Genomic DNA, 57,671 nt, shown 5'->3' with positions numbered 1-57,671 from the left:
GCGTTTTTTAGCAATAGCTCGGTTGAATGCGATTACTTCTTCGCTTTAGCAAATGCGGCGGCAAAAGCGCCACCCATCGCATTGTTTTGTGAGGCATCATCACGGCGAGGCTGGCGACGTTGTTGGTCATTGCGGCTTGGCGTGGAGGCGCGCTGGCTGCGATTGTCTTGCCCTGGTTCGTCGTTCATACGCATCGATAGACCAATACGCTTACGCTGTACGTCGACTTCCATCACCTTGACTTTTACGATGTCGCCCGCTTTCACCACTTCTCGTGGATCAGACACAAAGCGGTCGGTTAGGGCAGAGATGTGCACCAGGCCATCTTGGTGAACACCGATGTCGACAAACGCACCAAAGTTCGCGACGTTAGAGACCACGCCCTCTAGAATCATACCAGGCTCTAGATCGGACACGGAATTGACGCCGTCGGTGAATGTGGCAGTTTTGAACTCTGGACGCGGGTCACGACCTGGCTTATCCAGCTCTTTGATAATGTCGGTGACGGTTGGGATACCAAAACTGTCATTGGTGTAATCCACGGCGTGCAGACCTTTTAGGAAGCTCGAATCGCCAATCAGTGCTTTGATGTCTTTGTTGTTTTTCTCAGAAATCGCTTTGACCACTGGGTACGCTTCAGGGTGAACCGCAGAGGCATCAAGTGGGTTCTTGCCATCCATAATACGTAAGAAACCGGCACACTGTTCGAACGCTTTTGGCCCTAAGCGCGGCACCTTTTTCAAGGTGGTGCGTGCGTCAAAGCGGCCATTTTCATCACGGTAATCGACAATATTTTGTGCGATGGTGGTGGATAGACCTGCCACCCGCGTTAATAGTGCCGCAGAGGCGGTGTTCACATCCACACCCACTGCGTTTACACAGTCTTCGACAATGGCATCTAGACGTTTCGCGAGCATCGATTGGCTGACATCGTGTTGGTATTGGCCTACACCGATCGATTTCGGATCGATTTTCACCAGCTCTGCAAGTGGATCTTGCAGGCGGCGTGCAATCGAAACCGCACCGCGCAGCGATACGTCCATATTCGGGAATTCCTTCGCCGCGAGTTCAGAGGCAGAGTAAACCGATGCACCGGCTTCGCTAACCATGATCTTCTGTACTTTGAGGTTGCCGCGTTTGATGAGATCTGCGACAAAACTGTCCGTCTCACGCGAAGCGGTGCCGTTACCAATCGCAATCAAATCCACATTGTACTTGCGCACTAACTGATCAACGATTTGCGCTGATTTGTCGTATTGTTTTTGCGGTGGGTGAGGGTAGATGGTTTCTGTGGTCAGAACCTTACCGGTTGAATCGACAACGGCGATTTTTGAGCCTGTACGCAGCCCCGGATCCAGACCCAGAGTGGCGCGAGGACCAGCCGGCGCAGCCATCAACAAATCTTTGAGGTTGGTCGCGAACACTTCAATAGCTTCGAGTTCTGCGCGCTCTTTCATTGCGCCCATCAGCTCGGTTTCCATGTGCATCGACACTTTGATGCGCCATGCCCAACTGATCACTTGCTTGCGCCATGTGTCCGCTGGTGCGCTGCTCAGTGTTACGCCATAGTGATCCGCGATAATCGTTTCACAATAAGACTGACGAGCGCCTTCTTCCTGCTCAGGGTCGGCATGCATCGCTAGCGTTAGGAAGCCTTCGTTACGACCACGTAGCATCGCTAGAGCACGGTGTGATGGCACTTTGCTTAGTGCTTCGTTGTGGTTGAAGTAGTCTTTAAACTTCTCACCTTCTTGCTCTTTGCCTTCCACAACTCGCGCCACTATATCGGCATGACGGTTTAGGTGACCGCGGATTTTTTCCAGTAAGTTTGCGTCCTCAGCAATGCGCTCCATGATGATGGCACGTGCACCATCAAGGGCGGCTTTGGTATCGGCAATGCCCTTATCTGCATCTAGGTATTTGGCGGCTTCGCTTTCTGGCTCGGTCTGTGGGTGATCCCAAAGCTGATCCGCTAATGGTTCAAGCCCGGCTTCAATGGCTATCTGGCCTTTTGTACGGCGCTTCGGTTTGTATGGGAGATACAGGTCTTCTAGGCGAGTTTTGCTGTCTGCCTGAGTAATCGCTTGCTCAAGCTCGGGCGTTAGTTTGCCTTGCTCTTGAATCGATTTCAGAATGGTCTGGCGGCGATCGTTTAATTCACGAAGGTAAGACAGACGGCTGTCCAGATTACGCAGTTGGGTGTCATCAAGACCGCCCGTTACCTCTTTACGGTAACGGGCAATAAAAGGGACGGTATTGCCGTCATCAATTAAGGTGACAGCAGCAGTGACTTGCTCTGGGCGAACATTCAGCTCTTGAGCGATCATGCGACAGATAGCTTGGCTCATCCGTGTATTCTCTTTAATTCTCTATAAACCAAGCATCTCGAGGTGACTTGGGTATAGTGGGTTTGTATTGTTAGGTTTAAACATTGGGGTCATTGCGGGAATTTGCAATGTTTTATCCCCAATGAGCTTCGAAATACGAGGTGCTGCGCTTTATCAGCGACTTTTGTGCAACAATGATTCAACGTAACTCTAAACCGAGCAAAAATTTACCTAGCGCTGATGGACATTGGTCAGATTTATGTCAAAACTGTAATTAAATTGAGAACTTATACGCCTGGTTGTCAACTAACCCTTGTAATTTTGCCCATACGGAAAACACTGATGAAGAAAATCCCTTTGGCTTTAGCGCTTTCGGCAGCCTTGCTGGGGGCACCATTCGCGTGGTCACAATCGCTTTCTGCGACCACGCAAAACCCAATTTATCAACTGGATGACAAACCTGTTCTGGGGCGAGTAGAAAGCGTCTATTACAGTGATATCCCTGAGTTAAGTGGCGTTCCTTTTATCGGTAAGATCGATACTGGTGCGGATACCACATCGATGCATGCTGAAAATATTCATTTATACAGCAATCATCCTCAGTTCAATAAACTGAAAGATAACGAGTTAATGTGGGCAGTACTCGGCGATCTCATTGGCACAGATGGAACGTGGGATGCGGAGAAATTTGCTCGTGCAGATTGGGATAAAGAGGATTTTGATGCTTATCAAGTGCATGTCACATTTACCATGCAGCACCCATTTACGGGTGAGCAGATCAAGGTGGATGATGAACTCGAGAGGCTGAGCATTATCCGCAATCGTACTAGTGAAACGCCGATTTTACGACCAACCATCAGTTTGCCGATGACCATTGCGGGTAAAACGGTCGATACCGAGGTGAATTTAACCAAGCGTAGTCAGTTTTCTGCCCCTATTTTAATTGGTAAAACGTACCTTGATAATAACGCTTGGGTGTTTGCAGGCTACGACTATCTGCAAGAGCAACCCAATGCGCAGATGATTGGCAAAAAAGAGACCGTCGACGTTGAAGGGGTTCCGTACAAAGTCAGCGTTTCGACCACCAGTCGTTACACCAACGTACATGCGCTGGATATTCACGTTGATAAAAATAAAAAACAGGTCTCCTTTACCTTAGAAGGTGAAAACGGTAAGCGTCACTCTATGACATTGCCTCTGGTACGTATGCTGAAAACCAGTAAGACTGAGCGTCCGTTGGTCTACTTACCGGTTAAAGTGGGTGAAAACGAAACGCAACAATGGCTGGTTTACTTGCGAGATCGCAGTAAGCTCAGCTCACAAATTCGCCTTGGCAAAGATGTCGCTAGCCAACATTTTGTGATTGATACAGATAAAGAAAACATGTTAGGTGGTGTTGAGAAATCCTATAAGAGCGCACTGAAGTCCAAGCCTCTGGTGATTTCCCCACAAGAGTCGATCAATATTGATGGCTATCTACTGCCTGCTTATCCCACCTTTGCGGTAAAAACACCACTATTGCGCGTCAATGGATTTGAGCTGAGTGAAAAAGGCAAAGAAGAAGTGGTGACCTTCTACCTACCGACAAGTAAAGGAAAAGAAGAGAAAATCACCAAACCCGTACTGAAAAAGTTAAAAGTGGGTGAGGCGGTTCGTCCGGTCGTCGAGGGGGACTTTATGCTTGGAGGCAAAGAGAAACCCATCGAATTCGCGATTGATGTGCTGGAGAAAGAGAATCAAACGCAGCCATTTTTTCTCTTTGGCCACAACATGGCCAAGGGGGGCGTTTTCTTAAATACCCGCACAGACCATTTACTGGATGCGAGACCACTGTTTAAAGCGGGTCATATTGAAGTGGCGGAAGTCGAAGGCATGTCGTTCCCTGTCAAACTGGATACGGGCGCAGATGTGAGCTCGATTAACGCGAAGGACATCAAACAATTTAAGAAAGATGGCGTTGATATGGTGAGCTTTACCTACGAGAACGATCTGGGAATGACGAAATCGTTCACCAAAGAAGTGGTGGGGGTCATGCGCATTACCGCTAAGAAAGGCGAAAAAGCAAATGTGCGGCCGGTTGTAGAAATGCATGTCAAACTTGGTGAGTTAGAGAAGAAAGTTCGAGTGAATTTACAAGATCGTAGCCGCTTCCATTACAGCATGATTTTGGGCAAGAACTTCTTAAAAAATGGCGCGTTGGTGGCCAGTGATACGAACTATATCTTGACGGATAAACCGGATTACGAAGAGTGATCTGTATGAGAAATAAACAATGCCGCCCTTTTGAACAAAAAGGGCGGCATTGTTTTACTGTTCGTCTGCTTGGTAGCGAATGTTATTCACAAACCATTCTTTGTACCCTTCCGGGGTTTTTACCGCGAACTCGTCGTCGACTTCTTTTTTTAGTAGAGCGCGTGCCATTGGTGAGTCAATGGAGATGTAGCCCTTTGCATCGCCGTAGATTTCATCCGGTCCAACAATGCGGAAGCTTTTGACATCACCTGCTTCGTTTTCAATTTCTACCCATGCCCCAAAGAAGACTTTTCCTTCCTGCTGGGGGGCATAATCCACGACTTTGACTTGCTCAAGGCGTTTGCGTAAATATCTGACTCTACGGTCAATTTCACGCAGACGCTTTTTGTTGTACTGGTAATCTGCGTTCTCACTGCGATCGCCCAAACTTGCTGCCCAAGTGACTTTCTTGGTGACTTCCGGCCGTTCTTCTCGCCACAAAAAATCGAGTTCAGTTTTTAAGCGGTTGTAGCCTTCGCGAGTAATTAGATTGGTTTTCATCAGACGTAAATCAGAGGTTATTGGGTTCTGCTGCTCATATTAGCCTTGAATTAAGCCGACTGTAAATTGTTGTGAAAGGGAGATAAAGCCTCTAGCAACCCGAAATAAATGCAAAAACAGTGGCTAAGATAAAAAGAGTAACAATTTGCACAAGCACGTTTGAAAAAACAGTGATACATTTTTGCCATTAGATGCTTTTGAAAGGATGTTTCAATGCAGGAAAATCATAAAATTTTAGTGGTTGATGACGATGCTCGTTTGCGTGCTCTTTTGGAGCGTTACCTTTCTGAGCAAGGTTTTCAGGTGAGAAGTGTTGCTAATGGCGAACAGATGGACCGTCTTCTGACCCGTGAAAATTTCCACCTTATGGTGCTCGATTTAATGCTGCCGGGCGAGGATGGCTTGTCGATTTGTCGTCGTCTTCGTCATGCCAATAACATGTTACCGATCTTGATGCTGACCGCAAAAGGTGACGAAGTCGACCGTATCGTTGGCTTGGAAGTCGGGGCTGATGATTACCTGCCGAAGCCGTTCAACCCTCGTGAGCTGCTCGCACGCATTAAGGCGGTATTGCGTCGCCAAACGGTTGAACTGCCAGGCGCGCCAAGCACGGAAGAAAAAGTGGTGGAATTCGGTGACTTCCGTCTGAACTTAGGTACGCGCGAAATGTTCCGTGGTGAAGAGGCAATGCCGCTCACTTCTGGTGAGTTTGCGGTACTGAAAGCCTTGGTAACAAACGCTCGTGAGCCTATGTCTCGCGATAAGCTGATGAACATGGCTCGTGGTCGCGAGTACTCAGCAATGGAGCGTTCAATTGACGTGCAAATTTCGCGTTTGCGCCGCATGTTGGAAGATGATCCAAGCAAGCCTCGCTACATTCAGACAGTATGGGGCTTAGGCTACGTATTTGTCCCAGACGGTAAAGAGACATAATCTTTCCAAAAGGTTTGCCGATATTCGCAACTCATATTCCGCCCTCAAGCCTCCTTCCTGATTGAGGGCTGGAACCTCGCAATTAAGGCTTTCCACTAGGAACGGTCCATTAGGAACTCTCCATGCGAATCCGAAGTTCATTTACACAATCTATCCTGTTGTTTATCTCCTTGCTGCTCGCTAGCCAAGTCTTTTCTTATTACGCTGTTTTTAATTATGCGTTGATGCCAAGTTTGCAGCAGTTCAACAAAATTCTCGCTCATGAATTGAATCTAGTACTGGATGAAAATGGTCCACTCAAATCGGATGCACCATTGCGTCATCAGCTGTTGGAAAGCTTGGGTGTGACGGTGCATAGCGTAGATAGTGAGGTGATGAATGAATTCAATCATGCGATGCCTATCGACCTGATGTCTGAAGAGATGACGCAGGAACTGGGTTCACCAACGGAAGTACGCTTACAGCTAGGCAGCGAGAGCTACATCTTGTGGATGCGTATTGATCAACTACCGAATTCCATTATTCGCATTCCACTTTCTGAACTGCAAGAAGAGGACTTTGCACCGCTGTTCCGTAATAGCTTAATCATGGCACTGCTGATCATTGCGGGAGGGTGGCTGTTTATTCGCTTGCAGAATCGTCCACTTATCGCACTGGAGAAGGCGGCAAAAGGCGTCGGTCGAGGTGAAATTCCACCACTATTGCCGGAGAAAGGCGCATCGGAGATTCGTTCAGTAACCCGTGCGTTTAACCAGATGTCGAAAGGCATCCAAGAACTGGAAGAAGACCGTGCGCTATTGATGGCGGGTATCAGTCATGACTTACGGACGCCACTGACGCGTATTCGCCTCGCGACAGAAATGATGTCGCCAGAAGACAGTTATTTAGCCGAAGGCATCATCAGCGATACTGAAGAGTGTAATGAGATCATCAGCCAGTTTATGGACTACCTCAAGCCGGTAAATAAAGAATCGTTTGAGCAGGTGGACATCAATACCATCACTAGCGATGTCGCGACGTCGGAAGGGGGTTATGAAGTCGAAATCGAAACTGAGTTCAACCCAACGATGCCGACCGCCAAGGGCAGCCCAATCGCAATTAAACGCGCGGTGAGTAACCTTGTGGTCAATGCTCTGCGTTACGGTAATGGCTGGGTGAAAATCAGTACTGGCGTGACTGCGGACAAACAGCTGGTGTGGGTGTGCGTTGAAGATAATGGTCCGGGTATCGAGCAATCCCAAATTGCGCGTTTGTTTGAACCTTTCACTCGTGGCGATACGGCGCGAGGCAGTGAAGGGACGGGGTTGGGCCTAGCTATCGTGAAGCGCATCGTTAGTCAGCATTCAGGCTCGGTTGTGGTGCGTAACCGCAGCGAAGGCGGCTTAATTGCACAGATCAGTTTCCCTACCAAGTAATCTTTTCTCAAACGCTTCCAATAAAAAAGCCCAACCTATTGCTAGGTTGGGCTACCCGATAATCCTAGGCAAGGTTAGGATTTTTGTCCCTCTTGAGCAACGAGCTCATCTTCCTCTTCCAATTTCTCTGGAAGCAACAGGTTCAATACGATCGCAGTGATACCGCCAGCGGCGACACCGGTTGAAAAAATGCTCTTAATGAATTCCGGCATAAACTGAAGAATTTCCGGTTTTTGTGCGATTCCCAACCCCATTGAGAATGACAGTGCCATGATCAGGACAGCACGGCGGTCTAACTCAACACGAGAGGTGATGCGTACACCTGCTGCCGCGATCGTACCGAACATCACAATCGTTGCTCCGCCAAGCACGGGTTCAGGAATCAACTGCACGAAGCTTGCGACCCCAGGGAATAGCCCGAGAATAACCAAGATACCCGCAATGAAGTAACCCACATAACGGCTTGCAACGCCCGTTAGCATAATGATGCCGTTATTTTGGCTGAAGGTAGAGTTTGGGAAGCTGTTGAATACGGCTGCGATTGCTGAGTTGAGGCCATCGGATAAAACACCGCCCTTAATACGTTTCATGTAGACCGGGCCTTTTACTGGCTCGCCGGACACTTCAGACGTTGCGGTGATGTCGCCAATCGCTTCTAGTGCGGTAATGAAGAAGATCAGCACTAATGGAATGAACAGTGACCAGTCGAAGCTAAGGCCGTATTGCATTGGAATCGGTAGCGCAATCAGCTCTGTTTTACCGAACTTAGCGGTATCGACCATGCCCATAAAGTACGCCATCACATAGCCGACTAGCATCGCAATCACGATAGAAGCAACGCGTAAGTATGGGTTTTTAGAGCGGTTTAGTATCACGATCAAGCCAAGCACGGTACCGGCTAGCGCGAGTTTATCTAAGCTGCCAAATGTACCATCACTCATCGCTGCGTAGCCGCCGCCCATCGATACTAAGCCCACTTGGATTAGGGTTAGGCCGATAAGCGTTACGACGATCCCTGACACTAAGGGGGTAATAATGCGGCGTGCGTGTTCTAGAACGCGAGATAAGAACACCTCTGCCAATGAGGCGACCAAAATAGTACCGAAAATGGCCGCCATCATGGTGTTGATATCAGCCCCACCGGCTTTAAGCGACAATCCTGCACCAATAATTGGACCTAAGAAGTTAAAGCTGGTGCCTTGTATTGATAACAAGCCAGAGCCAATAGGGCCAATAGTACGAATCTGAATGAATGAAGATACCCCGGATGCAAATAAGGACATGCTGATGATGGTGTTGGTTTGGTCTGCTGGCACCCCCAATGACTGACATATGATCAGAGATGGGGTGATGACCGCAACGAACATCGCCAATAGATGCTGAAGTGCCGCAAAAAGAGTTTGAGGTAGTGGTGGACGATCGTTTAACTGATAGACCAGTTCCGAAGCTCGGTTTGAAGTTGTCATTGTTTGTCTCGCTAGTCGCAATAGTTCTTGCCCAGAGCTCGCTGAATGGGAGTGCTGGGTGGAGTTGACGTTATTGCCTGTGATTGCTGTTAATCAGTGTCAACTCAGGTTGGTTTGATGTGACAAGGCGCACATCATCAATTTTGAGCGCGATTATAGAGGGATTTATTTGAAAGGCAAACGTTTGCTTGTGTAAAAAAAGGCGATAACCGTGCAGTTATCACCTTTTGATGTTTAAGTTAGCTGATTAGTTCTTCAGATGCTTGTCGAAGAAATTGAGCACATGAGCATAGTATTTTGCTCGATGCTCATCTTTGTAAAAACCATGCCCCTCATCATCAAGCACAAAGGACTCATAAGGGTAGTTGATGTTGTCTAATGCTTTGGCCATCGCATTAAAGTGCTCAATTGGCGCGCGCTGATCTTTACCACCGTGAACCAGTAGAATCGACGCTTTCAGCTTATCGACATTGTGCGTAGGGGACATCGCTCTTAGGGTTTTAGGATCCGTACCAAGAACCTTAGTTAAAAAGCTAAGTCCCATTTTACTATCTGGGACATCTCCTTCTTTGAACATCAGTTCAAGGTCGTAGACACCTGCGCTCCCAACGGCGCATTGAAACAGTGCTGGCGCGACGGTTGCTGATTGCAAGGCGCTGTATCCACCAAAGCTACCACCAGAAATACAAATTCTGTTCTTATCTGCGATCCCTTCTCCGATGATGTACTTGGTCGCATCGATAATGTCATACTGGATGTTGGTTCCCCATTTTCTATAGCCCGCTTCTTCAAATTGTTTACCAAAGCCACCACTTCCGCGGAAGTTAACTTGTAATACCGCATAGCCATGCTTTGCAAGGAATTGGTTTTCTTCCGTAAAGCCCCACCAATCTCTTGGTCCATGCGGCCCCCCATGTGGGTTGACGATGAGTGGTAGGTTTTTGGCTTCTGAGTTCGGTGGAAGGGTGAGGTAACCTGTGATGTTCTTACCATCACGACTGGTAAATTCGATTGGCTTCACTTCTGCCATTTGTGCTGGATCTAACCATTCTCTTGCGGAGAATAGGTAGCGTATTTCTTTTGGCTGTGTTGTAAACAGGTAGTAGTCACCTGGGTTTCTATCATTAAACGCCATGATAACGTAAGCATCGCCAGCGTCGGTTTCACTGACTAATCTGACTTGGTGTCCCGGTAGGGAGGTTAATATTTGCTGTAGGTATTCACTGCGCTTGTTTTTGGGATCCACAAAGGCATAGGTTGGGTAATCACTCTCAAACTCTACCGCATAAAGCTGCTTTGAGTCAGGATCTAGCCAAAACGCTTTAGGATCGACGGCGCTATCTGATGCAACTTTGGTGCTTTCACCTGTTTTAAGGTTTAAGTGATGTACCGCTCTTGGCTCGCCACTATGGCTGACCGCTGCATAAACTGCGTCTTGATTTTCAGAAAAAGAGATAGGGTAGAATTCTTTGAAACTTTTCAATGACTTAATGTTATCTGAGATTTCCCATTGGCCGTTGACACGGTAATAAAGTTCAACCTCATCCTTGCTGTTTCGGCCAGAAACAAAGCGAACGTCGCCATCATGGTCAGTAAGAAAACGGCTAAAACCAACCGGAGAAGTGGTTATCTTAGAGCGCCGCCCATTGTATACGTTAACGCGATAAACCTCTCTAGGCGCTTCCATATTGAAGCTATATTCTCCGAAAGGTAAGGAAGAAACCAAGATATGGCGATCGTCATCAGGTAAAACATCCATGACTTCACCATAGGCTCGCACGATAGAAGAGGCGCGTACAAGTCGGCTGGATTTTGGTGGGTTGTAGCCAAAGATGTAGGCGTATTTTTTTCCGTCTACGTTAGCGGAGACTAACTCACCATAGTTCACTGGAGCTGTCGACCAACTCTTTAAATATTCTTTGGAGGCAACGACGCGCTCGTTGTTGATCCAATAGTAATCGCCCACTTGTTCATTGCCATTGAAACGTAAAACGCTGCTAGGTTGCATGGTTTTACTGTCGAGTATGACCAAAGCATCTTTACCATCGATGCTGGATTCGAACGCTAAGTGCTTTCCGTCCGGAGATATTTTGGGGTTGAAATAAGCAGAGCTTTTGGCAAACAGTTCTGCGGATTTGAGAATGGAATCCTGTCCATCTTGAGCCGCAAAGGATGCCGTGTGAGTAAAGCCAACTAGCGCTGCACTAGCGGCGAGCAAAGTACTTTTCTTCATGCATCTATCCTTGATGACATTGATTTCTTGATTGAATGTTAGGTACGAAGACCTTGAGGTAATATTTTGACTAATTTGAAGTATCTAAATTGTCGTAATTATTGAATAAAGTCGAGTGGTGTTTTATTTAATGAGAGATAGATTGGTGAAATAAATGTATATGAAACCAGTCTTACAGAATTCCATCTGTAAGACGTGTCATCCACATAAGGGTTGTTCAATAGATACGGTTTACGCTTTGGAGTAAATATCGCGCTCACCAAGCCAGCGATCGATGATGGCACTCGCATTGTCTGGGTAAGTATCATGAATATGGCGAGCAATGCGCTGAACTTCTGGAATTAAGCGCTGATCTCGCACTAAATCGGCAATTTTAAAGTCTGCCAAGCCGGTTTGCTTGGTTCCTAGTAGTTCACCCGGCCCACGAATCTCCAAGTCTTTCTGTGCAATCACAAAGCCATCGTTGCTTTCACGCAGTACGCCTAAGCGTTTCTGGGCGGTTTTCGATAGGGGAGAGTGGTAGAGGAGCACGCAGTGGCTGGCAACTGAGCCTCGCCCTACACGACCTCGTAATTGGTGTAGTTGAGCCAGGCCTAATCGCTCTGGGTTTTCGATGATCATCAAGCTAGAGTTTGGTACGTCCACGCCGACCTCAATAACGGTGGTTGCGACGAGCAGGTGCAGCTTGTTGTCTTTGAAATCTTGCATTACCGCTTGTTTCTCTGTCGGTTTCATGCGTCCGTGCACTAGACCAATTTTTACGTCGGGCAGTTTACGTTGCAGCTCTTCGGCGGTGTCGGCGGCGGCTTGAGCTTCCAGCACTTCGGATTCATCAATCAAGGTACATACCCAATACGCTTGTTTGCCTTCGTTTAAGCAGGCATTGCGCACACGTTCGACGATGTCATCACGTTTGGTGTCAGGGATCGCCACGGTTTGAATGGGTGTTCGCCCTGGTGGCAACTCATCAATCACAGAGGTTTCCAAGTCAGCGTAGGCGGTCATCGCTAACGTCCGCGGAATCGGCGTTGCTGTCATGATGAGCTGATGTGGATAAGCGCCTTGTTTCGCGCCTTTCTCGCGCAACTCCAAGCGCTGGTGGACACCAAAGCGGTGCTGTTCATCAATGATGACCAAAGCGAGATGATGGAAATCAACATGTTCTTGGAATAGGGCGTGAGTACCCACTACCATTTGTGCTTCACCACTGGCAATGCGTGCCATCTCGGCTTCTCTAGCTTTGCCTTTGAGCTTGCCCGCGAGCCAACCAACTTGAATGCCCATTGTTTTAAACCAGTTGGCGAAGTTCGTTGCGTGCTGCTCAGCAAGCAGTTCGGTCGGTGCCATCAAGGCGACTTGGTAGCCATGTTCGATGGCTCTGACGGCGGCTAAAGCGGCAACCAAAGTTTTACCTGAGCCCACATCACCTTGCACTAGGCGCATCATTGGGTGGGCTTTTTCTAAGTCGGCTTCAATCTCTTTCACCACTCGTGCTTGCGCATTGGTCGGTGAAAACGGCAGCTGTGCTAGCAAGTTCTTTTTGAGCTTATCGCAAGGAGGGAGTGGCAGCGCCACATCTTGTTGGCCTTTACTGCGTACCGCCAGCATAGAAAGGTTTTGCGCCAATAACTCTTCCATGATCAGGCGAATTTGTGCAGGGTGTTTACCTTGGTCAAATTCATCTAAGTTGATGTTTGGTGGTGGGCGATGGATGGTGTGCAGCGCTTGCGACATGGTGATTTGGTGATTGTACAAGCCAGATGGCAGCAACTCTTGTACCGCCGCTTTGTCGAGTAGAGCCAGTGCCTGCTGGGTAAGATTACGCAGGGTGATTTGACGCAGCCCATCAGTGGTTGGATAAACCGGTGTTAAGCTTTGCTCCACATCGGGCTTTTGTTCGCTAGCATAAAATTTATAGTCAGGGTGAACAATCTCTAGGCCCATACCGCCACGCTTAATCTCGCCGTAAGCATGCACTAACTTACCTTGCGAGAAGTTGTTTTTCATTGCGGCGGTGAAGTTGAAAAAACGCAGTGTGATGGTGCCATTGCCGTCACTGATTTTTACCGTCAACATTTTACGCTTGCCGAAAATGGTATCGACAGCCATGACCTTGCCTTGCACAGCAGCCCAAAGGCCAGCATGCAGCTTGATTATTGGGTAAATGCGCGTGCGGTCTTCGTACCGTAAAGGAAGATGGAATAGCAGATCTTGAACCGTATGTAAGCCGACCTTGGCCAGTTTTTCTGCGACTTTAGCGCCAACCCCAGACAGTGAGGTTAAAGGAATAGCAGATAACAGTTGGGCAGACATAATGGGCTCAAGAAAATGGTTAACATAGCAGTATGTTAACCATGGAGCTGTGTTTTTGTACAGGAAAAAATAGGTAAGTCTTCATGAGGAGTAGGATTTCGCTGCCCCGTCATTCCGAGGAGCCGGAGCGACATCAGGAATCTACTTGTCGCTAGTGTGCCAGCGAAGTTAACGCCAGTAACATTAGTGCACTCAGATAGTCGATCCTGAATCACGCTCCTTCGTCGCTGTTCAGGATGACAAGAGTTGATTATTTACTTTGCATCTCTTTCCACCACGCTTCATCGGCCACGATTTGGCCTTCATCATCGAGTTGTGGGTAATCAAGCCCTTTACGTTTTGCAACTTTCGCCAATACCGGATGGCCACGCTCAAATAGAATGCGGTTGATGGTCTCTTTTGGCAGTGTGCTTTCTTCTTTATCGTACATGCCTGCTGCTTGGCGTTGACGCTGCGCTTCATACAGAATCACAGCGCTGGCGACGGAGACATTCAAAGACTGCACCATACCGATCATTGGAATAATGATGTCTTGATCAGCCAGTTTTTTCGCTTGTTCTGATGCCCCTATTTTTTCGCTGCCCAATATGATTGCGGTTGGCTTGGTGTAGTCGATGTCACGAAAATCAACCGCTGTGTCTGACAGGTTGGTGACCAACACTTGCATGCCTTGCGCTTTGAGCTCGGTGATGGCCGTTTCAATCGAGCGATGCGTCTCGACCTCTACCCAGTTACGCGCACCTGCGGAAGTGTGGGTGAGTGTGCGCATTTTATCAGGCCAGATAGCATGAACTTTGTGTAATCCAGTTGCGTCGGCAGTGCGGATCACGGCAGAGACGTTATTGGGCTTATGTACTTCTTCAAGGCAAAGAGTCAGATCGGTCTGGCGTGCGGTAAGGACTTGATGGATGCGGTTGTAACGTTCTAGATTCATAGTCAATTTGGGATATAAAAAATCGCCACCCAGTTTGAGTGGGTGGCGATAAAGGTTAGTTCTTTCTGCGTCTGACGCGTGTCGCCTGTGGCATCGCTTTGATTTTTCGCATGATACTAGCAAGATGAACACGGTCTTTGGTGGTGAGCAGTACCGTAACGGTATACAAACGTCCGTCGCGTTCCTCCGTCGAGAGACCATGGATGTTCGAGCCTGTTTTCGAAATCACATTGGTTAACTCAGCAAGGGCACCTTGGTGATTGAGCATGTCGACTTTCAGTTCAGCAATGAACTCTTTGTCGTAATCCTCAGACCAAGCGACGGCCATGTACTTGTCTGGCTCTCTTTGGTAACCACGTACGTTTGGACACGTTTCTCGGTGAACCACTAAGCCACGACCCGGTGATACGTGCGCAATGATATGGTCATCCGGGATCGGGTGACAGCAGTTAGCGAAGGTCAGTAATATGCCTTCAGCCCCACGAATTGGCAGCTTTTTCTTCGAGTCGGTTGGAATGGAGCTTGTCGTGGTGAGCTCTTCCGTATCACCCAACAAACGACGAGCGATGACGATACTCATTAATTCGCCCAAACCAATCGCGGCTAACAGATCATCGACGCTTTCTAGGCGTAGATCCGCTAAAACTTCCTGGATATTTTCAGGGTAGATAGAATCAATCGAGTGTCGACCTAGTGCATGGTTTAGCAGACGACGCCCAAGCGTAATCGACTCTTCACGACGCATGGTCTTCAATACTTGACGGATCTTGGTGCGGGCACGCGATGTCACCACGTAGTTTAGCCATGCGGCATTTGGGCGAGCCCCCGGCGCGCTGATGATTTCCACCGTTTGACCGTTTTTCAGCGCCTTACTCAGTGGGTAAGGATTACGGTCTACACGAGCACCAACGCATGAGTTGCCCACGTCAGTATGCACCGCGTAAGCGAAGTCAACGGCTGTTGCGCCTAATGGTAATTCGACAATGCGGCCTTTTGGCGTGAAGACGTAAATCTCATCAGGAAACAGATCGGATTTTACGTTTTCGATGAATTCGAACGAGTTACCTGCACTTTGTTGTAGCTCAAGTAAGCTTTGCATCCAACGCTGTGCTTTCACTTGTGCTGTAGTGCCAGACTTTTCGCCTTTGTCTTTGTAAGACCAGTGAGCCGCGACCCCTTTATCCGCCATTTGATCCATATCTTCGGTACGGATTTGGACCTCAACCGGCACGCCGTGAGGACCAACCATTGAAGTGTGCAGCGATTGGTAGCCGTTCGCTTTTGGTACCGCGATGTAATCTTTCATGCGGCTCGGGCGTGGCTTATACAAGCTATGCACTTGGCCTAACACGCGATAGCAGGTATCCGGCGTATCAACAACCACTCGGAAGGCGTAGATATCCATGATGGTGTGAAAGCGCTGTTCTTTGGTCTTCATCTTGTTGTAGATGGAGAACAGGTTCTTTTCACGGCCCAACACGCGAGCATTTAAACCCACATCTTGCAGTCGACCTTCAATCTCGCTGTGGATACGTTGGATCATCTCTTTACGATTACCACGTGCCGCTCGTACCACTTCTTTTAGAACACGGTAGCGGTTCGGGTAAAGCGCTTCAAAACCAAGCTCTTCGAGTTCTGTTTTGATATTGTGAATACCAAGACGGTGAGCCAGTGGCGAGTAGATCTCGAGGGTTTCACGAGCAATGCGACGCTTTTTATCTGGGCGAAGTGCGCCTAGCGTGCGCATGTTGTGCGTACGGTCAGCCAGTTTGATCAAAATAACGCGGATGTCTTGCACCATCGCCAGAACCATCTTACGGAAGTTCTCAGCTTGCGCCTCTTTTCTATCGCGGAATTTGAGTTTGTCCAGTTTAGAGACACCATCAACCAATTCTGCGACGGTCGTGCCGAACTTCTCTTCGAGATCTTCTTTGGTTACGTCACAGTCTTCGATGACGTCATGCAGTAAAGCAGCTTGGAGGGTTTCGATATCAAGACGCATCTCAGCTAAGATACGAGCAACAGCGACGGGGTGGATGATATATGGTTCCCCGCTTGAACGGGTTTGCCCTTCATGGGCATCTCTCGCTACCACATAAGATTGACGCAGAGCCTCAATTTGAGGCTCTGTTAGGTATTCTTGGGCAACGTCTTTGAGGCTATCAAATAGATACAAATTATAGGCCCGGGAGGTTGTTGAATTCTAAAGCCAGAATTAACGGTTGTGAGCGATGCTGCTTACTGCCGCTAGCTCTGCCGCTTCTTGTTCTTGTTGTTCTTGACGTTCGCGAGCGTCTAGAACTTCTTTAGTAATTAAACCTTCTTCGATTTCGCGTAGAGCGATAACCGTTGGCTTATCGTTCTCTTCTGGCACTAGTGCATCTTTACCGCCAGTTTGCATTTGACGAGCGCGGCGAGCCGCAATCAGTACTAGGTCGAAACGGTTGCCAACTTTTTCAACAGCGTCTTGAACAGTTACGCGTGCCATGAGGACTCCAAATAGTTAACTAAATTTTGAATGACGAGAAAGTATACAGTCTCAGCGTAATATTTACTAGCGATAAGACGTGCAACAACAATGACTTTCTATATAAGCAATATAAGCTTCCTTACCGTAATAAAGAAGCGAAAATTTGTATTTTAGTGCAGAATTACTCTGCTAGAAGCGCATCAAGCATACCTTTATATTTAGCAGCTTGTTTTTCTTGCTTCAATCTTTCCGCACGTAGGATGGCTTTAAAGTCCATCAATGCCGTATCGAAATCGTCGTTTACGATCACGTAATCGTACTCGTTGTAGTGCGAGATTTCTGACTTGGCTTCTGCCATGCGTTTTGCGATCACTTCTTCGCTGTCTTGACCACGAGTGTTTAGACGGCGCTCTAGCTCACCATTTGATGGTGGCAGGATAAAGATGCTTCTCGCTTCTGGCATTTGCTCACGGATTTGACGCGCGCCTTGCCAGTCGATGTCTAGGAAAACGTCGATGCCTTTGTTTAGCGTTTCTTCAATCCATACGCGTGATGTGCCGTAGTAGTTACCAAACACTTCTGCGTACTCTAAGAAGTCGCCTTGTGCAATCAGAGCTTCAAACTCTTCTTTTGCTACGAAGTGGTAGTGAATACCGTTCTCTTCGCCTGGGCGCATGCCACGAGTGGTGTGAGACACAGACACTTTCATTGCGTACGTTGGGTTACGTTCCAACATTGCTGAGATCAAGCTAGATTTACCTGCGCCGCTAGGTGCAGATACGATATAGAGAGTACCTTTGCCCATTGTACTGTTCCACTTTTGGTTGGATTGAGTGAGTGCCGAACGAAAGTCTCGACAATTTATAACGATAGCACTGGCATAAGAGTGTTCACCATCAAAGGGATTGAGGTTGGTGATAATCTCGCCAGAAAAATGGAGGCGAAGAGTATCACGATCTCCTATCTGTTGCTAGCCGATCTTTTGGATCTTTGGTGAGCGGTTATGATTGCATATCGAAACGAAAAAAGGGGAAGCTTTCACTTCCCCAGGCGTGCGACTGACTCACACTTAATTTTCGGTGCAACGGATAGATTCGATTGCGACTTACATTTATCTCTAAGTCAAATTAGCCTTGAGACTCGAGGAAATTGATCCAAGGGCTCGCTGCTGCTTTCATGTCTGGAGATTGAGCGGCACTTTTCATCGCTTTGAGTGCGTTAACGGGTTGGTTTAGCTCAAAGTAAGCCATGCCTCGAATGTAATTCAACTCACCCTTTTGCTCACGATTGGCGTCGGGGGCGATATTATTGGCAAACTTTGTGGCCGCCATATATTGCTTATCCAAGACCATTAAACGGGCAATCTTGATCTGAGTCTTTGCCTTTGGTGCAAGTCGGTAGGCTTGTTGGTAGACATCAATCGATAATCCAAGCTCTTGAGCTTGCTGCCAAAACGACCCCAACTTCTCTAGGTTGTCGACGTTACCTTCAACATGGCCTTGTTCTATTGCCTCTTTCAACGTCTTGGCCGCACGGTATGGTACGCCTTGGTAAGCTTGAAAGTTGACTAAGCGTAAAAACTCTTTCTCTTTATCAAATAGGCCCATTTTATGTGCCATTTCTAACGTAGAAAGTGCATTTCGCTCCTGATTAAGCTCCATGTAGATACCAGATAACTGTGTCCAGTAACGTTTGTTCTTTGGATACTTCGTCGTCAGAATTTTAAGTACACCAGCAACACTCTTAAACTGCTTGAGTTCGTAGTGGGCTGACATCAACAATTGGTACCAAGATTCACTAGGGTTTTTACTCATTGCGATTGCCTTCTTCGTTGGCGGAATCGCATTTTTGTAATCTTCTAGCTGAATATAGGCACTGGCTAACGTGATGTAAGCGTGTGCTTGTGGTTTTTCTTCTGTCGTTTCCGCAATTTTGAACCACTCGTTCATCGTGTTGACGGATTTTTTGAATTGCCCTTCAGCAAGATACAACTGAGCAAGGCTATAGCGAACCTGTTGTGCAACCGGCACTGGCAGTGCGTTCAGTTTGAGTGCATCAGCAAAGTACTTGGCTGCTTTCGGGTAGTCGTCCTTTAACGAGTAAAGAAATCCCATCTGTTGCAACAAGACCGCTTTGTCATATTGCTTTTTACCTGAACTCTCGAGTGCAGAATTTATCTTTGATATCGCTTGAGAGTATTTTTCCTCGGCGATAAGTTCTTGAACTTTGTTCACCGTGCGGAATGTTCTGTCAGACAACTCAGGGTTACTGGCAAAAGCAGGCGCGCCGTACGCGCCTGACATCAACACCAGAGAAGCCAACAATTTTGTGTATGCTTTCATATTGCGACTCCTTAATTGGTAGAGAACTCGATTTCTTGAGATAAGCGAGAGGTCACCGGCTTACCATCCACCATTTTTGGTTTGAAGGTCCATTTCGACACGGTTTTCTTCGCCGCTTTACCCAAACCTAACTTACGCGGTGTCTCTTTCAGTACTTTGACGTCTTGAACACTGCCACGCTCGTTAACGGTAAATTCGATCAGTACAATACCTTTTTCAATTCCAGCTCTAGCTGCTTTACGCGGCATTTGCGGTTGGAATGTCGCAAGAGGAACGGGGCCTCCGCTGCCTGCCATTTGAGCACCACCGCCTTGGGTATAGTGTCCTAGTACAGAACCGCCCGTAACGTTGACCGGCAAGTCCAGTTTTGGCATATCCATCGGAATTTGATCCATCACCGGTTTGACTGTCGACGTCACCTTCATTTCTGGCGGCGGCGGCGGACGCTTCGGTGGTGGTGGTTTCGGGAGTTCGCGTTTTTTCTCCTGTATTTTTTCGTCCGGTTTAATGCGGATAAATTCCACCATACGGAGGTCATCATCCGACACTAGCTCGTGGCGCTCTTTGTTTACCAGCTTGTCCATCCCCCAGAATAATCCGAGGGAGACAACGAGCGCCAGTGCAATTGAGGCCAGATACCGCATAGGCTTAATCCTTACTGGTTGCGGCAATGGAGATGCTTTCTACACCTGCCATCTTGATCTGGTCCATGACTTTCACGACTACGCCCGCGTTTGATTCGGTATCCGCTTGAATAACAACGGCACCATCAGGGCTCTCTGCACGTAGACGTTCGATGTTGGCGCGAACCGCGTCGACTTCAATACGACGTTTATCTACCCAAACATCACCAGCTGCGCCAATGGCAACCATAATGTTCCCTTTCTTCACGGTCTGCGCGGAGCTTGCCGTAGGACGATTGACTTCTAGACCCGCTTCTTTAACGAACGATGTTGTTACGATAAAGAAGATCAACATGATGAATACGATGTCGAGCATCGGTGTCATATCGATAGCGGCTTCTTCACTGCTATCACTGCTATAGCGTCTCTTCATGACCTATACCTCTAATTCCGTTTACTCAGGCAATTCCCATTTACTTAGCTAACGTGCTTTAGCTTGTCTTCAAGCTTCTGCGTGGTGACTTTGGCTAAATGATCAAGACGAGTACTAAAAAACAGTCCTGATAGCGAAGCCACCATCCCGGCTAAGGTTGGGATTGTTGCCTTTGAGATCCCCGAGGCCATTGCTCGAGGGCTTCCTGTACCTGTTACCGCTAAGATGTCGAATACCTGGATCATGCCGACAACCGTGCCGAGCAGACCGAGTAGGGGACAAAGCGCAATCAATACTTTAACGATTGGTAGTCCCTTTTTATTCTCAATATCCTGACGAGAAACGATTTCTTGTCGGATCATCTTCGCGTTCCAGCTTTTATGTTCTGAACGCGCTTCCCAAAAGCCAACGGCTTTTTTCATTGCTTTAGGAGCGACGGCAGCAAAGTAAAACCAACGTTCTAACAGCACTGCCCATAACATGAAGCTGAGGATAAAGATGACGACGAGTACATCGCCACCCATGCCCAAGAAGCGCCTAATTGATTCAAGTTCTCCAACTAACCACCACATAATGCCTCCTTAGCTTTCGGCTTTATGCAGTTTTTCCTGATAGCGAGCGATGAAGCCTGCACTCTGTTCTTCAAGAGTTTGAACCAAACGGCGACCTTTACTGTGTACGATGGTGTAAAAGAACAGCAGAGGAATTGCGACAACCAGGCCAAGCATTGTTGTTACTAGTGCTTCTGAGATACCGCCAGCCATGAGTTTTGGATCGCCAGTACCAAATAGGGTGATGGCTTGGAATGTGCCGATCATACCCATCACCGTACCCAGTAGACCGAGAAGTGGTGCGACAGAAGCAAACAGTTTGATTGAGCTGATAAAGCGTTCAATGCTTGGTGCATTACGTAGGATGATTTCGTCCAGTTTCGCTTCAAGATCTTCTAGGTTGTCACCTTTGTGCTCTTGGTAAGCTTGGATAACTTCACCCAGTGGGTTGCCAGGAATAACCGTGTCCGATTTCGCTTGCTTACGCATCTTGCCACCAATCACCAATAGGCGTAGGTAACAAGCAAGAGCAATCAGCGCACCAACGGCACCCATAGCGAGGATGACGTAACCAACGATACCACCTTGGTCAATACGCTCCTGAACCGTTGGGCTTTGTACGAGTAGAGACAGGATCACACCGCGAGAAGGGTCGATAAACAGTGGTTCGTATGTGCCATCTGCTGATTCAAAACCGCCAACTAGGCCAGTAATGTTTTTGCTTGGTTGACGTGATAGCTCTTCGAACTTACCCGTTTGTGGTACGTAAGTGACGTATTTACCATCTGCGATTGCGTTGAACTCACCAACTAGAGTGACGTCACGTACTGCTTCTTTACCTTCACCGTATACAACGGTTGCTGGTGTGGTTGTTGTGTCACCTGAAGCCACGACTTGTTGCAGGATTGTGTGCCAAAACGCTTCAAGCTCTTGCGTTGATGGGAGTTCTTTACTTTCGGCAAGTTTCGCTAGCAGTTCATTACGCTCTGGGAATTGAACTGCGTTTTGAGAGGCAGCAAACAGACCTTTAAATTCACCCGCGTACTGACGAACCACACCAAACATTTCGCCTAGCGTACCAGAACGAACGCGTAGTGTTTCGGTTAGCTCAGTCAACTGCTTGTCGTTTTCATCAAACGTGGTTTTTAGTTGATCACCTAATGCTTGCTGCGATGCTAACTCTTCACGAGCTTGCTGCAGTAACGCTGCTTGTTGATCGCGATCGCGTTTGAATGCCGCTTCACGCTCTTTGTTTTCTTTTGATTCAACGATACTTTCTGACTTAACGTTTTTCAGTAGTTCAGAAAGGTTTTTTGGTGCTTCAGCTTGTGCACCTGAAATCATGAATAAGCTCGCTAGTACGCCAGCGGCTAGAGTTTTGAATCCTTTCATGTCTTATTCCTCCCCAGCAAATACAGGCAGTTTGATCAAGGCTGGTGGCGCTTGTTTCTTAGCGATGCGAAGGCCTTGCTGTACCGCGATACGGTAGCTTTCTGGTAGTGATTCCCATTGACGGGTCTGTTGATTCCACATACCTGTTTCACCACCATCCGGAGATTGGAATAGTAGCGCCGTACGACCAATGCGTAGGAAGTCGTAAGTCACGGTCTCGCCGTTGCGCTCTAGGCTCGCTTTGTAAGATTCAATCGAGCGAGAGAAGCCTTCTTCGATTTGGTAGGCTTCCATTACTTTACGGAACTTTTCTGAAGTGGTGACATCAGCGCGATCCATTAGGTCACGGAGCTCTACCACACGTTTGTTACGTTCTTCTTTTTGGAATGGAAGGTCCAAAGTCACGAACTCGTCCAGAGCATCGATCATTTTCAGTGTGAGAGGCACCACCTCTGTTGCGGTTTGATCGATTTGAGCAATTTGGTTGTTCAGTGAATCCAGCTCTCCCTGCTGAGACTGAACCATACGATTGATCTGCTCATTATAAACTTTCATGCTGTCGATTTGACGCAGAAGGCCCTTGTACTCGGCCAACATGCTTTCAGCACTTTCAGCATAGTTGTCGATTTTTTGCTGTGAAGCCTGAGAAGACTTCGTGGTTTTTGCTTGGTTAGCGACGACCGTACCAGAGTCGGCAGCAAACGCTGCGCCACTTACTGATAAAATCGCGGCAGTAACTGCACTTACGCCAAATTCCTTTAACGTCATAGTTGCATCCTTGTCAGTGTAAAAAGTCAGTCGAAAAGGGGCGCAGGAAAAGCTCCTGCGCCAAAGTTTTTAATTAAAAGTTTTGAGAGTAGTTCAAGAAGAAAACTCGGCCTTGAATACTGTATAGGTCAGAGTTGTAAGTAACGCCGTCTGATTCAAACGCTGGGTCTTCGTCAGTTAGGTTACGTACACCTGCTGTTAGTTTTGCATCCCAAGGCGCCATGTAGTTGTAGGCTACGTTGAACGTAGTGTGGCTTGGAATTTTACCTGTCTTGTTGTAATTCTTGTCGACATCTTGCGCTTGAGACGCAATGTAGTCTGCAGATACGTAGATGTCATGATCGCTCATCACATTGAAGCCAACACCCGTTTGGAAACGGTACTCAGGAAGACCGTTACGGCCAACTTGGTTGTTTGTTGGACCATCGACATACTCTGGGCTGCTGTAATCAAGTACATAAGAACCCATGAAGTCGTAACGAACGGTTGCCACATCAAAGTCGTACAGGTAGTTCACTTTCAGATCGAGACCTGATGTTTTAAGGTCACCAATGTTTGATAGTGGCACGATAGCGTGTGTGATATTGCCTGCGCTGCCACCTTCACGTGTGATGTTCGGGTTTGATTGACCGCTGCTACGCTCTTGGTCGATCATACTCTGTAGCGTGTTCATTACGATGGTGTCTTCAATACTGATGTTGTAGTAGTCCACCGTAAGGTCAAGGTCTTCAACTGGTGAGTAGCTCACACCAAAGTTAAATGATGTTGAAGTTTCTGCATCCAAGTCTTCGTTTGAAGTACGAGTTACGTCGTATTGAGTTTCTCGACAGTCTGCGTCAGAAATGCCGTTCGCTTCACAGTAAACGTAGTCTTTTGCGCTGTCTGCAGAGAAGCTATCCGCACCGTAAAGGTTTGCTAGAGATGGTGCGCGGAAGCCCATGCCCGCACCGGCACGGAACATAAGGTTATCAAGCGGCTGGTAACGGAAAGACGCTTTTGGTGAAACGGCACTACCAAAATCACTGTAGTGGTCATAACGTACAGCGACGTTCATCTCGAGCTCATCAGTGAAGGCTACCAATGATTCTGCGAAGAATGCGTAGGTTTCGCGATCACCTGCCGCAGAGTTACCTGCGCTACCAATGATGTTACCTGCTTCACTTTGTGAATCGTATTGGTCAAAGTAGTCGTAGGTTGTCATTTCAGCACCGACATACAGAGGAATCGTAATATCACCGACTTCTGCTACGTCGAACTGTAGACCGCCATTGAACTGGTGCATTTCCATTTGAGATTCACGTGCCGTTGTTGCCGCGAGATCGGCATTTGCATCGGCACTGAACTCACCACCGACAAACTCACCAGCGTTTGCCAGTGCTTCTGCTGGAGTTTTTAGTACATAACCCGTACCACGCTCGTTACTGTTTGAGTAATTCAAGTGGTAACCCGCTTCCCAAATTACTTCACCAAAGCTGTCAGTGTAGAATGAACCATCTAGACCCGCTTTCATGTCCGCTTGGAAGTCAGTAACCGTGGTATCACGAGTGCCAACACCGGTGAATCGGTAGAAAATGCTTGCTGGGCCAGCATCCTTATCTAGCTCATTTTCTTCGAAAAATGCCTTACCGCCTTCTGTTGTTGGATCGATTTCAAATTTACCTCCTGCTGGTGCAAAGCGACCAAAACTTTGGTTACGGCTCAATAGCATTTGCGCGTTGAATGTCGTGGTATCGGTCAGGAAAATGTTACCGTTAACAAAAACCGTGTTACGTTCAAGAGACGCCGTTTGGGCCATTTCTGAGGTGTAGTCGTAACCACATATTGGGCCTAAGCCTGAGAACTCAGTAACGCCGACAAAGCCTTTGCCATCACATTTATTTGTGGCTGGATCATATGAGCCAGCGATCGGTTTGAATTTATTTTCATGGTAAACGTTACGGCCGTAGATACTCACGCCAGACATGTCAAAGTAGTTTGCCGAATCTGTGTTTTTAGAGCTTAGGTAATCACGGTCACGCAGGTAGATTTCATCTTTAGAATCATGCTCGAACGAGAAGTAGATATTACCTTTCTCGCCAGATGTACCCGTTACGATAGAGAAGTTTTTCTCATCACCACCTTCCTGAGATGGGATACCGCCACCGACAGTTACGTTGATGCCTTCAAACTCGTCTTTTAGAATAACGTTTACCACACCAGCTACCGCGTCAGAACCGTAGACAGCAGAACCACCGTCGGCCATGACTTCAACACGCTCAACGATTGCCGCCGGAATGACGTTCAAGTTAGCAGCACCACCACCCATGGTTGCTGAACCAGGCAGGCGTTTACCGTTGATCAGAACCAACGTACGAGATGCACCTAAGCCGCGTAGCGACATGGTCGCTTGGCTCTGCCATGAGCTACCAGAACTCTCACTGTATGAACCAAAAGAGTTGAATGAAGATTTACGTAGTACATCCGCGATAGAGATGTCACCAGCTCGTTCGATTTCAGCACGACCAATAACTGCTACCGGCGTGCTTCCTTCCATAGATGCACGCGTTAGACGCGAACCTGTCACTTTCATTTTTTGCAGCTTTTCGACTTGCTGCTCTTCTGCCTGTGCCGCGATTGGGGCCACTGCTGCTGTTCCCAATGCAATACTAATCGCAACAGACAAAGCGGTTGTGTTTTTAGACATCCTTGTTGCTCCGTTTCTTATAATTCCTTGTGTCGGTTGCCTACCGACTTTTTTATGACGTTAATATTTCGTTAACGCTTACGTCATATATACCTGAGATGGAAAAAGGAAGTCAAACCAGTGGTAAAAAGAGATGATGAAATGTAAAAATGATGTAAAAAACCAAAGTGAGCTAAATGTGTAGAGTTATCATCTATTTGTGGATTAAGTGTCGATGTATTATGTTGGCAAAATGCCGTATTTTGTGTTTCTTGCCGGCAGTAATGACTTATCTCGCTTATGGATTTTCATTGGGTTTATCGCTCTTTGAATTCCCGTTGAAATAGTGGATTATCCTGCGGGGTGAGTTTCATAGAATAGTGGAATTGTTAATGTATTTGAGTAGATGAGTATCAGAATATGATACCCATTGTAACAAAAGGGCTCACTCGTATTATGGCGTCAAATGTTACTTTAGGGCGGTGTTTTTTTATGCGATATAATTGGGTTTTTATGCGCCCTGTGAGCTCTTGATTGACCAGGTTGATATTCTGTATGAATTGATTTTGTGGTTTTTTATAATTTTTTACAAAAATATTTCGGTTTTTCGACACTGGTGGGGATTTGTCATGTTTTAGCTTCAATTACTTGAAGCTGCACAAGAATCAAGATAAATATGAGCCTGGAATTATTGCAGTAGTGTAAAAAACTGGTTATTGAAACGCAGGGAGTGTGTTTCAACAGCTTTAGTTACTACGGGATAGAGAAGCACCATTTGGGTTCGGAAATCTCCAGATTGAAGCCGACTCATAATGCACAGTAGACAAGGAGCAAGTTGTATATGCTGTCGTATTTTTTACGCCGATTGGCGTTGGTCATTCCAACGTTTCTCGGGATAACCATTCTTATCTTTGCTATCACACGTTTTGTACCCGGTGGCCCCGTAGAGCGCATGCTTTCTCAGATGCAGGCTCAAGGGGATGGCGCTGCGGCCATGACCTCTGCGGGTGGTAATACCGCGCTTTCTGATGATCAAATTGCCGAGCTGAATGCGTTTTATGGCTTGGATAAGCCTGTCGTTGAAGCTTATGTTGAGTGGTTGAGCCGTTTAGTTCAGCTCGATCTCGGTGAGTCGACGCGTTACTACGAACCCGTATCCGATATGATTGCAGAGCGTCTGCCCGTGTCACTTTTTTATGGTGGGATGACCTTCTTTATTAGTTATTTTATTTCCATCCCTCTGGGCTACTACAAAGCACTTAAGCACGGGTCGGTGTTTGATTCAGCTTCTTCCATCCTTATCTTTGTTGGTTATGCTTTACCGGGCTATGTTGTTGGTGTCTTACTGATTACCTTATTTAGCTATCACTTAGAGTGGTTCCCTATGGGCGGCTTTGTTGGTGATGATTTTGACGACTATGAAACCTTCTTTGAACGTGCAAAAGACGTGATGTGGCATGCGGTACTGCCTCTGATCTGTTACTTGATTGGTGACTTTGCGACCCTAACCATGACAATGAAGAACAACCTGATGGAAAACTTGTCGTCAGATTACATTCGTACTGCAATTGCTAAAGGCTTACCGTTTAAGAAAGCGGTACGTAAACACGCGCTGCGCAATAGCTTGATTCCTATCGCTTCTCACTTTGGTAATTCGCTTCTGTTCTTTATGACGGGGGCATTCCTTATCGAAGTGATTTTCAATATCGATGGTATTGGTTTGTTGGGCTATGAGTCCATCATGGAACGTGACTACCCTGTAGTAATGGGCATCGTGGCAATCAACGCGGTATTGCTGCTTATCGGTAATATCGTTTCTGATATCTGTGTTGCTTTAGTCGACCCACGTGTGAAGTTTGGAGCGTAATATGATTAAAGTTAGCCCATTAACTGAAAAGAAATTTCGTAACTTTAAAGAGATTAAGCGTGGTTACTGGTCGTTTCTGATCTTATCCACCATGTTGATCCTTTCTCTGTTTGCAGAACTGTTGATCAACAGTAAAGCGCTGGTTGTTAAGTACGAGGGGAGCTTTTACTTTCCGGTCGTTAGTGATGTCCGTCTAGGCTCTGAATTTGGTCAGGCTGCTTCTAGTGAAGCTGACTACCGAGAGCTGCAAAAAGTATTTGAAGCGGAAGGCGGCGACAACTTCGTTATTCTACCTATTGTGCCTTGGAACCCGTACGAGCAAGATTTTAGTGGTGATTTTCCACCAACAGCGCCAAGTGCAGAGAACAAGCACTACTTAGGCACTGATGTGATCGGTCGCGATATCTTAGCTCGCCTAGTTTATGGTTTTCGTACAGCAATGGGATTTGCTTTGCTTACTATGGCGATCTCTTACGCAATTGGTACGGCGGTAGGCTGTGCGATGGGCTTTTGGGGCGGCAAATTTGACCTGTTCGTCCAGCGCCTGATCGAAGTGTGGTCGATGGTGCCATTCTTGTACGTCATCATGATCTTGGTTTCTATCGTTCAACCTACCTTCACCTTATTCGTTGCTATCAACGTACTGTTTGGTTGGATGGGGATGACTTGGTACATGCGAACCATGACCTACAAAGAATCCGCGCGTGAATATGTTATGGCCGCGCGTGCGCTAGGTGCATCAACGGGTCGTATTCTGTTTAACCATATTCTGCCAAACACCATGGTGATGATCGTGACGCTCGCCCCGTTTACCATTGCAGCAAACATTACTGCTCTGACGGCACTGGATTACCTAGGCTTAGGTTTGATGCCACCCACACCAAGTTGGGGTGAACTGCTGCAACAAGGTAAGTCGAACCTAGACTCGCCATGGATCGTTGCTTCTGTTGTGACTTCCATTGTTCTCGTTTTAGTGATGGTAACCTTCATCGGTGAAGCAATCCGTGCCGCATTCGACCCGAAAAAATTCACGCGCTATGTTTAAGCGAACAGCGTGAACAGAACATAAAAAGGGAAGTTTTATGAAAAGAATACTATTAGCGTCCACGCTGAGCGCCCTGAGTTTTGGTGCGATGTCGGCAACGCCTCCGGCGGAGTTAGACTGGCAAACCAACTGGAATGAGCCGCAATATGGCTCGCCTGAAGCGAAGCGTGGAGGGACTTACCGTACCTACATGTCGAGCTTTCCGCAGACTCTACGTAGCGTTGGTCCAGATGCGAACTCTGGGTTGCGTTCCTTTATCTTGGATGAGACGCCAGGATTGGTGGTTCGTCACCCTGACACTTTAGAGTTCATCCCTGAACTTGCCAATGAGTGGGCACTAGCAGGTGATAACAAAACGGTTTATTTCAAACTGAACCCAGAAGCGAAATGGTCTGATGGCAAGCCCGTCACGGCAGACGATTTTGTTTTTATGCTGAAGTTCTACCGTTCGAAAGACATTCTTGAGCCTTGGTATAACGACTATTACAACAAAACTGTCGCCGATGTCATTAAGTTTGATGATCACACGTTTGCTGTGAAGGCCGCGAAAGAACTTAATCCTGAAGAGCTGTTGTTAAGAATGGGCGCACTGCGTCCTCGCCCTGCTCATTTCTATGCGAATCCGAAGAAAGACGCTAACGGCGACGGCATTCATGATGATTTCGTTCGGTATTACAACTTCAAGAGTGAGCCAACAACAAGTGCTTACTACTTAGCGGATATCAAAAAAGGCAAAAGCGTCACCTTTAAGCACGTAGGTGATGATTGGTGGGGTTACACCAACAAGTACTACCAAAATCGTTATAACGTCGACAAAATCCGTATCACAGTCATCCGTGATAACGATATCGCCAAAAAGCACTTTGAGAAAGGCAGTTTAGACGCGTTTGGTTTGGTGCTACCAAGTTTATGGCATGACAAGTCCAATACGGAACCTTACCAAAAAGGCCATATTCAGAAGTTTTGGGGCTACAACCAATACCCTGTAGGTGCAGGTGGTGTTTGGATGAATACCGCAATGCCATTATTGGATGACTTAAACATTCGTAAAGGCATCACTTACGCGATTGACTTTGATGGCATGATCGAAAATATCATGCGTGGTGATTACAGCCGTAAGCCAAACCCAACAGGCTATGGTCACGGTAAATACACACTACCAGATGCGAAAGCACCAAAGTTTGACCCAGAAAAAGCGGCGGAAGCATTTGCAGCAGCAGGTTTCGATAAGATTGGCTCCGATGGTATCCGTGTCAATGACAAAGGCCAGCGTTTGAGCTTTGAGCTGACCTACGCAACACCTGTGCATACGCCACGAATTGCCTTTGTGCGTGAGCAAGCGAAGTTAGCTGGTTTGGATATTGAACTTAAATTGATCGATGGTTCATCGATGTTCAAATACGTACGCGAGAAAAAGCACGATTTAGCGTTCCTAGATATGGGTACGTCTGAGATCCCAACCTATTGGGAGTACTTCCACTCAGTGAACGCCAATAAGCCACAAACTAACTCGTTCACAAACTACAGCACGCCAGATCTTGATGAGAAGATCATTGAGTACCGTTTCAACATGGACATGGATAAGAAGATTCAGCTAGGCCATGAAATCCAACGCGACATCATTGACGCGCACGTGATTGTCCCGGGTTACATGGTGCCATACGTTCGTTACGGCCACTGGCGTTGGTTGAAGCTACCTGAGAAGCCAATGAATCGAATGACAGAAGCGTTGTTCAGTGGTGGCATTATTGGCGATGGTACTTACTGGATCGATAAAGACGTGAAGAACGATACCCAGAAAGCGATGAAGTCGGGTAAAACCTTTGAACCGGTTGTTGTCGTTGATGACACTTATAAGCTGTAAGGATGTGTTATGGAAAACGAAGTAATCCTAAGAGTGAAAGACCTAGAGGTTGAATTCACAACCGATGATGGCCCAGTAAAAGTACTGCATGGTGTGAACTTTGATGTTCGCGCTGGGCGTACACTAGGCTTAGTCGGTGAGTCGGGCAGTGGTAAAAGTGTCACCTCGATGTCCATCATGGGCTTGTTGCCAAAGCCGTACGGCAAGATCATTAATGGTGAAGTGAATTACCGCGGTACTGATCTTGCCAAGCTGCCAGCAGAAGAAATGTATGCCATGCGTGGTGACCGTATTTCTATCATCTTCCAAGACCCGATGACGGCACTGAACCCGGTTCATACTATCGGTCGTCAACTTTGTGAAGTGTTAGAACTGCACCGCCCTGAACTGGATAAGAAGGCGCGTGAAACGTATGCGGTTGAAATGCTTGCGAAAGTAAAAATCCCACTGCCAGAGAAGCGTTTGAATGAGTATCCGCATAACTTGTCTGGCGGCATGCGTCAGCGTGTGATGATTGCGATGGCACTGGCTTGTAAACCAGACATTTTGATCTGTGACGAGCCAACCACGGCACTGGATGTTACCGTGCAGGCGTCTATCCTTGAACTCATGAACGAACTGCAAGAAGAGACGGGTATGGCGATGATTTTTATCACCCATGACCTTGGCGTGGTTGCTGAAGTGTGTGATGACGTGGCGGTGATGTATGGAGGTCGTATTGTGGAAAAAGCCGAGATTTTCGAGTTGTTTGATAATCCTCAGCACCCATACACCAAACGTTTGATGGGTTTGATGCCAAGTTTGGATAACGAACCTAAGCAGATGATCGACATTAAGCCGATTGACGCCAGTATGTTTGCGAGCTAACTGGTGCAAAGTGAACAAGTCATAAAAGAGGATGTTATGGCAAAAGAAGTATTAAGAATTGAAAATCTTAAGCAGCACTTTGTATCTGGTAAAGGACTGTTTAAGAAAGGCTACACCATTAAAGCGGTAGATGGTGTGTCACTGTCAGTAGGTGAGGGGGAGACTCTTGGCTTAGTGGGCGAATCGGGCTGTGGCAAAAGTACCTTAGGTCGTACCATTCTAAAACTGTACGAGCCAACCGCAGGTAAGATTTTCTTTGAAGGTAAAGACATCACTAAGCTGTCTGTCAAAGAAATGCGTTCATTGCGTAAAGACATGCAGATTGTTTTTCAGGATCCGATGGAATCCCTCAACCAACGTCACACCATTGGTATGATTTTGGAAGAGCCGTACATTATTCATAAGATTGGCACCCCTGCAGAACGGAAGCAATGGGTGAAAGAGGTACTGGTGAAGGTCGGTTTACCAGAAACCGCAGTCAACCGTTATCCACATGAATTCTCAGGTGGCCAGCGTCAGCGTATTGGTATCGCTCGTGCGATTGCACTTAAGCCTAAGTTACTGATTTGTGATGAGTCGGTATCGGCATTGGATGTATCGGTTCAGGCTCAGATCCTGAACTTGTTGCTGCAACTGCAGCAAGAGATGAACCTAGCGATCATCTTTATTTCACATGATTTATCGGTGGTGAAACACGTCTCTGATAAAGTCGCAGTGATGTACTTTGGTAAAGTGGTGGAAGCGGGCAGTGCGAAAGAAATTTACGCTAATCCGCAAAATGATTATACCAAGACGCTACTTTCGGCGATTCCGATTACGCATCCCAAGTACCGCAAGAAAAAGCGCTTGGCAGAAAAAAAGCAGCAAGTGGCGTAATGCCACGACTCAAGTAGGACGGAAAGCCAGATAAAAAGGAAGCGCTCCACAGGATGGGGCGTTTTTTATTTTCACTTTTTTCTAGATATTGGATATTGAAATTAGCGTGCTACACTCCAATTTATTCCTTTGATTTGTTTGGATAGTTCGCAATGCCGTCCCATTTACCTCAATCATTCAGTCGCCCCTTTCTGAAAATCTTTCATGTGCTTGAAGCCGTGCTTTTGGTTGCCATCACGATGGCGACGGTGTGGGCGATGGCCGAAGAGTTTGTCCACATATATGTGCAAAAGCGAGTGTTACTTGAGGATATCTTATTAATGTTCATCTATCTCGAAGTGCTCGCCATGGTCGGACAGTTTGTGATGAATGGTAAGATCCCAGTTCGTTACCCTATGTATATTGCCATTATGGCGATTGCTCGCTACATCACCCTTGGTATGAAAGAACTCGACTCAGTGATGATTGTCTGGCTGTCTTTAGCGGCATTTATTCTGGCTGCTGCAACCTTGGTTATTCGAGTTGGTCATCATTATTGGCCGTATATCGATCATCAAACCGCCGAAAAAGACGAATAATTTTATTGAAAAAACCAGTCATGATGTGACTGGTTTTTTTATTGAAGCGCTAGGTGTGATTATCGGCTACTTGGAGAGGATTTTAAGTGAGTCAGCAATCACCGCACTGCTGCTGTCATTCTTGGCAATTTTACCTACGATTTGAACCTTGTCTTTTGGCGTTACTTTTTGTTCGTCCCAAACATAAGGGCCGATTTTTATGGTCATGCTCCCTGTATCATCGGCAAAGGTATATTGTTCATTGCCTAAAGACACGGTGATATGTCCAATAATGGTCACCGTCATCCCATCGGTGAGCCATTCTGCATTCATCACATCTTCAACGGTATTTAATGTGTCATTTTCTTTGGGGCCATCAAATCCCCCTTGGTCTGTCGTGAGGACGCTTTCTTTGGCGATAGTGTCGTCAGAAGCGAACGTTGGACTCGATAGAAGGACCATACCGATAGCGGTCATGAGTATTTTTTTCATGCTGTCTCCCGTCAAAGTGTGTCATTTTTGTGCAAAGGCAATAATTAGCATTCTAATTACAAAAGGCTATAGTTGTTAATGTAGCGCAATACAACAAAAAAGCTACGAACGTGACGGTAAGATCCGCCCTACTTTTGTTGGTTTTCGAAGTGTGCTGTGCTGACTCTGCGGTCGCTCTCTTTTTATCTAACCAGTTTAAGATGGGAATTTATGTTGGGTCTACAAGTCCGAGTCCAAGACTCATTAGTTGTGGGAATCATAAATGGTCTGATCAATGGGTACATCGCGTACATGCACTTTGAACCGATGGGTGTCGTGCCTGTCTCGATCAATCTGGTTCGCCATGAGCAGATAACGGTATGGGGAGAAGCGATCACCTTGACTTTTGGCTTAGGCATTATTCTCTCTCTCATCACATCGAAATTATTTCTCTGCCATTTAGGCAAAGCTTACCCAGAAGCATTGCCCCAAATGGCGTCATCGTTTTGGGCGGATTTAGTGCCTATTGCGTTGAAGCATGCTGCGGCTTTGTTTGGCTGGTTGACGGTACTCGCCTTGTTGTGGACACAGTACATTGGCAAAGTCATGGTTTCGGCCTATATCGCAGCGGTGATGGTTGGGATGTTTGCTTTCTTCATCACACTGATTCTCGAAGTCAGAACAAAAAATAGTTTGTTGTATAAAAAGGTCAGCGTCATTGAACTCATTGAAGAACATAAGGCTCCCAATTAATGACAGATGAACATTCGACGGAATTAAAGAAAGGAGAGGTCAGTTCCACACAAAAAGCCCGTTCGGTCACCTATATTATTTTTTTGGGCGTTTTATTACTCTGGCTTTACACCCTTTGGGCCGACAGAGTTACACCGATGACGGAACATGCGCGAGTGAATACTAATGTAATACGCATTGCTCCAGAAGTGTCAGGACCGATTGCTGCGGTTAACATCCGTAATAACGCCAGTGTGACCTTTGGGCAGCCACTGCTGACCATTGACAAGCAACCCTTTGAGTTAGCCGTCAAAGCAACCAAATTGGCATTGCTACAGGCCGGGCAATCGTATCAAGCTGATTCCGCTGCGATTAATGTCGCGAAAGCGAATGAAGTCGCGGCGCGCGTTAAGTTGAACAATGTTAAGCGTCACGTGGCGCGCAATCGTGTGTTAGTGGAAAAAGGCACGATCAGCCAAGCCGCTATGGATGACAGCTTAGCGGACCTCCAGTCGGCTCAAGCCAATTTGGATCAGGCGGTTTCCGCATTGGACAAAGCCAAGCAAGAGTTTGGGCCTCGTGACATCAAGAACCCAGAAATACAGGCGGCACTCAATAAGCAAGAGCAAGCGTTGCTAGACCTGAGCCATACCGAGTTAAAAGCCCCTGGCGAAGGGGTGATCACAAATATGGATGTGAGTGTTGGTGATTACGCCGCAGCAGGACAACCGTTGCTGACGTTTGTGAGTAGTAATGGTTTTTGGCTGACGGCCATGGTCAGAGAAAACTCCCTCATGCACCTCAAAGCAGAAGATCCGGTGAAAATTGTTTTTGATTCGTACCCAGGTGAAGTCTTTAAGGGAAAAGTGACGTCGATTGGCTGGGGGAGCAGTGGTAATGGCAGCCTAACGGTGAATAACGCGAGTGGTATGTTTGACTCTCCGACCGGTAGTGTTAAAGCGCAACGCTTTCCGGTTAATATTGAATTTGTTGATCTACCTAGCGAGCTTACCCTTCGCTACAGTGGGCGTGCGGTTGTGGCGTTTTACCCCGATGAAAGTTACCTAGGTGAGCGCCTGCTTGATGTTTGGATTTGGGCTTGGAGTTATCTAAGTTATGTATCGTAGTAGTGCGAATCCATTATTAAGAGTGGCCATATTCCCCATACTGCTGCTGTTTTGGCAGTACGTATTTGGCACCGATTTGCCTTTGCTTGCTCCTGCTATGTGCGCTGTGTTTTTAACGACGACGCATGAACCGCCGCCGTTAGTGATGGTCATCATCATGGGCGTTGTTCTGTTTGTCACCGCTTGGAGCCAGGCACTGCTCAGTCAGCTGCTTTCGGATTACCCTCAAGTCTATTACCTTGCCTTGTTTGGCGTGTTTTATTGGTGCATGGCGCGCGCGAAAAAAAATCCACAGGATGTGTTGGCGATTTTGCTGGTTGTATCTACGGCCATGATTGCGGTGTTTACCCAACAAAAGGGCGTAGATGTCAGTGAAATCCCTCTTGCCTTGTTGAGTAACATTGGTATTGCTGGCTTCGTTGCGTATTTGGCTTATTTTGTCTTCCCTCATGGGGAGCCATTAGCGCCGTCACTCAGCCCCTCTCAAACTCAGCCGATGCATAATGATGAATGGCAGGTGTTTGTTAAAGCGTTGATGGTTTTGATTACCCTGTACGTGACAATGACGTTGGATCTCGAGCAGAGTACGATCATCACCATTGTTGTTGCATTAGTGATCAAAGATCCTGACCCTGTCATTGGTCACGACTATGGTTTAAGGCGCTTACTGGTGACTTATGCCAGTGTGTTGTATGCGATCCCACCATTAATCATGAGCGTGCTGCAGACCAATTTGTTGGGGATATTGGGGGCGGCGATTGTGAGTGCACTGTTTATGGGGATTCATGCCATGGAAAAGAGGGCGAGCTACAATTCGATTCAGCTGCTGTATTCGAGTTATGTGGTTCTGGTGTTTTATGGTTTGACGTCGACGAGCATCAGCGCGATATCGGATGATTTAGTTCGCTTTGGTTCGATTTTACTTGCTGTCGTTCTTGGCATCATGGTGCTGATCATATTGCAGCCACGCCCCAAATTGCACTAGACAGATATTGCCACCACTGGTGTTATTATTTGGCAGAAGATTAGCAAATAGTAGATAACAAGAATAGATTACTAGAAAAGGCAAAAAGCCCCTTTAATTAGGGGCTTAGTGTGCATTTGTGAACGAGAAAAAACTCACATAAACCTTATTCGATGTTCTGGATCTGTTCACGCATCTGTTCGATCAGAACCTTGAGTTCCACGCCAGAAGCCGTGATGTCGGTGCTGATTGATTTCGACGCCAGTGTGTTGGATTCTCGGTTGAACTCTTGCATCATGAAATCGAGACGGCGGCCTACTGAGCCTCCGTTCTTCAGAATGTTGGTGGTTTCTTTCACGTGAGAATCCAAGCGGTCGAGCTCTTCTGCTACGTCCGATTTCTGGGCTAACAGAATCAGTTCTTGTTCTACGCGAGATGGGTCCAGTTCAACTTTTGCATCTTCAAACTTAGAGAACAGGCGCTCACGCTGCCATTCTAGGATTTCAGGCATGCGAGCACGCACTTTCACGACTTCTGCCGTGATCGCTTCTAGACGTTGTTCGATCAACGCTTTCATGTTGTCGCCTTCACGACCACGCGCTTCAATGAACTCGTTGATGGCTTCATCAAACGCGCCTAAGAGGGCTTTGTTGACCGTATCCATGTCTTGCTCAGGGGTTTCCATCACGCCTGGCCATTGCATAACTTGGAATGGGTTAATGCGGCTGAGTTCACCAGTCATGTGCATGACTTGCTCAGCGGCTTTGATCACTTGCTTGGCTAACGTCTCGTTGATGCTGAGTTCTGCTTTTGCCGCTGGGTTGGCTTCAAAGCGCAGGCTGCACTCTACTTTACCGCGAGCTAGACGCTTACGGAAACGCTCGCGCAAAACGGGCTCTAGAGCGCGGAATTGCTCTGGCATACGAAAGTAGGTTTCTAGGTAACGCTGGTTAACACTGCGGATTTCCCACACTGCTGAGCCCCAATCGCCTTTTACTTCTTTGCGTGCATACGCTGTCATACTGTAAATCATCGAATTTTCCTGTCTTTAATTTTGCTGAAAATTACTCCGCAATAGTAGCACAGCAAGATGAGGGAGGCTTCGTCAATCTGTAACCCAATAGCTTTATTTAAACGATTCCGCTATAATCTACGCCCAATCAAATCGTCTTCTTCCCATTGTTAAAGGTAGATGCCCATGCGTCCAAACGATCGCAAGGCGGACCAAGTTCGCCCAATCAAAATTACTCGTAACTACACTGCTTACGCTGAAGGTTCAGTGTTGGTTGAGTTCGGCAACACAAAAGTTTTGTGTAATGCGACCGTAGAAGAATCTGTGCCTCGCTGGCTAAAAGGCCAAGGTAAAGGCTGGGTAACGGCAGAATACGGCATGCTACCGCGTGCGACTCACTCACGCACTCGTCGTGAAGCGGCGAACGGTAAGCAAGGTGGTCGTACGATGGAAATCCAACGCCTTATCGCGCGCAGCCTACGTGCTGTTGTGGATCTAAAGGCAATGGGTGAGTTTATGATCACGGTTGACTGTGACGTAATCCAAGCCGATGGTGGTACACGTACGGCATCTATTAGTGGCGCAAGCGTTGCACTGGCCGATGCATTTCAGCACCTAATTGATAGCGGCAAGCTAAAAGCAAACCCAATGAAAGGCCATGTTGCAGCGGTTTCGGTTGGTTTGCTCGGTGACGAAGTGCTATGTGACCTTGAATACGTAGAAGATTCAGCTGCAGACACCGACATGAACGTGGTTATGACGGAAGAAGGCAAGATGATTGAAGTTCAAGGCACCGCAGAAGGTGAACCGTTCAGTCAAGAACAGCTGATGGCCTTGCTCGAGTCGGCTAAAATCGGCATCAGCGAAATCGTCGCAGCGCAGAAGGCGGCGTTAGCCCATTAATTTTTAGATAGCTTCCCCACAAAGGAAGCTATTTTTTTACATATTGCTAGGTCCTCGGACCTAGGATTTAGAAAAAGATAATACCCACACGGAAAATTGAGAGAAAATAATGAAAGCATACCAGCGTGAATTTATTGAGTTTGCACTTGAGAAACAAGTTCTTAAGTTTGGTGAGTTTACTTTGAAATCAGGCCGTAAGAGCCCGTACTTCTTTAACGCTGGTCTTTTCAATACAGGCCGAGACCTTGCTCGCCTTGGCCGTTTTTACGCAGCTGCATTAGCAGACTCTGGCATCGAGTTTGATGTGCTATTTGGCCCTGCGTACAAAGGCATTCCAATTGCGACAACCACAGCAGTAGCACTGGCAGACCACCACGACATCGACACGCCTTACTGCTTCAACCGTAAAGAAGCAAAAGATCACGGTGAAGGTGGTAACCTTGTAGGCTCAGCGCTAGAGGGGCGTATCATGCTGGTGGATGACGTAATCACGGCGGGCACAGCGATTCGTGAGTCGATGGAAATCATCCAAGCAAACGGTGCAGACCTTGCTGGTGTGTTGGTTGCTATCGACCGTCAAGAGAAAGGCAAAGGTGCGCTATCAGCGATTCAAGAAGTGGAGCGCGACTTTGGTTGTGCGGTGATTTCTATCGTAAGTCTCTCTGATTTGATCACGTACCTAGAAGAGAAAGGTGACGCAACAGAGCACCTTGATGCGGTGAAAGCATACCGCGCGGAATACGGGATTTAAGGAAAAGGTAGGTCCTAGGTTCAAAAGATAGGTCCTAGGATCTAGGACCTAAAATATTGGATTACGGATTACGCACAATCGCTGTCTTTGAGTGATAAGGAAAATACTTGTCATTCTGAACCGTGAGGGACGAACGTGATTCAGGATCTACTAGTCGAACGCTCAATGGTTGACGTGGGCGTTTTGACCACGCGCTTGTTGATATTAGATTCCTAGTCTCGCTTGGACTCGCTGGAATGACGGCTTTGATTTAGGTGAAGCCTTCAGTATTCCGTACGCGAAGCGCTCCGTATTCGGTATTCAAATGGCTTTCTCAAGAAGCAATGAAATGCACAAATTTCTAGTGCGCTTCACCTAGGATCCTAGGCCTACAACCTACAACCTAGGACCTATGCTGCTCATTTATATCGAATCCCTTTTGGTGCACTTTCATCGGCCATGGTCTTATAACGCTTGTGTAGCCACATCCATTGTGCCGGCGCGCGCAGTATCACCTCTTCCACGTACTTGTTCATGTAAGCAGCGGCTGCCACTTCGTCTTTTTTCGGGTAATTTGCGTCAATGCATTTATCAGCAATGATCTCGTACTTTCCGTCATCATTGCGAAAGCCCGATCCAGGGATGATGGCGCACTTAGACGTGTAAGCCAGAATGCTAGTTCCGGTCGTGGTGCACGCATCTTCTACCGCGAAGAAAGGCACGAAGACCGATTTGTTACGTCCATAGTCGTGGTCTGGTAGGTAAAACAAGCGCTCACCACTGCGAAGGACGCGAATCATCTGCTTCACATCTTTACGATCAATCAGCTTATTGCCATCGTGGGTGCGGCCCCAGTATTGAATAAAGTTGTAGGCTGGGTTGTTGTGTGGACGATATGCGCCATAGCCAGCGACACCAAGCACCGCAAAAGCACGTGCAGTGATTTCTAAATTCAGAGCGTGCACGCAGCAAAGCAGTACCCCTTTGCCTTCCGCCGCTTTTTCACGTACCGCCATAAGGTCTTTCTCGACCAACAACGTTTTGAAGCGCCATGTTGGCCAGAACCATGTGATGCCGGTTTCAATGAGTGCCATACCGGTGTTTTTGAAGTTTTCTTCAACGATATGCTGAATCTCTTCTGCGGTTTTGTCAGGGAAAGCCAATTCAAGGTTACGTGTGGCGATATGAACTCGCTTTTTGCCGTAACGCATACCCAAATGGCCGAACGTACGGCCGAGTGGTAATAGCAAGCGATAAGGGAGGAGGTTGACCACGATGGCCAAAAGGCCAAACCCGAGCCAAACACCCCAGTTACGAGGGTGGAGAAGGGAAAGAGAAAACTCGGGTTGCGTGTATTTTTCTTTACTCATAATCTCTACTTTATTTGTGCACTGAGAAGTGCCCAGTACTCGTCAAAGTTCGCAGTTGGCTGATATTTAAAGTCACTGCGGACAAAGCGGTTTAGGCTACCTTCAACTTGTCCAAGAATTTGAGCGGCTAAGATACGTTCTTCAACTGGGAAAGATTTGCCTTCTCGGATCTTACGTTCACGCAAGATCTGGCGCAATTGAGTTTCAATGCGTTCAAACAGTTGGTTGATACGCTCACGTAGGCGCTCGTTTTCAAACATTAAAGCATGACCAGACAGGATGCGTGTCAGGCCAGGGTTACGCTCTGAGAATGCCAAAATCAGATGGATCACCATACGGATGCGCTCAAGGGTATCTTTTTCATCATCCAGAATGCGGTTGATGCGTGTCATGAGCGCTTCTTCAATAAATTCGATTAAGCCTTCAAACATGCGTGCTTTGCTTGGGAAATGACGATAAAGCGCGGCTTCCGATACGCCGACCTGCTTTGCCAGTTTTGCCGTAGTAATGCGTGAAGCGCCTTCCGTTGATTCAAGCATTTGTGCTAATGCTTGCAAGATCTCTTCACGACGATTGGATTTTCTACTGCCGGCCATTAATTACTTCCTTACAAAATACAAAGTTGGGCGGGGGGGGAATTATAAGATGCTATTTGGCATCAAACTAGACTACGGAGGGTGGAATGGGAGCTTTAACACCCTCAGTTGTCATGTTTATCGCAATTTTTGGTCAAATTTTGATAAAAATGGAACGGCGATTACTTCTGTGCGTGCATGAGGGTGTGCATTTTTTCTAGGATCTTGAAGCTTAATGCTTCTTTTGATTCAAGAGTGAGTGCAAGTTCACCTTGTGGCCAAAACAGCGTAATCGCGTTGTCATTACTGTTGAAACCTTGACCGGTAACTGAGACATCATTAGCACAAATCATGTCGAGGTTCTTTTTCAAAAGCTTACCGCGAGCATAGGTTTCGACGTCATTGGTCTCAGCAGCAAAGCCTACCGTAAACGGGCGCTGCTTTGGCATTGCCGCTACCGCCGCCACAATGTCAGGGTTTTTCACCATGGTGATGGTCATTTGATCACTGTCATCGGTTTTCTTCAGCTTTTGAGTGGCCACTTCTTCTGGACGATAGTCTGCAACCGCCGCACAGCTGATGAAAGCATCGTGAGTGGCGGCGTGCGCCATGACCGCGTCGTGCATCTCTTGTGCACTAGACACGTTAATGCGCTCTACGCCTGTTGGCGTGTTCAAGTTAACAGGGCCGCTAACGAGGGTGACTTTCGCTCCCATTTGCGTTGCCGCATTCGCCAACGCATACCCCATCTTGCCCGAGCTGTGGTTGGTGATGTAACGCACCGGATCGAGCGCCTCACGCGTTGGACCTGCCGTGATCAAAATAGATTGACCAGCCAGCACTTTTGGCAGGAAAAACTGCTCACACAAGTGCACTAGTTGCATCGGTTCTAACATTCGGCCAGGCCCCACGTCACCACACGCTTGTTCACCTGCAGCAGGTCCCCAAATGTGCATACCACGGCGTGTTAATGTCGCGATGTTCTCTTGAGTAGCCACATTGCGATACATCTGTTGGTTCATGGCAGGAGACACCGCGACTGGCGAATCGGTTGCCAGTACTAACGTACTGAGCAAATCGTTGCCCATACCCGCAGATATGCGAGCAATCAAATCGGCTGTTGCTGGAGCAAGAAGAACCAAATCGGCCCATTTCGCTAATTCAATGTGGCCCATTGACGCTTCTGCCGCTGGATCTAACAAGCTGTCAGAGACCGGGCGACCAGAAACGGCTTGCATGGTTAAAGGCGTAATGAACTCTTTCGCCGCCTTTGTCATCACAACTTGAACTTGCGCCCCTCTTTCTATGAGGCGACGGGTTAGCTCCGCACATTTATATGCGGCAATACCGCCACTGATGCCGAGTAGAATTTTCTTTCCTGCTAGTGTTTGCATGTGAGCTCTCCAATTTTTCTGGCGAGGATTCTAGCACAACTCAAACGCTTATCGCCTGCGCAAATCGGATGGGACATGCATCTACATCAAACAAAGTGTGACGAATGCTTACAATTTTTATTTCTCGCAGAGGCAAAAAGATTTGCCTAGCGTTCGGGCTAATTTGATCGAAATTCCTACCTCTTGATGATCCACACAATTACATAGAAACGCCGTTGGGAGCTAAGAAAGCGACATTGATACTCGACTTTTATTGGGTGTTTTGTGGAATAGGGATTCATTTATTGAGTGAGAAGCCTGATGCCCCTTAAAGCCCTACCTAATGACTCTATGCCGAGAGAGAAGTTACTCCAGCGAGGACCACAAGCCCTGACCGATGCCGAGCTACTGGCGATATTCTTGCGCACAGGTACACAAGGTATGAACGTCATCGAGCTGGCTGATTTCCTCATTCAAGACTTTGGGACGCTTAGGCAGTTGTTTTCTGCGTCTGAAAAATCCTTTTGCCAACACAAAGGCTTGGGGCAGGCTAAATATGTGCAATTACAGGCTGTTCTTGAGATGGCGCAGCGCTATCTTGCTGAAACGTTAAAGCGGGGGGATGCATTAACCAACCCTGAGCAGACCAAATTATATCTCTCTTCTATTTTAAGAGATCGCCAAAGAGAGGCGTTTTACATTCTTTTCCTAGATAACCAGCATCGAGTAATAAAAGATGAGATCCTATTTGAAGGTACGCTGGATACGGCGTCAGTTTATCCGAGAGAAGTGGTTAAGCGCGCTCTACACCATAACGCGGCAGCTTTGATTCTAGCACACAATCATCCATCCGGAGTGGCAGAGCCGAGTCAAGCGGATCGACGAATTACGCGCCGTTTAATTGATGCATTAGCATTGGTGGATATTCGTGTTTTGGACCATTTTGTCATTGGTGATGGAGAAAGTGTTTCTTTCGCAGAAAGAGGGTGGATATAACTGTGCATTTTTTAGGTTGTTAGTTGCTAAAAATCTGCTATCATCCTCGCCACTAAATTTTTAACTGAATTCAGCTTGAACTGCTAGAAAAACCCGCTGTTTAAAAAAAGATCACGAAAACCTGTAAAAAGGATCTGTTCGGGTCTTGAGCAATGCATATCAAGTTAGTATAATGCGCGACCTTTGATAGCCTTGTATGGATTTTCCATAGCGGTTCTTAACCTCAAACTTCTTTTCGAGAAATAGAGAGGTTCGGCCACCAAGGTTGATATCGAGCTGAAACGATTTTGGAGAAGACATTCATGTCACGAGTATGCCAAGTAACTGGTAAGCGTCCAGTAACGGGTAACAACCGTTCACACGCACGAAATGCTACTAAGCGTCGTTTTCTGCCGAACCTACAAACTCATCGTTTCTGGGTAGAGAGCGAAAAACGTTTTGTTAAACTACGCCTTACTGCAAAAGGTATGCGCATCATCGACAAGAAAGGTATTGATACCGTTCTTGCAGATATCCGTGCACGTGGCGAAAACGTTTAAGAGGAAATAGGCAATGGCAAAGAAAGGCGTTCGTGAGAAAATCCGTCTAGTATCTTCAGCAGGTACAGGCCACTTCTACACAACTGATAAGAACAAGCGTAACATGCCAGGCAAATTTGAGATCAAGAAATTTGATCCAGTTGTACGCCAGCACGTTATGTACAAAGAAGCTAAAATCAAGTAATTGGTTTTGTCTCTTTGACGATTTGAAAAACCCAACTCTCGAGTTGGGTTTTTTATTATCTGAAATTTGTCCCATCACTTCCTCCCTACCTTCACCACGTTTGCATACGGATGTTCTAGTCAAGATGGATGAGCTTTGATAGTTTGTCTCTAATCACATGAGATTAGGAACCACTATGCGCATTAGTCCGGCTCGTCGCCGTCGTTGGAACAACATTCTTATCTTGGGCATTATCGCCTTCATGGTGATCTTAAATGCGCCGACTTGGATCAAAACTTATCTACTTACTGAGGATGCGGATCCTTATCCTAATCTTCTGCGCTCAGATTACGAAGTGAGTGCGCTGTACTTCAGTGGCTGGGAGATGGAAAAGCAAAACGGTCAATGGCAATCGAACATTAAAGCCAATATTCCCGTACAAGAGATCATCACTCGTTGGCAATCTTTGGAAGGGACTGAACTTACCCCTGAGCAATATAGTCATCTTAAGCCAAGGCTGACCGCACCTGAAAGCATCGAGATTTGGTACCAGGGGTTAGATGAACCGCAGCGTGTCACTTTCTTTCGAATGGATGACTTTTGGCTGTTTCGTAATTGGCAAGATAAATGGATTGCCATCTCTGTCGATGGTAATTACATCATGCCCAAGTAAACGTCTTAGAGGAAAAACCTATGCCAGAGTTACCAGAAGTTGAAGTCAGCCGTATGGGCATCAGCCCACATCTGGTTGGGCAAACGATCAAGGCCTTTGTGTTCCGTACCCCTAAGTTGCGTTGGGAGATCCCCCAAGAGTTAAAGCAATTAGAAGGACAGGTTATCCGCCATATTCGCCGTCGAGCTAAGTATTTGCTGATTGAAACTGAGCAAGGCACGGCGATTGTTCATTTGGGCATGTCGGGATCGCTTCGTGTGTTGGATGCAGACTTCCCAGCAGCAAAGCACGATCATGTGGATCTCAAACTGACGAATGGCAAAATCCTACGTTACAACGATCCGCGTCGCTTTGGGGCATGGCTTTGGTGCGCGCCAAATGAATCTCACGCGGTGTTAGAGCATATGGGACCTGAGCCTCTGACCGATGAGTTCAGCGCAGATTATGTGGTGGAGAAGGCGAAAGACAAGCGTGTAGCGGTTAAGCAGTTCATCATGGACAACAAAATCGTTGTGGGGGTAGGTAATATCTATGCCAATGAGTCTCTGTTTAAGTCCCGCATTCATCCAACGCGTCCAGCAGGTAAGCTGACTAGGAAAGAATGGCAACTTTTGGTCGAGAACATTAAGGCCACGTTAGAAATTGCTATTCAACAAGGTGGGACCACACTTAAAGATTTTGCTCAAGCGGATGGAAAGCCGGGGTACTTTGCTCAAGAACTTCAAGTTTATGGTAAAGCAGGCGAACCTTGTCCAGAGTGTGGTACGATTATTGAAACCCTAAAAATTGGGCAAAGAAATACTTTCCTTTGTCCTTTGTGTCAGCATTAACCCTCTTTGAGATATAGCTCCAATGACCAGTTTTCTAGATCACGTATTTGTTATTCATGTTAGTGAAGGCTACGAAGAACGTAGACAACATATTGATAAGCACCTTCCTGAGAGAGGGATTGTTCACTTCGAATATATGCTGCGTGGCGATATCAAAGATCTCACGCCAGAAGTGAAAACGAAGTATTTCAAAGGAAATGACAACTTACCTGAGCTTTCTTGCGCGTATAAACATATATTGGTTTATGAGGAAATCGTTAAAAGGAATATAGAGGTCGCTCTTGTCCTAGAGGACGATGCTTTTCTGGCAAGTGATGCTGTAGATAAGTTAAAACTCGTCGAATGTGAAATGCGTGATGAAGTGAACTTTATTGTCAATATCGAGCATAGTAATCGTTCTGTTCCTTTGAAAATCAAAGAAAAAGGAAAGTTGTGCTATCTAGCATCGCATACAAAACGTTGTGGTGGATATGTCATTCATTTGGATGTAGCGAAGAAAATCGTAGCCTTTTTTGAGTCTAATCAAACTGGCTTACCTATCGATGCATTTCAAACACATATGCGTGATATTTTGAACTATAACACGTATTGGATGGATCCCCCTGTGGTGTTTCAAGGCAGTAAAAATGGCACGTTTGACAGTAATTTAAGCTCTAGAAAGCAAAGTACTTTTACCTATATAACCTCTTTTTTTAGAGATGCCTATCAACGCTATATCGTGACTAATCTGAGCAAAAAGCGCTTTGCCAGCTTTGAAAACGTAAAAAAACACTGAGTAAAACGAATGAAAGTGATATATCCAGGAACTTTTGACCCAGTGACTAACGGGCACCTAAATTTGATTGAACGCACTCATGAATTGTTTGATGAAGTCGTTATCGGCGTCGCAGCGAGTCCATCAAAAAATACGATGTTCACATTGGAAGAGCGAGTAACACTGATGGAAGAGGTGGTTGCTCATCTTCCAGGCGTAACGGTAAAAGGTTTTTCTGGATTATTAGTTGATTTTGCGAGAGCGGAAAAAGCTAATGTCTTAATTCGAGGGCTGAGAACGACCGTTGATTTTGAATATGAGTTTGGTTTAACCAATATGTATCGGAAGTTACTGCCAGGCCTTGAAAGCGTATTTTTAACGCCGGAAGAAGAGTTTGCATTTCTTTCTTCAACGATTGTTCGTGAAGTGGCCATTCATGGGGGGGATATTAAGCAATTTGTCCCGGATGCAGTGGCCAACGCTATTGAGATAAAAGTGAATGAAAGACAGTAAATTCCCGTATTATCTATCTAATGCTTTATCTACTCTTATTCCTCGTTTTATCTATAGAGCACAAGCTAAGCGGTTGCTGTCGACACTGACGGAATCTGAAAGAGCGAACTGTCTAGATCGAGTGAATTACTACAATAAATGTAGCGCCCCGTTTCAGGTGGACAGTAACGAACAAAGCTACGCGACAATCAGCGGGTTTAAAAAGACAAAAGGGTGGACTTACTTTTTTGATATACGCCAAGTGATGCGTTACTTTCCCTCTCGCTTCGCTTTTAACTATATTAATGGTGATGTTACCCACATACCCAATGTGCCAAGTTTTATTAAGAGTCGACCAATAGCGGGACAAAACCAAAACTCCGTTGTTTTAAAGCTTAATCAGATCCGTCATTTTAAATTTATTGATGATCCCGTTCGTTATCAAAACAAGAAAAACATGGTGGCATGGCGTGGCGTTGGTTTTCAACCGCACCGCACTAAAGTGATTCATGCTTTTTACGATCATCCGCAATGCAACATTGGTCAGACTCGTCCTGTTGAGGGGCAGCCTTGGGAAAAAGGCTTTATGAGTATAGAGGAACAGCTTCAGTATAAGTTTTTACTGTGTATTGAAGGCAATGATGTTGCGACTAACTTGAAGTGGGCAATGTCTTCAAACTCGTTGGTTATCATGTCTAAACCAAAATATGAAACATGGTTTATGGAGGGGAAACTCCAAGCGGGCGTTCATTATGTGGAAGTGAATGATGACTATTCAGATTTGCCGGAAAAGATGAACTATTATCTAGAGAACGAAGCAGAGGCATTAGCCATTATTGGAAATGCACACCAATGGGTTGAGCAATTTAAAAATGATAAGCGTGAACGCTTAATCTCTATCATGGTGGCAGATAAGTACTTTACTTTATCTAATCAGTGCGAAAATTAATCAGATAAATTAATTTTTGTAAAACAATGAACTATACCCAAGCTCTTTTTGGACTTGGGTATATGAATACCACCTTTTTATTTAATCTTAGTGCTATTCCTAATGTATAAGTCGGCGTATTTTATGAAAGTGTAATATGAACTTAAGCCAGCTAAAATAAATCCGTACTTTCCATCTAGAAAACCTTTCTTAAAGATATAGACTCTTAAAAAAGCACCTAACGAGTGAATGATGACATCTGCCATGTTGACACTTTTCTTTCCTTCACGTTGATCAGCCCATGCTTTTGCATATTTTGTGTTTTTTTCTACACAGTGATGCAAGTTTTCATAGGTATGGTGATGTAAACGCCCATCAAGCTTTTTGGTTGCAAAGCCTTTATCTTCTACTTTTTCATGCACGAGAGCATCATTGTATTGTGTGTAACGAGTGCGATATAAACGGACAATCCAATCTGGAGACCAGCCTGAATGGTAGATAAACTTACCAAAGGCAGCACTAAGACGATTTACCTTATACAAGGTATTTGGCGCATCTTCTGATACCGCTTTTAAGATGTTCTCTTTTAGTTCGGGAGTGACCTGCTCATCCGCATCTAACCAAAGTACAAAATCCGATGCGACATAGTTTTGAGCCAGTTGGCGCTGCTTACCAAACCCCGGCCAGTTTAGGTTGGTATAAAACTTGTCTGTGTACTGACGTGCAATCTCTTCGGTGCGGTCAGTACTACCTGAGTCCAAAATAACAATTTCATCGACCCAATCTTTTACGGTATCTAAGCAAGCTTTGAGGTGCTTCTCTTCATTTTTTACGATTAAGGCAACGGCTAAAGTGGGTTTAGACAAGGTGTTTTCCTTTTTAGGCAATCTATACAGATAAGGTTTATTGGTATTGTGGGTACAAATCTTCTACGACTTGATCAAACATGTTGATGACGCTTTCACTCGAGATTCGATCCATTGCTTTTTCATCTTTGGCTCGCGTGCGCCAGTTTAACTCTTGGCTTGTTTTACCTGTTTCAGCAAAAATCGCTTCTTCGTATACCGATACCGCATACTTCAAATAGTGATATGGGCCGACACGAACGGGGTTATGGTGCGCATATAAACCAATAATCGGTGTATTCATCGCACTCGCCATGTGTGCTGGACCAGTATCTGGTGCTATCACCATTTCCACCTCATCGATGAGGGCTAACATCTGCAAGATTGAACTCTTTCCAACCAAGTTTAAGCAGGGTTTGCCGAGCTTGCTCTGAATGTCATCGGCTAAGTCGACTTCTACTTTCGCTGGACTGCCTGCAAGGATGACATTCCACCCTTTTTCACGTGCGTGATTGATGACGTCAACGTAGCCATCAGCGTTCCAGTTTTTGTATGCTTTACTTGCGCCAGGAACAAGAAGTAAGTTGGGTTTATTCGTGCCGAGCTCTTGCATTGCCCACGTTTTGTCTTGCTCTGAATAAGAAAGTGACCAAGTCAGCTCAGACTTAGGGACCCCAATTTGATGTGCGAATGCCATTAAGCCATCGGCAACATGGAGCGATGTGGGTGAAGGTACTTTGACATTGGTAAACAACGTTTGAAAATCTTGGCTGCGATCAGAGGAAAAACCAAGTTTGTATTTGGCTTTGATGCCTAATGTTGCCAAGCTTGCTCGAATGGCATATTGCATGTGTAACAAGGCATCAAACTCACGACCTTTCAATTGCTGCCATAACGCCTTATAGCCGTTTAAACCAGCTTTCTTATCAAAGACAATGACTTCGATGCCGTCAATGGCTTTGAGTAGCTGAGCCTCTAGCTTTCCTGTGATCCACGTAATGTGAGCCTCAGGCCATTGTTTTTGGATCGCCTGCACAGTAGCGATGGTGTTACAAACATCACCAATGGCAGATAAACGCAATATACAGAGCGAAGATGGGGGAGAAGTGAGCATAGTTATTGTCTGATCGAGTAAATAGATGCAGCTAAATTATGCAGACATCCCCAATAAATGTAAAATACATCGCTTCTATACTTAGCAGTGACGGGCATAATCGCAATGTCAAAGACGCAATCACATCATTCTCAAACTTCAGGTAAGCCAGGTAATACCGGTTTAACACGAATCATTAAGGCCACAGGTTATTCCTGGAAAGGGTTAAAAGCGGCATTTAAACATGAAGCGGCAATTAGGCAAGAACTGGTGTTGTTAGCGATTGCGATTGGCTTAGTGTTTTTTTTCGATGTGACTATCGTTGAGCGAATTTTGATGCTCGGAGTGGTGGTTTTGGTATTGATTGTGGAACTTATCAACTCGGCGATAGAAGCGGTTGTTGATAGAATAGGCACTGAGCATCACGAACTCAGCGGACGAGCGAAAGATATCGGTTCTGCAGCCGTTATGGTGACCTTAGGTTTTGCTGCGTTTACCTGGTTGTATATTCTTGGTGGTATTTACCTGCGTTAAGTCAAGACGTTGAGGATCAATGTGATTACAATTTATCAAAATGATAACAGCGTCATTTGGTTTGACGATGAATGGATTAGCGACCCAACACCGGCGATTTTTGATGCTAATTATTGGCAATCTCAAAACCGAGTCGTGGGGAGCGCTAAGGGCCGAGGAACCACGTGGTTTGTGCAACTCGAGGGTATGCAAGTCGAGGGTATACAAATTGATGGTATGCAGGCGGCGTTGCGTCATTATCGTCGAGGTGGCTTGTTTGGCAAACTCGTTAACGATCACTATTGGTTTGCGGGATGGGAACAAACGCGCAGTGCGCAAGAGTTCCGTTTACTTCAACGTCTAATTGATGCTGGTGTTAATGTACCGCGGCCAATTGCCGCAAGAGCGGTTAAATCGGGTCCTACCTACCAAGCGGATTTGTTGAGCGAAAGGATCCCCAATGCCAGAGACTTGGTCAGTATCTTGCAAGAAAAGCCATTGCCAAGTGCTATGTATCAGAAAGTAGGGCAAGAGATTGCCAAGATGCATAAGGCGAACGTTAACCACACGGATTTAAACATCCATAACATTCTAATTGATGACCAAGATAAAGTGTGGATCATCGATTTTGATAAGTGTCGCCAGGAAGCTTCTGGTGATTGGAAGCAAAGTAACTTAAATAGGTTAAAGCGGTCTTTTCAAAAAGAATTATTAAATAAGAAAATCCATTGGAAAGACACTGATTTTTTGCAAATTGAGCGGCAAGGTTAAGTATATCTTAGAGAGAGTAAGAGATGGTTATTGAGAAAATTCATGCTGTTTGGCTAGGTAATAGGTTGAGTGCTCTTGCCAAAGATAATGAGCAAATTTGTTTTAGAAGAAAATTATCAAGGTATTAACATTCTGCCAATTGATTGTTTTCATGAATATAAAGGGAAAAGAAAAGAGCATATTCCATGTAGTGATAACTATGTTATTCATTGGGGGGAATACAGTTGAAAAAAGCCTAAAAAATTATCATATTTGAAATCTAAGCATATGGGATTTTGGGGTAAGCTATATACAAGTCAAAAGTATTTGTTTAGGAAATGAGAGATCGTCCTAGGTGACCTCTCGCCTAGTTATTTTAAGGATTGGCGCAAGTTTTTTATGAGATTTGCGGTTTCTTCCATTACTTCTATGACATCATCAATGTGGGATAGCTTGTTAGAAATAATAGCTTTTCTGACGTCAGTAGTAGAAATGTTTTGTGTTCTACTCAAATACTTAACTTCACATAGTTCTGAGAGGTCATCAAACTTACCTTGCCAGTCATCCCCCATAGCGAAGACATCGATGTTATGTTGAATTACATCATTTCTCTTTTGCTCCCAGTTTGATTCTGGAATCACTAAATCAACATATTTACAAGCTTCAACAATGGTTTTTCTCTCTTCGTAAGAAAAAATAGACTTTTTACCTTTCTCTTCATTAAATTTATCCGTAGATACCCCTACGATGAGAAAGCAGTTCTCTTCTTTTAATCGTTTAAATAAGCGAACATGCCCAGCATGAAATAAATCATATGTTCCATATGTAATAATTCTTTTCAATTTTTAGCTCTCCAACATAGCCTTTTTAAAGTAGCGTTTTAGGTTTTTGCTACTACCTGATATGGTTGATGACTCGAACTCTATAAATGTGTAATATTTAAAATCTATAAAGTTGGTTAGTTTAGGGGTTGCCCAATCTAAGCCGTAATGGCGCTCAAAAATTGAGACAGGATCATTTGGTATGGAAATATTAAAGTTTTTATCTATTTTAAGTGCTATTTTAGGGTACTTAACTTCAAAGTATGATTCGTAAATATTAAATTTTAGACCGCCTTTAAATAATTTTTTAGGTTTGCTTTTGTTTGTTCTAAAGTTTGGGCAGCGATGTATTGAGTAATTGTCATCGTTATCAATGTAGAATAAGTCAACCTTTGCACCTTTGAAATTAAAAGATAGTTCAACAATATCAAGGTGATTGTTTACAGTTGAAATTGATGTAAGTTTAGCACCATGACTTTCGAACTTGTCTATCAAATCATGACTAAACAAAGACTTATCATTGACTGCGAAATCAAAATCATCAGCAAACTTAAACTCAGAATCTCTATAGATAGACAATAGTGTACCGAACATCGGATAGATATTAGGCTCTATATCCCTAACTAAGCAGAGTACCTCATCTGCTAGGTGCGCCTGATTTTTAGGGAGTGCGTTGTTCTTTTTTGTTTTCTTACGCTTAGATCTCAATTTTTTTACAAGAGCAAGGTTCTTCAAAAAATGCTCAATTCTTTTTAATAACATTCTACTGCTCTCTTTGAATTAAATGATATATCGTAGCTTGTATCGGTGAGTTTGTTATTTTTATTGCTGAAAGTGAAGTATTGGTCTGTCGATTTAAAAGACGAAGTACTTCTGTTTCCAACGTTTCCTTTTGAACTATGGTAACAAAACCTTGTTCAATATAGGTATCTACTATTTCTTGGAAGTTATAGTAACTTGGTCCCGACAGAACAGGAATACATAGTGCTAATGGCTCTATTATATTATGTCCACCAACCTTATCACCAACTAAGCTACCGCCCATAAAGCAGATATCAGCAGCCCCCATCAAGACCAACATCTCACCCATGGTATCCCCAAGGTAAACCTGATTTGATTCTGTCACCATTGATTGGCTTGTGCGACGAATGGTGTCGAACCCTTGCTTTTGGCAAAGCTCAAATACGTTGTCGAATCGTTCTGGATGCCGAGGCACAAGGATTAGAAGCGCATTCGGTTGAGACTCTAAGATTTGTTTGTGAGCTTCCAGTACCTGCTCATCTTCGCCTTTGTGGGTGCTTGCGGCAATCCAAACTGGGCGGTCGTGGCCAAGTTCAGTGCGAAGCGCTTTACCTTTTTCTTTTACTTCGTCCGAGATCTGAATATCAAACTTAATCGAGCCAGTAACAAAAAGTTTGCTCTTTTCGACGCCTAAACGCTCGAAGCGCTCGGCATCTGACTGTGCTTGACACAGCACTTTATTGATACAAGGAATTAAAAGGTTAAACAGGGGCTGCACTTTAGCGTAGTTATTACATGACTTTTCAGAAAGGCGAGCATTAACCACGTTAATCGGAATATTGGCTTTGTGAACAGCGTTGAGTGTATTTGGCCAAAGCTCAGTTTCTATAATCAACATTTGCTTTGGTTTTGTTGCTTTAAGAAAGCCTTTAACTGCAAAAGCGAAGTCTATAGGCATATATCGATGCTCAACTAAATCGCCTAATTTGGCAATTTGTTCTGCGCCAGTACTTGTCGTCGTCGTGACGAGAATCGGTTGCTCTGGTTTTTGCTTTTTCAAGGCTTTGATCAGAGGTATTGCCGCAATACTCTCACCGACCGAGACTGCATGAATCCAAATTGGTCGCTCAATCGATTCTAACTTCGGCGTAAAGCCAAAGTGCTCTTTCCAGCGTTTACCAAACTTGGGCTTGTTTGGTTTGCTTTTGTACAAACCAAACAACAAGATCGGCGAGGCAAGTGCTAACAGTAATGTATAGATAATACGAATTAACATGGGCTGACGGTAATCGCTTCAAGTTTTTGGATACTGTTAAGAACTTGCTCAGGCGATAACTCCGTCAAACACTTCAAGTGTTTAAACTGACACTCGCGTTTAAAGCATGGACGGCAGTCAATGTCGGTATGAACAATCTCGACTTTTTCTGCCAGTGGCGGTGTGTATTTTGGCGATGTTGAACCGTAGACAGCAACAACATTACAACCTACCGCGGCAGCTACGTGCATCAAACCAGAGTCATTTGCGACAACCGTTTTGCATGCAGCAAGCAGATCAACGGCTTCAATCAGGCTAGTTTGTCCTGCAAGAACATGAATTTTTTGCTGAAGCTCTGTAGGTACTAGATTCTTAATATTGTTGCAGGTCTCAAGATCTTTTTGAGAGCCGAATAGCCACACTTGCTTTCCTTCATTTGCCATAGCCGATGCGACTTCTGCATAGTGCACTTCTGGCCATTTTTTCGCAGGACCAAACTCAGCACCTGGGCACAAACCAACAATCGGGGATTCTTGGTCTAGCTTAAACTTATCGATAGTGGCGCGTTGTTCTTTTTTATCAATAAACAGACTTGGGCGAGGCAGGGTCTCTAGACCACCTAAAGAAGAAGAATCGATCATCTCCGTTTGCGAATAAGCCAACGCCACATAGCGCTCAACCATGAATTGGAAAGATTTCATGTTCGGACGAATGTCGTTGAGCAGGCCATAGCGCATTTCGCCTTTCCAGCCAGTTCGAAGTGGAATGTTCGCAAACCAAGGTATCAGTGCGGACTTTGCGGACTTTGGCAGAATGTAGGCGTGATCGTATTGCTTCTCGCGTAGCGATTTACCGATTTCTCTACGGCCAAGCAAGTTGAATTCACCATGCCCAATTGGCATTTCAATAGCTTGGTTAATTTCTGGCATTCGCTCAAGAATGGGTTTACACCAACTAGGGGCAATCACATCAATTTGGCTTTCTGGATGAAGTTGCTTTAATACGATGTAGAGTGATTGTGACATCACCATATCGCCAACCCAGGAAGGGCCGATAATGAGTATTTTCATGCTTTATTCTTCCAGTACAAAAATTTAAGAACAGATTCGTAGGTTCTAAAAAATTCTGCGTAAATCTTGTTAGCTAACGTCATTTTTGACTTATCTTTTCGTTTGCTACCAATTGTCGAAGCTATCTGTGCTCTTGTGAATAAATCCGGAGCGACGCTATAGGTTTGGACGTTATGACGCCATGGCTTTTCCATGTAGTCATCTACAGGTTCAATAAACTCTTGAGCATGCTTGATAAATTTAGTGGCAGCAGTCGGAGTCACAATGTAGGCCGTTGTGCCACGGGTTCCACCAGAGTAGCCACCTAAAAAATGCTCACTGTCGATAGCGACAATTGGGGTAAATTTACGTTTTTGAGTCGCAGAAAGTTTAATGTAGTCATATTTTTTTGTTAGAGGGAAAGTGCTTTGAAGGATGGTTTTCAACCCTTCAATAGGATCCACGTTATCCTCTAAAATAACGATAGGCTCATCAAGATTAACGCAGCGCATCCACAATTCATAATGGCTTGAGAAGCAAGCAATTTCACTTGTTTTGAGCTGATAGCCCTTACGTTGTTGAGTTATTGTTGGGCGGCATTTTTCTGAATGTAAAAATCCGTCCACAGAGCCATCGATGGCATCAAAAAATTCAAACTCGATATTTTCTTGTTTTAATTTTTTTTCAATACGTTCTCGGCGATCGAACGATCGAGCCAAGCTCACGACAAATACTTTCACTACACTTTCCAATCACTTTTATATATTGGTTTAAACAAATTGTAATAGTTACTACCATCTTCTTGAGAGTGCAACAGTTGTAGTACCCACATGTATTGTTCAGGCTTAGTTCCTACAAAATACTCAATGGCTTGATTACACGTGCGAGCGTCTTGCTCTTCGCCTTGGTCTAGCTCAAATGCAGGTAGGATCTCAATATCAAATGACCCATCTTCGGTATTCATTGAAGCGAACATAGGTAACACTTTCGCGCGTGATAACTTAGCTATTTTACCTAGCCCCGGCAGCGTTGCTTTTCTTGTCGCGAAAAAGTCGACAAACACACTGTGCTCTGGGCCGTGATCTTGGTCGGGCAGATAGTAACCGATGTAGCCATCTCGAATGGATTTCAAAAATGGTTTGATACCACCGGAGCGCTCATAGACGCGGCCACCGTATTGCACACGCTGTTTGTGCATCAACCAGTCAGCCACTTCATTTTTCTGTTTTTTTGCCATTGCAGAGACGGGCATGCCCATCGAAGCCAGCAAAATTGCAGGAATGTCGATTGCCCAAGAATGGGGCACCATTAGGATGACGTTTTCATTGTTGTCGATGTGTTGTTGCAAAATATCAAGGCCACGGATCTGACAACGTTGCTGCAACCACGTTGGAGAACGTAAGCTGAGTAAACTAAAGCGGAAAAAGAATAGGGCTGCAGTATAAAGGGTCTTCTCAATAAGGGCTTCACGTTCTTGAAAGGTTTTTTCAGGGAAGCACAATTCAAAGTTGACCCTTGCACGGTGCGCAGGACCTTTATGAGATTTTGCTAGCTTTTTCGCAATAACTTTTGCCAACCATTGCTGCAGTTTCAACGGTAACAGCGCTAACGGAATCGATGCCACTACGCCTAACCAAGTACCCCAATACTTTGGCGCTAAAAAATGGCGTTCAAATTCAGGGTTATAAGCTTTAGGATCGAAATCATCACGTTGATTGGTCATGGGGTCTCAAGTACCTATCTGTATTCTGTATGGAAGCGAAATGAGTGAAACGCGGATAGTTAGGAATGATACAGGCTATCACCTTAGAGTAAAGGCGACAGTCATTCAAACCGTCGCCTTGACGGGATTTAGCTATTTTGAATCGCAAGATACTCAGCAACGCCTTCTGCAACCGTCTTAAATTCTACGTCACAGCCTGCAGCACGAAGCTTCGTCAGATCGGCTTGTGTGAACTCTTGGTACGCGCCTTTAAGGTGGTCTGGGAATGGGATGGTTTGGATTTCGCCTTTGCCGTGATGGGTGATCACCGCTTTTGCCACTTCTTCAAAGGATTCTGCTCGGCCAGTGCCACAGTTAAAGATGCCAGAAACGCCGTTTTCTAGGAACCAAAGATTTACTTTAGCGACATCGCCAACGTAGACGAAATCACGTTTGAATGTTTCGCTACCTGCAAACAGTTTTGGGTTCTCACCAGCGTTGATTTGGTTGTTCAGGTGGAATGCTACCGATGCCATGCTGCCTTTGTGATCTTCACGTGGGCCGTAGACGTTAAAGTAACGGAAACCAGTAATTTGTGACAGTTTCTCACCGTGCTCTTCTGCATCTTGGCTTAGGCGACGTACGTAGTTATCAAACTGCTGTTTTGAGTAACCATATACGTTGAGTGCCCCTTCGTATTCACGCTCTTCAACAAACGTATCGGTTTCACCGTAAGTCGCAGCAGATGAAGCGTATAGGAACGGAATTTCACGATCTAAACAGTAGTGAAGCAGCTCTTTTGAGTACTCATAGTTGTTCAGCATCATGTATTTGCCGTCCCACTCTGTGGTTGCTGAGCAAGCACCTTCATGGAACACCGCTTCGATAGGACCAAAGTCATCACCAGCCATGATTTGGGTAAGGAAGTCGTCACGATCCATGTAATCAGTGATATCAAGATCAACTAAGTTTTTAAACTTCTTGCCATTTTTTAGGTTGTCGACAACCAGAATATCGTTAATACCTGCTTCATTTAGCGCTTTAACAATGTTGCTGCCGATCATGCCAGCACCACCAGTTACGATGATCATAAGACTTCCACCATAGATTAAAATTTTCTCAGGAATTTTAGCAAGAAACGAAAAATAGCGCTATGGATGGGGAAAGAAAGGTTTGAGGGTAAAAGAAAGGTCCTAGGATCCTAGGGCCTAATGTTTTGGATTACGGATTATGCGCAATCGTTGTCTTTGAGTTATAAGGAAGATACTTGTCATTCTGAACCGTGAGGGACGAAGGTGATTCAGAATTTACTATCCGATTGTGCGGTAGTGAGATGGCTCTATTTGGTTGGGGAGCTTGCTGAGGTTAGATTCTTAGTCTCGCTTGAGCTCGCTAGAATGACGAACCTTCTCGGTTGAGAGCGCGTTAAAGTAACTGTCATTCTGAACAGTGAGGGACGAACGTGATTCAGAATCTACAGACCGAGTTTGATATCACTAAGGAGATATTCCGAAATTAAATAGTGCGCTGATAATAGAT

54 protein-coding genes are annotated in these 57,671 nt (G+C 45.8%); 24 read left to right on the top strand and 30 right to left on the bottom strand.

Annotation, left to right across the window (positions count from 1 at the left end):
- Window positions 1-32: 32 nt before the first annotated feature.
- Window positions 33-2,348: a Tex family protein gene (locus ACVA54_RS10255; RefSeq protein ID WP_446649591.1), complete on the bottom strand. Its 2,316-nt coding sequence runs from the start codon at window positions 2,346-2,348 to the stop codon at window positions 33-35.
- A 321-nt stretch (window positions 2,349-2,669) separates the two neighbouring features.
- On the opposite strand from ACVA54_RS10255, the gene ACVA54_RS10250 reads away from it, so the two are divergent.
- Complete coding sequence (locus ACVA54_RS10250; protein WP_446649590.1) at window positions 2,670-4,580, top strand: putative ATP-dependent zinc protease; 1,911 nt, start codon at window positions 2,670-2,672, stop codon at window positions 4,578-4,580.
- A gap of 54 nt (window positions 4,581-4,634) precedes the next feature.
- Here ACVA54_RS10250 and greB read toward each other — a convergent pair whose 3' ends face one another.
- Complete coding sequence (greB, locus tag ACVA54_RS10245) at window positions 4,635-5,120, bottom strand: transcription elongation factor GreB (protein ID WP_099079178.1); 486 nt, start codon at window positions 5,118-5,120, stop codon at window positions 4,635-4,637.
- A 213-nt stretch (window positions 5,121-5,333) separates the two neighbouring features.
- Between greB and ompR the strand changes: the two genes are divergently transcribed.
- Window positions 5,334-6,053, top strand: coding sequence for an osmolarity response regulator transcription factor OmpR (gene ompR, locus ACVA54_RS10240; protein WP_119464512.1), 720 nt, complete (start codon window positions 5,334-5,336; stop codon window positions 6,051-6,053).
- A 122-nt stretch (window positions 6,054-6,175) separates the two neighbouring features.
- Window positions 6,176-7,468: a two-component system sensor histidine kinase EnvZ gene (gene envZ / locus ACVA54_RS10235; RefSeq protein WP_099079180.1), complete on the top strand. Its 1,293-nt coding sequence runs from the start codon at window positions 6,176-6,178 to the stop codon at window positions 7,466-7,468.
- 74 nt (window positions 7,469-7,542) lie between these two features.
- Here envZ and ACVA54_RS10230 read toward each other — a convergent pair whose 3' ends face one another.
- From ACVA54_RS10230 to ACVA54_RS10165, 14 genes are all read right to left on the bottom strand, one after another.
- Window positions 7,543-8,934 (bottom strand): uracil-xanthine permease family protein, encoded by a 1,392-nt coding sequence (locus tag ACVA54_RS10230; protein ID WP_446649589.1) that lies wholly within the window; start codon window positions 8,932-8,934, stop codon window positions 7,543-7,545.
- Window positions 8,935-9,181: 247 nt separating this feature from the next.
- Window positions 9,182-11,167: a S9 family peptidase gene (locus tag ACVA54_RS10225; protein ID WP_119464514.1), complete on the bottom strand. Its 1,986-nt coding sequence runs from the start codon at window positions 11,165-11,167 to the stop codon at window positions 9,182-9,184.
- A gap of 231 nt (window positions 11,168-11,398) precedes the next feature.
- Window positions 11,399-13,480, bottom strand: a complete 2,082-nt coding sequence (gene recG / locus ACVA54_RS10220; protein WP_446649588.1) for an ATP-dependent DNA helicase RecG — start codon at window positions 13,478-13,480, stop codon at window positions 11,399-11,401.
- A 250-nt stretch (window positions 13,481-13,730) separates the two neighbouring features.
- Window positions 13,731-14,414 (bottom strand): tRNA (guanosine(18)-2'-O)-methyltransferase TrmH, encoded by a 684-nt coding sequence (gene trmH / locus ACVA54_RS10215; RefSeq protein ID WP_446649587.1) that lies wholly within the window; start codon window positions 14,412-14,414, stop codon window positions 13,731-13,733.
- 55 nt (window positions 14,415-14,469) lie between these two features.
- Complete coding sequence (gene spoT, locus ACVA54_RS10210; protein WP_099079184.1) at window positions 14,470-16,590, bottom strand: bifunctional GTP diphosphokinase/guanosine-3',5'-bis pyrophosphate 3'-pyrophosphohydrolase; 2,121 nt, start codon at window positions 16,588-16,590, stop codon at window positions 14,470-14,472.
- Window positions 16,591-16,629: 39 nt separating this feature from the next.
- Entirely contained in the window at window positions 16,630-16,902 is a 273-nt protein-coding gene (rpoZ, locus tag ACVA54_RS10205; protein ID WP_005379346.1) for a DNA-directed RNA polymerase subunit omega, read from the bottom strand.
- A 163-nt stretch (window positions 16,903-17,065) separates the two neighbouring features.
- The gene (gmk, locus tag ACVA54_RS10200; protein WP_099079185.1) at window positions 17,066-17,689 is read right to left on the bottom strand and encodes a guanylate kinase; all 624 of its coding nucleotides are present in this window, start codon (window positions 17,687-17,689) and stop codon (window positions 17,066-17,068) included.
- A 322-nt stretch (window positions 17,690-18,011) separates the two neighbouring features.
- On the bottom strand, window positions 18,012-19,226 hold the full coding sequence (locus ACVA54_RS10195; protein ID WP_446649586.1) for a tetratricopeptide repeat protein: 1,215 nt from the start codon (window positions 19,224-19,226) through the stop codon (window positions 18,012-18,014).
- An 11-nt stretch (window positions 19,227-19,237) separates the two neighbouring features.
- Window positions 19,238-19,870 carry an energy transducer TonB gene (locus ACVA54_RS10190; protein WP_446580904.1) on the bottom strand — a complete coding sequence of 211 codons (633 nt, stop codon included), beginning with the start codon at window positions 19,868-19,870 and terminating at the stop codon, window positions 19,238-19,240.
- A 4-nt stretch (window positions 19,871-19,874) separates the two neighbouring features.
- The gene (locus ACVA54_RS10185) at window positions 19,875-20,282 is read right to left on the bottom strand and encodes an ExbD/TolR family protein (protein WP_119464517.1); all 408 of its coding nucleotides are present in this window, start codon (window positions 20,280-20,282) and stop codon (window positions 19,875-19,877) included.
- Window positions 20,283-20,326: 44 nt separating this feature from the next.
- Window positions 20,327-20,854 (bottom strand): MotA/TolQ/ExbB proton channel family protein, encoded by a 528-nt coding sequence (locus ACVA54_RS10180; RefSeq protein ID WP_119464518.1) that lies wholly within the window; start codon window positions 20,852-20,854, stop codon window positions 20,327-20,329.
- Window positions 20,855-20,863: 9 nt separating this feature from the next.
- Window positions 20,864-22,225, bottom strand: a complete 1,362-nt coding sequence (locus tag ACVA54_RS10175; protein ID WP_446649585.1) for a MotA/TolQ/ExbB proton channel family protein — start codon at window positions 22,223-22,225, stop codon at window positions 20,864-20,866.
- 3 nt (window positions 22,226-22,228) lie between these two features.
- Window positions 22,229-22,993, bottom strand: a complete 765-nt coding sequence (locus ACVA54_RS10170) for a DUF3450 domain-containing protein (protein WP_119464520.1) — start codon at window positions 22,991-22,993, stop codon at window positions 22,229-22,231.
- Window positions 22,994-23,066: 73 nt separating this feature from the next.
- Window positions 23,067-25,676: a TonB-dependent receptor plug domain-containing protein gene (locus ACVA54_RS10165; RefSeq protein ID WP_446649584.1), complete on the bottom strand. Its 2,610-nt coding sequence runs from the start codon at window positions 25,674-25,676 to the stop codon at window positions 23,067-23,069.
- Between the two features lie 820 nt (window positions 25,677-26,496).
- On the opposite strand from ACVA54_RS10165, the gene ACVA54_RS10160 reads away from it, so the two are divergent.
- From ACVA54_RS10160 to ACVA54_RS10135, 6 genes are all read left to right on the top strand, one after another.
- Window positions 26,497-27,522, top strand: coding sequence for an ABC transporter permease subunit (locus ACVA54_RS10160; RefSeq protein WP_099079191.1), 1,026 nt, complete (start codon window positions 26,497-26,499; stop codon window positions 27,520-27,522).
- Between the two features lies 1 nt (window position 27,523).
- Entirely contained in the window at window positions 27,524-28,567 is a 1,044-nt protein-coding gene (locus tag ACVA54_RS10155; protein ID WP_099079192.1) for an ABC transporter permease, read from the top strand.
- A 37-nt stretch (window positions 28,568-28,604) separates the two neighbouring features.
- Window positions 28,605-30,431, top strand: coding sequence for an extracellular solute-binding protein (locus ACVA54_RS10150; RefSeq protein WP_446649583.1), 1,827 nt, complete (start codon window positions 28,605-28,607; stop codon window positions 30,429-30,431).
- Window positions 30,432-30,440: 9 nt separating this feature from the next.
- On the top strand, window positions 30,441-31,298 hold the full coding sequence (locus tag ACVA54_RS10145) for an ABC transporter ATP-binding protein (RefSeq protein WP_099079194.1): 858 nt from the start codon (window positions 30,441-30,443) through the stop codon (window positions 31,296-31,298).
- A gap of 36 nt (window positions 31,299-31,334) precedes the next feature.
- The gene (locus tag ACVA54_RS10140; protein ID WP_099079195.1) at window positions 31,335-32,174 is read left to right on the top strand and encodes an ABC transporter ATP-binding protein; all 840 of its coding nucleotides are present in this window, start codon (window positions 31,335-31,337) and stop codon (window positions 32,172-32,174) included.
- 152 nt (window positions 32,175-32,326) lie between these two features.
- Window positions 32,327-32,752 carry a phosphate-starvation-inducible protein PsiE gene (locus ACVA54_RS10135; protein WP_099079196.1) on the top strand — a complete coding sequence of 142 codons (426 nt, stop codon included), beginning with the start codon at window positions 32,327-32,329 and terminating at the stop codon, window positions 32,750-32,752.
- A gap of 66 nt (window positions 32,753-32,818) precedes the next feature.
- Here ACVA54_RS10135 and ACVA54_RS10130 read toward each other — a convergent pair whose 3' ends face one another.
- Window positions 32,819-33,223 (bottom strand): YgiW/YdeI family stress tolerance OB fold protein, encoded by a 405-nt coding sequence (locus ACVA54_RS10130; protein ID WP_099079197.1) that lies wholly within the window; start codon window positions 33,221-33,223, stop codon window positions 32,819-32,821.
- Between the two features lie 210 nt (window positions 33,224-33,433).
- Here ACVA54_RS10130 and ACVA54_RS10125 point away from each other — a divergent pair, with 210 nt between their 5' ends.
- Genes ACVA54_RS10125 through ACVA54_RS10115 form a run of 3 tightly spaced genes read left to right on the top strand, consistent with a single transcriptional unit; the run spans window position 33,434 to window position 36,046 of the window.
- Window positions 33,434-33,955, top strand: a complete 522-nt coding sequence (locus ACVA54_RS10125; RefSeq protein WP_446608987.1) for a permease — start codon at window positions 33,434-33,436, stop codon at window positions 33,953-33,955.
- Window positions 33,955-35,061 carry an HlyD family secretion protein gene (locus ACVA54_RS10120; RefSeq protein ID WP_119464524.1) on the top strand — a complete coding sequence of 369 codons (1,107 nt, stop codon included), beginning with the start codon at window positions 33,955-33,957 and terminating at the stop codon, window positions 35,059-35,061. The genes ACVA54_RS10125 and ACVA54_RS10120 overlap by 1 nt, the downstream gene beginning before the upstream one ends.
- A complete protein-coding gene (locus ACVA54_RS10115) occupies window positions 35,051-36,046 on the top strand; it encodes a DUF2955 domain-containing protein (RefSeq protein WP_099079200.1) in 996 nt (331 codons plus the stop codon). Before ACVA54_RS10120 ends, ACVA54_RS10115 begins: the two co-directional genes overlap by 11 nt.
- Window positions 36,047-36,191: 145 nt before the next feature.
- On the opposite strand, the gene ACVA54_RS10110 is transcribed toward ACVA54_RS10115, so the two are convergent.
- Window positions 36,192-37,058, bottom strand: a complete 867-nt coding sequence (locus ACVA54_RS10110) for a YicC/YloC family endoribonuclease (RefSeq protein WP_099079201.1) — start codon at window positions 37,056-37,058, stop codon at window positions 36,192-36,194.
- Window positions 37,059-37,223: 165 nt separating this feature from the next.
- Between ACVA54_RS10110 and rph the strand changes: the two genes are divergently transcribed.
- Window positions 37,224-37,940, top strand: a complete 717-nt coding sequence (rph, locus tag ACVA54_RS10105) for a ribonuclease PH (protein WP_099079202.1) — start codon at window positions 37,224-37,226, stop codon at window positions 37,938-37,940.
- A gap of 109 nt (window positions 37,941-38,049) precedes the next feature.
- On the top strand, window positions 38,050-38,691 hold the full coding sequence (gene pyrE, locus ACVA54_RS10100; protein ID WP_119464702.1) for an orotate phosphoribosyltransferase: 642 nt from the start codon (window positions 38,050-38,052) through the stop codon (window positions 38,689-38,691).
- Between the two features lie 398 nt (window positions 38,692-39,089).
- Here pyrE and ACVA54_RS10095 read toward each other — a convergent pair whose 3' ends face one another.
- The 3 genes from ACVA54_RS10095 to coaBC form a co-directional block, all read right to left on the bottom strand.
- Window positions 39,090-40,040 carry a Kdo(2)-lipid IV(A) acyltransferase gene (locus ACVA54_RS10095; RefSeq protein WP_099079204.1) on the bottom strand — a complete coding sequence of 317 codons (951 nt, stop codon included), beginning with the start codon at window positions 40,038-40,040 and terminating at the stop codon, window positions 39,090-39,092.
- Window positions 40,041-40,045: 5 nt separating this feature from the next.
- On the bottom strand, window positions 40,046-40,636 hold the full coding sequence (slmA, locus tag ACVA54_RS10090) for a nucleoid occlusion factor SlmA (RefSeq protein WP_099079205.1): 591 nt from the start codon (window positions 40,634-40,636) through the stop codon (window positions 40,046-40,048).
- A 161-nt stretch (window positions 40,637-40,797) separates the two neighbouring features.
- Window positions 40,798-42,009, bottom strand: a complete 1,212-nt coding sequence (gene coaBC / locus ACVA54_RS10085) for a bifunctional phosphopantothenoylcysteine decarboxylase/phosphopantothenate--cysteine ligase CoaBC (RefSeq protein WP_446649582.1) — start codon at window positions 42,007-42,009, stop codon at window positions 40,798-40,800.
- A gap of 300 nt (window positions 42,010-42,309) precedes the next feature.
- Between coaBC and radC the strand changes: the two genes are divergently transcribed.
- The 8 genes from radC to ACVA54_RS10045 all read left to right on the top strand — a co-directional run bounded on the left by radC (window position 42,310) and on the right by ACVA54_RS10045 (window position 47,384).
- A complete protein-coding gene (radC, locus tag ACVA54_RS10080; RefSeq protein ID WP_099079207.1) occupies window positions 42,310-42,984 on the top strand; it encodes a RadC family protein in 675 nt (224 codons plus the stop codon).
- 302 nt (window positions 42,985-43,286) lie between these two features.
- A complete protein-coding gene (rpmB, locus tag ACVA54_RS10075) occupies window positions 43,287-43,523 on the top strand; it encodes a 50S ribosomal protein L28 (protein ID WP_005467944.1) in 237 nt (78 codons plus the stop codon).
- Window positions 43,524-43,536: 13 nt separating this feature from the next.
- A complete protein-coding gene (gene rpmG, locus ACVA54_RS10070; RefSeq protein WP_004410866.1) occupies window positions 43,537-43,707 on the top strand; it encodes a 50S ribosomal protein L33 in 171 nt (56 codons plus the stop codon).
- 175 nt (window positions 43,708-43,882) lie between these two features.
- On the top strand, window positions 43,883-44,359 hold the full coding sequence (locus ACVA54_RS10065; RefSeq protein WP_099079208.1) for a hypothetical protein: 477 nt from the start codon (window positions 43,883-43,885) through the stop codon (window positions 44,357-44,359).
- A gap of 20 nt (window positions 44,360-44,379) precedes the next feature.
- Window positions 44,380-45,189, top strand: a complete 810-nt coding sequence (gene mutM, locus ACVA54_RS10060; RefSeq protein ID WP_446649581.1) for a bifunctional DNA-formamidopyrimidine glycosylase/DNA-(apurinic or apyrimidinic site) lyase — start codon at window positions 44,380-44,382, stop codon at window positions 45,187-45,189.
- A 22-nt stretch (window positions 45,190-45,211) separates the two neighbouring features.
- Window positions 45,212-45,964, top strand: a complete 753-nt coding sequence (locus tag ACVA54_RS10055; protein ID WP_446649580.1) for a glycosyltransferase family 25 protein — start codon at window positions 45,212-45,214, stop codon at window positions 45,962-45,964.
- Between the two features lie 9 nt (window positions 45,965-45,973).
- A complete protein-coding gene (coaD, locus tag ACVA54_RS10050) occupies window positions 45,974-46,456 on the top strand; it encodes a pantetheine-phosphate adenylyltransferase (protein ID WP_446641497.1) in 483 nt (160 codons plus the stop codon).
- Entirely contained in the window at window positions 46,443-47,384 is a 942-nt protein-coding gene (locus ACVA54_RS10045; RefSeq protein WP_446641496.1) for a glycosyl transferase family 90, read from the top strand. Before coaD ends, ACVA54_RS10045 begins: the two co-directional genes overlap by 14 nt.
- A 77-nt stretch (window positions 47,385-47,461) precedes the next feature.
- Here ACVA54_RS10045 and ACVA54_RS10040 read toward each other — a convergent pair whose 3' ends face one another.
- Window positions 47,462-48,229, bottom strand: coding sequence for a glycosyltransferase family 2 protein (locus ACVA54_RS10040; RefSeq protein WP_446649579.1), 768 nt, complete (start codon window positions 48,227-48,229; stop codon window positions 47,462-47,464).
- A 37-nt stretch (window positions 48,230-48,266) separates the two neighbouring features.
- Complete coding sequence (locus ACVA54_RS10035) at window positions 48,267-49,322, bottom strand: glycosyltransferase family 9 protein (protein ID WP_446649578.1); 1,056 nt, start codon at window positions 49,320-49,322, stop codon at window positions 48,267-48,269.
- A gap of 105 nt (window positions 49,323-49,427) precedes the next feature.
- On the opposite strand from ACVA54_RS10035, the gene ACVA54_RS10030 reads away from it, so the two are divergent.
- A complete protein-coding gene (locus tag ACVA54_RS10030) occupies window positions 49,428-49,835 on the top strand; it encodes a diacylglycerol kinase (protein WP_446649577.1) in 408 nt (135 codons plus the stop codon).
- A 21-nt stretch (window positions 49,836-49,856) separates the two neighbouring features.
- The gene (locus tag ACVA54_RS10025; protein WP_446649576.1) at window positions 49,857-50,585 is read left to right on the top strand and encodes a 3-deoxy-D-manno-octulosonic acid kinase; all 729 of its coding nucleotides are present in this window, start codon (window positions 49,857-49,859) and stop codon (window positions 50,583-50,585) included.
- A 350-nt stretch (window positions 50,586-50,935) separates the two neighbouring features.
- Here ACVA54_RS10025 and ACVA54_RS10020 read toward each other — a convergent pair whose 3' ends face one another.
- The 7 genes from ACVA54_RS10020 to rfaD all read right to left on the bottom strand — a co-directional run bounded on the left by ACVA54_RS10020 (window position 50,936) and on the right by rfaD (window position 57,223).
- Window positions 50,936-51,406: an adenylyltransferase/cytidyltransferase family protein gene (locus ACVA54_RS10020; RefSeq protein ID WP_446649575.1), complete on the bottom strand. Its 471-nt coding sequence runs from the start codon at window positions 51,404-51,406 to the stop codon at window positions 50,936-50,938.
- A gap of 3 nt (window positions 51,407-51,409) precedes the next feature.
- A complete protein-coding gene (locus tag ACVA54_RS10015; RefSeq protein WP_446649574.1) occupies window positions 51,410-52,147 on the bottom strand; it encodes a hypothetical protein in 738 nt (245 codons plus the stop codon).
- A gap of 1 nt (window position 52,148) precedes the next feature.
- Window positions 52,149-53,402 (bottom strand): lipid IV(A) 3-deoxy-D-manno-octulosonic acid transferase, encoded by a 1,254-nt coding sequence (gene waaA / locus ACVA54_RS10010; RefSeq protein ID WP_446649573.1) that lies wholly within the window; start codon window positions 53,400-53,402, stop codon window positions 52,149-52,151.
- Window positions 53,396-54,451 carry a lipopolysaccharide heptosyltransferase II gene (gene waaF / locus ACVA54_RS10005; RefSeq protein WP_446649572.1) on the bottom strand — a complete coding sequence of 352 codons (1,056 nt, stop codon included), beginning with the start codon at window positions 54,449-54,451 and terminating at the stop codon, window positions 53,396-53,398. The genes waaA and waaF overlap by 7 nt, the downstream gene beginning before the upstream one ends.
- Complete coding sequence (locus tag ACVA54_RS10000; protein WP_446649571.1) at window positions 54,448-55,170, bottom strand: glycosyltransferase family 25 protein; 723 nt, start codon at window positions 55,168-55,170, stop codon at window positions 54,448-54,450. The genes waaF and ACVA54_RS10000 overlap by 4 nt, the downstream gene beginning before the upstream one ends.
- Window positions 55,170-56,153 (bottom strand): lauroyl-Kdo(2)-lipid IV(A) myristoyltransferase, encoded by a 984-nt coding sequence (lpxM, locus tag ACVA54_RS09995; RefSeq protein ID WP_446649570.1) that lies wholly within the window; start codon window positions 56,151-56,153, stop codon window positions 55,170-55,172. The genes ACVA54_RS10000 and lpxM overlap by 1 nt, the downstream gene beginning before the upstream one ends.
- Before the next feature lie 128 nt (window positions 56,154-56,281).
- Window positions 56,282-57,223 carry an ADP-glyceromanno-heptose 6-epimerase gene (rfaD, locus tag ACVA54_RS09990; RefSeq protein WP_099079226.1) on the bottom strand — a complete coding sequence of 314 codons (942 nt, stop codon included), beginning with the start codon at window positions 57,221-57,223 and terminating at the stop codon, window positions 56,282-56,284.
- Window positions 57,224-57,671: the final 448 nt, after the last annotated feature.

The organism is Vibrio sp. PNB23_22_6 (genome assembly GCF_052877535.1).
The sequence above is the reverse complement of the archived record's forward strand: the minus strand, read 5'-3'. Positions and strand labels throughout refer to the sequence as shown.

Excerpts from the sequence above, each read along its gene's own strand:
- ACVA54_RS10255 (WP_446649591.1), bottom strand. The coding sequence starts at position 2,348 with ATGAGCCAAGCTATCTGTCGCATGATCGCTCAAGAGCTGAATGTTCGC.
- ACVA54_RS10250 (WP_446649590.1), top strand. The coding sequence starts at position 2,670 with ATGAAGAAAATCCCTTTGGCTTTAGCGCTTTCGGCAGCCTTGCTGGGG.
- greB (WP_099079178.1), bottom strand. The coding sequence starts at position 5,120 with ATGAAAACCAATCTAATTACTCGCGAAGGCTACAACCGCTTAAAAACT.
- ompR (WP_119464512.1), top strand. The coding sequence starts at position 5,334 with ATGCAGGAAAATCATAAAATTTTAGTGGTTGATGACGATGCTCGTTTG.
- envZ (WP_099079180.1), top strand. The coding sequence starts at position 6,176 with ATGCGAATCCGAAGTTCATTTACACAATCTATCCTGTTGTTTATCTCC.
- ACVA54_RS10230 (WP_446649589.1), bottom strand. The coding sequence starts at position 8,934 with ATGACAACTTCAAACCGAGCTTCGGAACTGGTCTATCAGTTAAACGAT.
- ACVA54_RS10225 (WP_119464514.1), bottom strand. The coding sequence starts at position 11,167 with ATGAAGAAAAGTACTTTGCTCGCCGCTAGTGCAGCGCTAGTTGGCTTT.
- recG (WP_446649588.1), bottom strand. The coding sequence starts at position 13,480 with ATGTCTGCCCAACTGTTATCTGCTATTCCTTTAACCTCACTGTCTGGG.
- trmH (WP_446649587.1), bottom strand. The coding sequence starts at position 14,414 with ATGAATCTAGAACGTTACAACCGCATCCATCAAGTCCTTACCGCACGC.
- rpoZ (WP_005379346.1), bottom strand. The coding sequence starts at position 16,902 with ATGGCACGCGTAACTGTTCAAGACGCTGTTGAAAAAGTTGGCAACCGT.
- gmk (WP_099079185.1), bottom strand. The coding sequence starts at position 17,689 with ATGGGCAAAGGTACTCTCTATATCGTATCTGCACCTAGCGGCGCAGGT.
- ACVA54_RS10195 (WP_446649586.1), bottom strand. The coding sequence starts at position 19,226 with ATGAAAGCATACACAAAATTGTTGGCTTCTCTGGTGTTGATGTCAGGC.
- ACVA54_RS10190 (WP_446580904.1), bottom strand. The coding sequence starts at position 19,870 with ATGCGGTATCTGGCCTCAATTGCACTGGCGCTCGTTGTCTCCCTCGGA.
- ACVA54_RS10185 (WP_119464517.1), bottom strand. The coding sequence starts at position 20,282 with ATGAAGAGACGCTATAGCAGTGATAGCAGTGAAGAAGCCGCTATCGAT.
- ACVA54_RS10180 (WP_119464518.1), bottom strand. The coding sequence starts at position 20,854 with ATGTGGTGGTTAGTTGGAGAACTTGAATCAATTAGGCGCTTCTTGGGC.
- ACVA54_RS10175 (WP_446649585.1), bottom strand. The coding sequence starts at position 22,225 with ATGAAAGGATTCAAAACTCTAGCCGCTGGCGTACTAGCGAGCTTATTC.
- ACVA54_RS10170 (WP_119464520.1), bottom strand. The coding sequence starts at position 22,993 with ATGACGTTAAAGGAATTTGGCGTAAGTGCAGTTACTGCCGCGATTTTA.
- ACVA54_RS10165 (WP_446649584.1), bottom strand. The coding sequence starts at position 25,676 with ATGTCTAAAAACACAACCGCTTTGTCTGTTGCGATTAGTATTGCATTG.
- ACVA54_RS10160 (WP_099079191.1), top strand. The coding sequence starts at position 26,497 with ATGCTGTCGTATTTTTTACGCCGATTGGCGTTGGTCATTCCAACGTTT.
- ACVA54_RS10155 (WP_099079192.1), top strand. The coding sequence starts at position 27,524 with ATGATTAAAGTTAGCCCATTAACTGAAAAGAAATTTCGTAACTTTAAA.
- ACVA54_RS10150 (WP_446649583.1), top strand. The coding sequence starts at position 28,605 with ATGAAAAGAATACTATTAGCGTCCACGCTGAGCGCCCTGAGTTTTGGT.
- ACVA54_RS10145 (WP_099079194.1), top strand. The coding sequence starts at position 30,441 with ATGGAAAACGAAGTAATCCTAAGAGTGAAAGACCTAGAGGTTGAATTC.
- ACVA54_RS10140 (WP_099079195.1), top strand. The coding sequence starts at position 31,335 with ATGGCAAAAGAAGTATTAAGAATTGAAAATCTTAAGCAGCACTTTGTA.
- ACVA54_RS10135 (WP_099079196.1), top strand. The coding sequence starts at position 32,327 with ATGCCGTCCCATTTACCTCAATCATTCAGTCGCCCCTTTCTGAAAATC.
- ACVA54_RS10130 (WP_099079197.1), bottom strand. The coding sequence starts at position 33,223 with ATGAAAAAAATACTCATGACCGCTATCGGTATGGTCCTTCTATCGAGT.
- ACVA54_RS10125 (WP_446608987.1), top strand. The coding sequence starts at position 33,434 with ATGTTGGGTCTACAAGTCCGAGTCCAAGACTCATTAGTTGTGGGAATC.
- ACVA54_RS10120 (WP_119464524.1), top strand. The coding sequence starts at position 33,955 with ATGACAGATGAACATTCGACGGAATTAAAGAAAGGAGAGGTCAGTTCC.
- ACVA54_RS10115 (WP_099079200.1), top strand. The coding sequence starts at position 35,051 with ATGTATCGTAGTAGTGCGAATCCATTATTAAGAGTGGCCATATTCCCC.
- ACVA54_RS10110 (WP_099079201.1), bottom strand. The coding sequence starts at position 37,058 with ATGATTTACAGTATGACAGCGTATGCACGCAAAGAAGTAAAAGGCGAT.
- rph (WP_099079202.1), top strand. The coding sequence starts at position 37,224 with ATGCGTCCAAACGATCGCAAGGCGGACCAAGTTCGCCCAATCAAAATT.
- pyrE (WP_119464702.1), top strand. The coding sequence starts at position 38,050 with ATGAAAGCATACCAGCGTGAATTTATTGAGTTTGCACTTGAGAAACAA.
- ACVA54_RS10095 (WP_099079204.1), bottom strand. The coding sequence starts at position 40,040 with ATGAGTAAAGAAAAATACACGCAACCCGAGTTTTCTCTTTCCCTTCTC.
- slmA (WP_099079205.1), bottom strand. The coding sequence starts at position 40,636 with ATGGCCGGCAGTAGAAAATCCAATCGTCGTGAAGAGATCTTGCAAGCA.
- coaBC (WP_446649582.1), bottom strand. The coding sequence starts at position 42,009 with ATGCAAACACTAGCAGGAAAGAAAATTCTACTCGGCATCAGTGGCGGT.
- radC (WP_099079207.1), top strand. The coding sequence starts at position 42,310 with ATGCCCCTTAAAGCCCTACCTAATGACTCTATGCCGAGAGAGAAGTTA.
- rpmB (WP_005467944.1), top strand. The coding sequence starts at position 43,287 with ATGTCACGAGTATGCCAAGTAACTGGTAAGCGTCCAGTAACGGGTAAC.
- rpmG (WP_004410866.1), top strand. The coding sequence starts at position 43,537 with ATGGCAAAGAAAGGCGTTCGTGAGAAAATCCGTCTAGTATCTTCAGCA.
- ACVA54_RS10065 (WP_099079208.1), top strand. The coding sequence starts at position 43,883 with ATGCGCATTAGTCCGGCTCGTCGCCGTCGTTGGAACAACATTCTTATC.
- mutM (WP_446649581.1), top strand. The coding sequence starts at position 44,380 with ATGCCAGAGTTACCAGAAGTTGAAGTCAGCCGTATGGGCATCAGCCCA.
- ACVA54_RS10055 (WP_446649580.1), top strand. The coding sequence starts at position 45,212 with ATGACCAGTTTTCTAGATCACGTATTTGTTATTCATGTTAGTGAAGGC.
- coaD (WP_446641497.1), top strand. The coding sequence starts at position 45,974 with ATGAAAGTGATATATCCAGGAACTTTTGACCCAGTGACTAACGGGCAC.
- ACVA54_RS10045 (WP_446641496.1), top strand. The coding sequence starts at position 46,443 with ATGAAAGACAGTAAATTCCCGTATTATCTATCTAATGCTTTATCTACT.
- ACVA54_RS10035 (WP_446649578.1), bottom strand. The coding sequence starts at position 49,322 with ATGCTCACTTCTCCCCCATCTTCGCTCTGTATATTGCGTTTATCTGCC.
- ACVA54_RS10030 (WP_446649577.1), top strand. The coding sequence starts at position 49,428 with ATGTCAAAGACGCAATCACATCATTCTCAAACTTCAGGTAAGCCAGGT.
- ACVA54_RS10015 (WP_446649574.1), bottom strand. The coding sequence starts at position 52,147 with ATGTTATTAAAAAGAATTGAGCATTTTTTGAAGAACCTTGCTCTTGTA.
- waaA (WP_446649573.1), bottom strand. The coding sequence starts at position 53,402 with ATGTTAATTCGTATTATCTATACATTACTGTTAGCACTTGCCTCGCCG.
- waaF (WP_446649572.1), bottom strand. The coding sequence starts at position 54,451 with ATGAAAATACTCATTATCGGCCCTTCCTGGGTTGGCGATATGGTGATG.
- lpxM (WP_446649570.1), bottom strand. The coding sequence starts at position 56,153 with ATGACCAATCAACGTGATGATTTCGATCCTAAAGCTTATAACCCTGAA.
- rfaD (WP_099079226.1), bottom strand. The coding sequence starts at position 57,223 with ATGATCATCGTAACTGGTGGTGCTGGCATGATCGGCAGCAACATTGTT.